The sequence below is a fragment of the Streptomyces sp. SGAir0957 genome (genome assembly GCF_043523415.1).
In genome coordinates this window covers 3662901-3720224 of sequence record NZ_CP027293.1, presented here as the reverse complement: position 1 = coordinate 3720224, position 57324 = coordinate 3662901, and the positions used below count along the sequence as shown (strand labels likewise).

Sequence of the window (57324 nt, the reverse complement as noted above, 5' to 3'; positions counted from 1 at the left end):
TGTAGGCACCGTCCCCGACCGTGACAGGAGCCACAAACATGTTGTCCGCGCCGGTGCGGCAGTGCGACCCGATCACGGAGGGGTGCTTGTCCTGGCCGTCGTAGTTCACGAAGACGCTGGCGGCGCCGATGTTGGTGAAATCACCGATCGTCGCGTCGCCCACGTAGGACAGGTGCGGGACCTTCGTGCCCTCGCCGAGGGAGGACTTCTTCAGCTCGACGAACGTGCCGACCTTCGACTTCAGGCCGAGGCGCGTGCCGGGCCGCAGGTAGGCGAACGGGCCGACGCTCGCCTGCGGGCCGATCTCGGCGCCGTCGGCCACCGTGTTGTCCACGCGGGCGCCCGCGTGGACCGTGGTGTCGGTCAGGCGGGTGTTCGGGCCGACGATCGCCCCCTCGCCCACGTGCGTGGTGCCGTGCAGCTGGGTGCCCGGCAGGATCGTCGCGTCCCGGTCGAAGGTGACCGTGCAGTCGATGAACGTGCCGGCCGGGTCGACGACGGAGACGCCGTCGAGCATCGCGCGCTCAAGGAGGCGGTCGTTGAGGATGCGGCGGGCCTCGGCGAGCTGGACGCGGTTGTTGATGCCCGCGATCTCGCGGTGGTCGCGGGCGACCGACGCGCCGACCCGGTGCCCGGCGGCGCGCAGGATGCCGAGGACGTCCGTCAGGTACTCCTCGCCCTGGCTGTTGTCCGTGCGCACCTTCTTCAGGGCGTCGGCGAGGAGGCGGCCGTCGAACGCGAAGACACCCGAGTTGATCTCGGTGAGCGCGCGCTGCTCCTCGGTGGCGTCCTTGTGCTCGACGATCGCGGTGACGGCGCCGGTCCCGGCGTCGCGGACGATGCGGCCGTAGCCGGTGGCGTCGGGGACGTCGGCGGTGAGGACGGTCACGGCGTTGGAGTCGGCGGAGTGGGTGGCGGCGAGCGCCGTCAGGGTCTCGCCGGTCAGGAGCGGGGTGTCGCCGCAGACGACCACGACGGTGCCGTCGAGGGCGCCCTCGGGGGCCAGGCCCTCCAGGCCCATGCGGACCGCGTGCCCGGTGCCGTTCTGCTCCGCCTGTACGGCGGTGCGGACGCCCGCGTCCACGGTGTTCAGATGGGCGGTGACCTTCTCGCGCGCGTGCCCGACGACCACGACGAGCTGCTCGGGGTCCAACTCACGAGCGGCGGCCAGCACATGGCCGACGAGGGAGCGGCCGCAGAGTTCGTGCAGGACTTTGGGGGTGGCCGACTTCATACGGGTGCCCTCACCCGCTGCGAGAACGACGACGGCGGCCGGGCGGATGGCGCTCACGGAGGTGCCCTTCGGCTTCGAATGGGGTGGACATCCGCAGGATACCGGGGTGTTCGAGAGCCGAAACGAGTGCGGGGCCCGACCAGTCGGCCGGACCCCGCGTCACGTCGTGCTCCCCCGCCAGGACTCGAACCCGGACAAATGGCACCAAAAGCCACGGTGCTGCCAATTACACCACGGGGGAAAACCTCGACAAGACGGACATTGCGCCAACCCGTCGAGTGAGCACCCAACACTATGCCGTACCAGGCACCTTCCACGCGACGGTACAACCTGGGGCCCGTGCGTACGCGTGCGGACCCGGCGGCTATGAGCAAAACTCACCGGAAAACGGGCGCCGACCGCCCGTAGGCTGGGGGCATGACCACGACGGGGGAAGTTCACCGAGCCACAGCCGGGGGGCCGTGGTGGTGGGAGCGGTGGCGCGGCGCCGTGCTGGACGTGGGGCTCGCGGCGGCGTCCGCCGTCGAGTGCGCGTTCGAGGGCGTGCCGTTCGCGCACAAGGCCGGTCTTCCGGTCTGGACCGGCGTTCTCTTCGGCGTCCTGACGGGCGCGACGCTCCTGCTGCGGCGGCGCTGGCCGATCGCCGTGGTGCTCGTGTCCGTGGCGGTGACCCCGGCGCAGATGGGCATCATGCTCACCGTCGTCGGCCTGTACTCGCTGGCCGCCTCCGAGATGCCGCGCCGCATCATCGGCTCGCTCGCCTGCATGTCGTTCGTCGGCACGCTGATCGTGTCGGTGGTCCGGGCGCAGCAGGACATGGTGCACAGCGACCGGTTCCAGGTCGGCGGCTGGTTCGTGCCGTTCGTCGCCATCACCACATCGCTCGGCGTGACGGCGCCGCCGTTGCTCCTCGGCCTGTACGTGGGGGCGCGGCGCCGCCTGATGGAGAGCCTGCGCGAGCGCAACGAGTCCCTGGAGCGCGAGCTGTCGCTGCTCGCCGAGCGGGCCGAGGAGCGGGCCGAGTGGGCGCGCGGCGAGGAGCGCACCCGGATCGCCCGGGAGATGCACGACGTCGTGGCGCACCGGGTGTCGCTGATGGTCGTGCACGCGGCGGCGTTGCAGGCGGTGGCCCGCAAGGACCCGGAGAAGGCGGTGCACAACGCGGCGCTCGTCGGCGACATGGGCCGCCAGGCGCTCACCGAGCTGCGCGAGATGCTCGGCGTGCTGCGGTCCGGGGACCCGGTGCCGGAGCGCGGCCTGAGCGTGCCGCTCGCGGCGGTCGGGGCGGCGGCGGCCGCGGCGGCGTCCCGGGCCGAGGCCGAGGACGGCGCGGCGGAGGGCGGCCCGTGCCTCGCCGACCTCGACGAGCTGGTGGGCCAGTCACGGGAGGCCGGAATGGTCGTCGAGATGACCGTCGAGGGCGATGTGCGCGCGTACGCCGGAGCGGTGGAACAGACGGCCTACCGCGTCGTGCAGGAGGCCCTGACCAATGTGCACAAGCACGCGGCGGGCGCCAAGACCTACGTCCGCCTCGCCCACCGCGCCGCCGAGGTCGCCATGCAGGTGGAGAACGAACCGCCGCCGGACCTCGCGGACGCCTCCTCCGCCGGCCTCCCCTCGGGCGGCAACGGCCTGGTCGGCATGAAGGAACGGGTGGCGGTCCTGGGCGGCGTCTTCGTCTCGGGCCCGACGGACGCGGGCGGCTACCGGGTGTCCGCGGTGCTCCCGGCGGCGTAGCCCCTTCCGCGGGCCTCAGGTGGCCTGGAGCCGCGCCGGCTGGACGCCCGTCGTGAGGGTTTCCAGGGCCCGGTCGATGTTCGGGCCGAGGTACCAGTCGCCGCTGTGGTCGAGGGCGTAGACGCGGCCCTCCGTGTCGATGGCGAGGAGCGCCTCCGTGCCGGACTCGGCGCCGAGCGGGGCGACCTCCGTGTCGAGGGCGCGGCCGAGGTCGCCGAGGGTGCGGGCCATGTGGAGGCCGTGCAGCGGGTCGAGGTGCGGCTGGACCGGGGCGATCTGGCGGCCGGGACCGGTCGGGGTGAGGTGCAGGCCGCCGAACTCGGCCCAGGCCTCGACCGCCGCGGGGAAGACCGCGTGCCGGTGTCCGGCGGGGGAGACGTGCGAGCGCAGCGCGTCCGCCCAGAACTCGGCCTGTTTGATGTCCCAGCGGCCGGGCTGCCACCCCGCGGCGCGCAGCGCGGCGTCGACCGGCACGGTGAAGCGTGTGCTCGACGAGCGGTCCGAGAGGGCGGTGGAGGAGGAACCTTGGGTGGGCATCAGGGGGCCGTCTCGCTCTCGGCTGTGTCTGCGGAGGGGTCCACCACGCGTACGCCGAAGTGCGCCGTCAGCGCGGCGCAGGCGCGGCAGGGGCGGGCGAAGCCGCCGTGCAGCGGGTCGCCGTCCTCGCGGATGCGCCGGGTGGTGAGCTTGGCGTGCTTGAGGGCCTTGCGGGCCTCTCCCATCGTCATGGGTCTGCGCCGGGCCCGCTTGGACTTCTCGGTGCGTTCGGCGTCCGTGGCGACCAGGTGGCGTGAGACGAGGATCGCCTCGGCGCAGCGGCCGGTGAACCGGTCCCGCTGCGCGCTCGTCAACGTGTCCAGGAAATCCTGCACCAAAGGATGCAGCGCGGGCGGCAGTTCGCCCCGTGCGGCGGTGGAGGTGAGCGTGCCGCCGCGCACCGAGAGCGCGGCGGCGACGGCGGGCAGGATGCCGTCCCTGCGCCCCCGGAGGACGGGTACGTCGATGGCGTCGGCCGCGCTCCAGCCCACGCGCGGGTCGTTGCCGGACGGTGCCTCCGCGTCGGCGGACGGCTCCGTCGCCGTCTGTGCGGTACCGGTGTTCATGTAGTGCTTCCCCTCCTGCAATCCCCCAGGTTGCCTGCACAGAGTGCCAAATGGGACGGCGGGTGCGGAAGCCGGTACCCGTCGACACGCCTGATCGTCACGGGGTGGTGACACCGAGGTGACTGCTGGTCATGGAACCAGAGGCCCGGTGACCGGTGCCGTACAACCGCATAGGCTGTCGGTGTCCGCGATCGACACGGGACGGGAACAGGCCACGAGTTCGGCACCCGTTCGGCCGCGGTGCAGCAGGTACCCGTCAACAGCGCCGCAGGGGGCAACCGCCATGACGACAGGTCGGCTCGGGCAGCAGGCCGCGCCGCCGAACGCGGCTTATGCCGGGCAGGTAGTGAACTTCCCTGACCCGGTCCGCGCCGCCCGCCATCCCCGAGGGGTGCGGGTGGACGGCGACGGCTATCCGGACTTCTCGGCGTACGCGCGCGCGGCGGCCGAGATCGCGGAGCCGCCCCAGGGTTTCGGCGTCGACGAACTTCGCCTCACCGACTACGTGTCGGCGAACGCCGCGCTCGCCGCGTCCGGCCACGCCCTGTGGGACACGATCCCGGCGGTGGCGACCCCGCACGGCTGGACCTGGCACCACGTACGCGGCTCGCGCCGCCTCGAACTCGTACCCGTCGAGGTCAAGGCGCTGCTGCGGCACCACGGCGGGCTCGCGACGGCCGCCGTCGACCAGCACAAGCGCGGCACCCGGCCCCTCCAGGACACCCGGCCCGCGCACTTCGGGCTGCCCAAGTCGGCGGTGGCCGTCACCGAGCAGCAGGTCCTCGGCGTGGAGGAGGACCTCGGCTACCGGCTGCCCGGCGCCTACCGCTCGTTCCTGAAGGCGGCCGGCGGCAGCGCGCCCGTCGGCACGGCGCTCGACGCCGACCTCGGTCTCCTCATCGACCAGCCGTTCTTCACGGTCCGCGACGAGGCCGCCGTCAATGACGTCGTCTACGTCAACAAGTGCCTGCGCGACCACCTCACCAAGGACTACCTGGCGGTCGGCTTCGTGCAGGGCGGCATCCTCGCCGTGAAGGTGCGCGGGGACCGGGTCGGGTCCGTCTGGTTCTGCGCGTACGACGACGCGCGGGACGGCGGGGAGCTGGCCGCCCTGTCGGTCGCGGAGCGGGTGGAGCGGCTGCTGCTGCCGTGCGGGGACGACTTCGACGTGTTCCTGTCCCGGCTCGCCGGAAATCCGCCGGAGCTGGAGACGGTGGCGAACCTGATGGTGGACGGCGGTTTCGCGAGCGCCGTCCCGGTCTCGACGTACGCGGACGAGGGGTGAAGGTCCGATGGTGACGTTCGCGCAGGCGCAGGAGCGCGCCGAGGAATGGATCAACGGTGACGTGCCCGGCTACCAGCAACGCGAGGTGCGGGTGCGGGAGTTCGAGCTGGGCTTCGTCGTGTGGGCGGAGGACCGGGAGAACGGTCCCGTCTCCGACGGCGGCCGCCAGCGGCTCGTCATCGCGCGGGACAGCGGCGAGGCCACGCTCTGGCCGTCGCTCCCCGTCGGCGAGGTGATCCGGCGGTACGAGGAGGAGTACGGGCTGCCGGAGGCCCCGGCGCAGCCCGTGGCGCCCAGGGCACCGGAGCGGGTGGACCTGAACCAGACGTCGTTCCTGCTCAGCCCGCCGGAGTGGTTGCAGGAGGCGGCGGACAAGCTGGGCATCCCGGACCGCCGCACCCCGGCCGCACAGACTCCGCCGACCCCGACCCCGACCCCGGCCCCGGTCGCTTCGGAGGCGCCGGCCGACGCCGTGCCCGAGGGCGCGACCCCGTGGGCCGGTACGGACACGAACGGGGCCGGTGACGAGGACGACCGCTCGGTGCCGCTGCCCGAGACCGTGTTCTCGCCGCCCCTGTCCGAGGAACCGCCCCGGCCCGGCGCCACCCCGGACGCGAAGACGGCCCTGATCTCGGGCGGCAGCCAGTTGCCGCGCACCGAGGTCGCCCCGGCGCTCGACCAGACCCCGGACGAGCCGCGGCCCGCGGCCCCGACGCCGCACACCCCGCCGCCCGCTCCGGGCGCGCCGTTGCCGCCCGAGGCGCCGGGCGCGCCCCCGTACGGGTACCCGCAGGGCCCGGTCGGCGGCCCGGACACGCCTCCGCCGCCGCCCGCCTCCAGCACGCCGCCGCCCGGGCCGGGCGCGCCGTTCCCGCCGCCTGTGCCGGGTTCGGCCGTGCCGCTGAAGCCGCCGCCGGGGTACACGCACCACGGCATCCCGCTGGGCGCGGGTGCGCCGGGCGCGACCGGTACGCCGCCTCCGTCGCCCGCGCCGGGCGCCCCGCTGCCGCCTCCGGTGCCGGGCACGGGTACGCCGGGTACGCCGCCTCCGGGCGCCCAGCCGTACGGGTATCCGCAGGGCGCGGGCGCGCCCGGTGCCCCGACGCCGCCCCCGGGTGCCCCCTTGCCGCCTCCCGCCGCTCCCGGGGCCGACGACATCGCCGGTGTCGCCACCAGCAAGGCGCAGGGTCCCGGGCGCGGGGACGGGCCGCAGCTGCCGCCGCCTCCGCAGGCGCCCGGGGCGCCGGGCGGTCCGGCCGGCGGGTACGTGCCGACGCAGCTCGTCTCCTCGCTGGGCCCGGACGGGCAGCCGCAGCCGCCGGGGCCGCCGTCGCCGCCCCAGCCGCAGCCGCCCGCCGACGGGGTGCATCACGCCGCCACGATGCTGGCGGGTCCTGCCGTCGGCGGCCCGGGTGCGCCGGGTGGGCAGACACCGCCTCCGCCGGGGCCGCCCGGCGCCCCTGGTGCGCCTGGTGCGCCTGGTGCGCCGAAGCCGCCGCCCGCGCCCACGCCGCCCGGCGCCACGCCTCCGCCCCCCGCGGGCGGCGGTGTGCACCACGCGGCGACGATGCTCGCGGGACCGGGTCCGCAGGGGCCCGGCGGACCCGTGCCGCCGCCCGCTCCGGCGCCCCCGGCCGCGTACGGCTACCCGCAGCAGGGCGGTCAGCCGACCGTCGGGCCCGGCTACCAGGCCGTGCTGCGCTACCGCGCGCCCGACGGCTCCGAGCAGCAGCTCATCCGGCGCAGCGCGCCGGGTACGCCGCACCCGGAGTGGCAGATCTTCCATGAGCTGCGCGGTATGAACATCCCGCCGGACCAGGTCCTCGAACTCCACACGGAGCTGGAGTCCTGCGCGCTGCCGGGCGCCTACTGCGCACGCATGATCAAGGAGCAGTGGCCGCAGGCGCGGATCACGTCGATCGCGCCGTACGGCACCGATCACGCGTCGCGTCAGCAGGGCATGCAGCAACTGATCGCGCATCAGGGCGAGTTGCACCAGGTGGCGGACGGCCCGGCGCGTCCGGCGCCGGTGCGCGCGCCGCTGCCGCCCGCGCAGCCCGCGCCGCCGGTCCCGCCGGAGGCGATCGCGCAGGAGCTGGCCGGGGCGTTCGGCCCCGGGGTGTTCCGGTTCGACCAGCGGGCGGTCTCGCGCCAGGGCGTGCCGGACCTCGTGGCGCACACGCTGGTCGTGGCGGGGCTGCCCGCGGACTTCGGGCCGTTCTTCTGGGCGCAGGCCGTGCCGGGCCGTCCGGTGCCGACGCTGGCGGAGCTGGCGCAGGAGCGCGGGGTGCAGCCGGCGTCGGACGCGGGCTCGTACCTGGTGATGGGCAGCGACTTCGGCAAGGCGATCTGTGTCCAGTACGGGACGGCGCACATCGTGGCCGTGCCGGTGGAGTCGGGTCCGGGCGGGGCGCCGGTGCCGCCGCAGTTCGTCAACACCGGCCTGCCGGAGTTCGCGCGCTCGCTCGGGCTGCTCGGGCGGATGTGGCGGCTGCGCTACGGCCTGAACCCGGAGCAGGCGGGCCGCTGGACCGTCGATTTCCAGGCGCAGCTGAACGCGATCGACCCGGCGGCGCTCGGCTCGCCCGAGACCTGGTGGTCGGTGCTGCTGGAACAGATGTGGGACGGCCTGCTGTAGGCCCGTACTCCACGTCGCTCCCGGGGCGCTCGACCTGCGGAACCGGTCGGGCGCCCCGATCATGCGCTCATGGCGGTGAGACGGAGGCGGACCGGGGCGTCGGGCAAGCGGCGCTGGCCCAGGCGCGTCCTGGTGGCCGTGCTGCTCGTGCTCGTCCTGCTCGCGGGATACGGCACGGGCCTGTATTTCTGGGCGGATCAGCGGCTGCGCACCACCGAGGCGTTCGGCGACGGCGGTGACCGTCCGGAGGGCGGCAAGGGCACGGACTGGCTGCTCGTCGGTTCGGACTCGCGGGCGGACCTGACGCCCGAACAGCGCAAACAGTTGCATGTGGGCAACGATGGCGGTCTGAACACCGACACGATCATGATCCTGCACTACGGCGACAGCGGTCCGTATCTGGTCTCGATCCCGCGCGACTCCTACGTCGCGATTCCCGGCCACGGCCGCGGCAAGATCAACGCGGCGTACTCGATGGGCGGCGCGAAGCTGCTCACCCGCACGGTCGAGCAGGCGACAGGGCTGCGCCTCGACCATTACGCGGAGATCAGCTTCCTGGGCCTGGTGGACGTCGTCGACTCGATCGGCGGCGTCCGCATCTGCGTACCGGACGGCGGTCTGCACGACGAGAAGTCCGGCGCCGACTTCGACGCGGGATGTCAGCACATGGACGGCGTGCAGGCGCTGCAGTTCGCGCGGGCCCGCTACTCCGATCCGCAGGGCGACCTGGGCCGCGTCAAGCGCCAGCGCGAGCTCGTCGACGCGATCGCCGACAAGGCGCTCGGTCCGTCGGTGGCGCTGCCACCGTGGAAGCTGATCCCGTTCGTACGCACCACGCTGGACGCGCTGACCGTCGACACCGGGACCGGCGTCGGCGCCCTGGCCTCGATGGGTCTGAAGGTCCGCGGTCTGGCCGGGACGGCGACCGTGCCGGTCGCGAGCGAACCGTACGTCCCCGGGGCGGGCGATGTCGTCCAATGGGACCGGGCCAAGGCGCTCCAGCTCTTCACCGCGCTGAAGAACGACACCGCGATTCCGACTTTCGACTCGAAATGACGCATCCTTGACCGAGTAGGTCGGGTAGATGTGTCACCTGTGACGTGTGCGCGTCGTGTGTCGTGGTATCGGCGCCAACGCCCGATCCATCAGGATGTGCGCCGATCGCGTGTTTCGCGGGGATCGCGCAGAAGGGATCGAGATGAGCGGTGCAGGAGCGTCGTCGTCGCCGTACGGATTCGTCGTCGTACGGGGCCGTGGGTACCGCCCCGAGCGGGTGGAGGCCGTCGCCGCCGAGCTGTCCGGGGCCCGGGACGACGCGTGGGAACGCGCCGCGCGGCTGACCGTCCTCGCCAAGGAGATGGAGGCGGAGGCCGAACGGCTGCGCGAGGTCGTCGCGCACCTCGCGCCGCAGACCTACGAGACTCTCGGCAAGCGCGCGCAGTACCTCCTGGAGCTGGCCGAGGAGGAGGCCGTCGCCGTCCGGCAGGAGGCGCATCACCAGGCGAACGCGGTAGCCGAGGCCGCCGCCGACGCGGGGCGCGAGACGCGCGACGCCGCCCGCGCCCACGCCGACGAGGTGCGCGGCAAGGCCGAGGAGTGGGCGGTGCGCCGCGAGCGGGAGACACGGGCGCACGCCGACGAGATCCGGATCGCCGCCCGCCGCGACGTGAAGGAGGCGCGCACCGAGTCCCTGGCCATGCTGCGGGAGACACGGCGCCGGGGTGAGGCGGCGCTCGCCGAGCAGGCCGAGGAGCACGCCGAGACGGCCGAGGCGTTCGAGCGCGAGGCGGCGGAGTGGGTGGCCGCGGCGGACGCCCGGGAGGCGCTCGCCGTCACCGAGGCCGAGGAGCGGCTCGCCGGGGCGAAGCGGGCGTACGCGGAGGCGGGCGAGGCCGCCCGGCACCGGCAGGAGGACGCGGAGGCCGCCGCCGGGGAGATCCTCGCGCAGGCGCGGGCCCGCGCGGAGGCCGTCGCCCGGGAGACCGAGCGGATGCTGCGCGAGCACGACGAGGCCAAGGAGGAGATGCGGGCCCACATGGACCATGTCCGCAGCTCGCTGGCGACGCTGACGGGGCGGGCGGTGGCGGAGTAGCCGCGCTTCCCGGCGCCCGGCGGGGGCGGTCCTCTTTGCGGACAGTGCTACTTTGCAAAGTCATCGGGCAAGTGGCGTACGGGTACGAGGAGTTGACGGGCGATGGCGGACAGGATGCTGCCGGAGGTCGAGCGGGGCGCCGTTCGGCGCATCACGGTGGTCGGCGAGGAGGTGCTGCACCGCCGCTGCGAACCGGTCACGGACGCCGCGTTCGGCACGCCGGAGCTGACGCGTCTGATCGACGACATGTTCGCCACGAACCACGTCGCGCACGGCGCGGGTCTGGCCGCGAACCAGGTCGACGTGGACCTGCAACTCTTCGTGTGGGACATCGAGGACGACTGGGGCGTGCGCCACGTCGGCCACATCGCCAACCCCGTCCTGGACGAGGAACCGCTCGCCACGCGCCGGCTCGTCGAGGAGATGGAGGGCTGCCTGTCGGTCCCCGGCCCCTACCGGCCGCTGGCGCGCGCCGACCACGCCGTCGTCCGGGGCCGGGACAAGGACGGCAGGGAGCTGGTCGTCGAGGGCCGCGGCTACTTCGCCCGCTGCCTCCAGCACGAGACGGACCATCTGCACGGCCGCCTCTACATCGACCGGCTCGGCAAGCGGGACCGCCGCGAGGCGCTGCGCGAGATGGCGGAGCTGCGGGACGGGGTCCTCGCGCGCCGGGCGGCCGTCGCCGAACGCCTCGGCAAGTGACGGCTACCGCCCCGCCCCGGAGTCCGGCTGCCGTACGGCTCCGGCAAGGATCCACTCCTCGACGGCCTCGTACTGCCGCCGCTGCTCGGCCGCGCTGCGCGCCGGGGTCAGCACCGTGCCCAGCCAGCCGAGCAGGAAGCCGAGGGGGACGGAGACGAGCCCCGTCGTCGTGAACGGGAACCAGTTGAAGTCCCGGTCGGGGAACGCCGAGCCGGGAGAGCCCGAGACCAGATTGGTGCCGCTCATCAGGGCGAGGCAGGCCACCGTCGAACCGAGCAGCGTCCACATCAGGCCCGCGCGCGTGAAGCGCCGCCAGAAGAGGCTGTAGACGAGGGCGGGGGCGAGCGCGGAGGCGCCCAGGCAGAAGGAGAGCGTGACCAGGGGCTGCAGATTGCGGTGCTGGACGAGGGTGGCCAGGAGGATCGCGGGCCCGCCGACCGCGAGCGCCGCGATCCGCACCATCCGCAGCTCGGCCCGCTCGCTCAACTGCCGTCTGCCGTACGCGAAGACGTCGTGGGCGAGGGAGTTCGCGCAGGCCAGGATCATGCCCGCCACCGACGCGAGCAGCGTCAGGAACAGGGCCGTGGTGACCGTCGTGAACAGCAGCGCCTCGGTCGTGGACATCGACGGGCCGAACGCGGCGCGCGCGCCGAGCAGGTACGCCGTGTTGCCCTGCGGATGCGCGGCCATGACGGTCGAGCGGCCGAGCAGCGCCGTCGCGCCGATCCCCACGACGGAGATGATCAGCGCGAAGACGCCCACGGACGACACCGCCCACGTCATGGAGCGCCGTACCTCGCGCGCGTGCCGGGCCGTGTACATGCGCATCGTGACGTGCGGCAGGCAGGCCGCGCCGAGCACCACCGTCAGCTGGGAGCTGATCATGTCCGTACGGGGGAGGGGGCCGTCCGCGAACTCCAGGCCCGGCATGAGGTAGGCGCGGCCCACGTCGCTCCGGTGCGCCGCCTCCGCGAGGAGCGTGCCGGGGTTCCAGTCGAACCGGTGCAGGATCAGGCCCGCGACGACCGTGCCCGAGCCGAGCAGCACCACCATCTTCACGATCTGGATGACGGCCGTGCCCTTCATGCCGCCGATCGCCGCGTAGCTGATCATCAGCGCGCCGAGGGCGACGACGCAGGCGGTCTTGAACCCCTGGCTGGTGAAGCCGAGGAGGAACGCCAACAGGTCGCCCGTGCCCGCCAGTTGGACCAGCATCAGCGGGAGGAGTGCGGTCAGGGTCGTGGCGCAGGCGGCGATCCGCACCGCGCGGCCCGGCATCCGGCGGGCCAGCGCGTCGCCCATGGTGAAGCGGCCCGCGTTGCGCAGCGGTTCGGCCAGCAGGAACATCAGGAGCATCAGGCTGAGCCCCGTACTGAGGGCGAGGACGACCCCGTCGTACCCCGTCAGGGCGATGATGCCGCCCGTGCCGAGGACGGTCGCCGCGGAGATGTAGTCGCCGGCCACGGCCAGCCCGTTGCTCATCGGGGTGAGGCGGCCGAAGCCCGTGTAGAACTCCTCCAGGTTGTCCCGGTCGGGCCCCGTCACGATGCAGAGCAGGAGGGTGACCGTGGCGACGGCCGTGAACGCCACGAGGGCCATGGACTCCGCCGAGGACCCGTTCATCGCGCCGCGCCTTCCGTGCCCTGCCCGCGCCTGCCCCGCCGTCGCAGCCGGTGGGCGAGCGGGTCCACGCGCCGCCTGGCCGTGTACTCGTACAGGAACAACGCCACGCAGACGACGGGCAGTTGGCACAGGCCGATCAGCAGGCCCGTGGAGAGGCCACCGGTGACGGCGCGGTTCATCAGGGCCGGGGCGAACGCGGAGAGCAGCAGGAACAGGGTGAAGTAGCCGAGCGCGGTGAGCGTGGCGACGCGGCGCTGCCACCGGTAGGCGATGCGCAGCAGCACCAGGTCGTGGCTGGGACCGCCCGGCGGGGGCAGGTCCGGGTGGCGCGGCAGACGGTGGGCCGGGGTGCGGTGGGCATGGGAGGGGTGCGGCATCCCGTTCTCCTTGCGTGGCCGGAGCCGTGCGGGGGAGGCGGAACGCTACTCGTGCGTAACGGGGTTGGGGAGGGGTCGCGCAAACCGTTCGGTCGGAACGGTTCGCGGAGGCCGGTGGAGGCGGTGGGTGGAGGCGACCCTGAGACCGGGTCCGCCGAAGGGCGCAGCTCCCCTAGGGGTCCCTCCGTACAACGGACCGGGGGTCGTTCGTCCCCCCGGAGGACGAGGGGGGCGGGGGGTTCTTCCTACCGTCGGGGGGTGGGGTTTTCCCCCGGGAAACACGGTGCCTTCCACCAGCGCGCCCGGGGCCCCGCGTCACCAGACTTGGGCGTACCGCAGAGCACTGCGGGTTCGCGACACCGACATAGGAGAACACCGTGGCATCGGCTGTGACCATTCCCAGGACCGGGGGCACTGGAGAGCGTACGGCCGTTGCCGCACGGGCGCGGCAGGTCGTGAAGGCGTACGGGGCGGGGGAGACCCGGGTCGTCGCGCTCGACCACGTCGACGTGGACATCGCCCGCGGGCAGTTCACCGCGATCATGGGCCCGTCGGGCTCCGGCAAGTCGACGCTCATGCACTGCCTGGCCGGGCTCGACACCGTGACCTCGGGCCAGATCTACCTCGACGACACCGAGATCACCGGCCTCAAGGACAAGCGGCTCACGCAGCTGCGCCGTGACCGGATCGGCTTCATCTTCCAGGCGTTCAACCTGCTGCCCACCCTGAACGCCCTGGAGAACATCACCCTCCCCATGGATATCGCGGGCCGCAAGCCGGACCGGCAGTGGCTCGACCGCGTCGTGGAGACCGTCGGCCTCGCCGGGCGGCTCAAGCACCGGCCGACCCAGCTCTCCGGCGGGCAGCAGCAGCGCGTCGCCGTGGCCCGCGCGCTCGCCGCCCAGCCCGAGATCATCTTCGGCGACGAGCCCACCGGCAACCTGGACTCCCGGGCCGGATCCGAGGTGCTCGGCTTCCTGCGCCGCTCCGTGGACGAGCTGGGCCAGACCATCGTCATGGTCACCCACGACCCCGTCGCCGCCTCCTACGCCGACCGCGTCCTCTACCTGGCCGACGGCCGCATCGTCGACGAGATGCACCGCCCGACGGCCGAGGCGGTCCTGGACCGGATGAAGGACTTCGACGCCCGGGGGCGCACGTCATGAGCGCCAACACCGTGCTGAAGACCTCGCTGCGCAACTTCGTCGCGCACAAGGGCCGCATGGCCCTGTCCGCCGTCGCCGTGCTCCTGTCGGTGGCGTTCGTCTGCGGGACGCTCGTGTTCACGGACACGATGGACAAGACGTTCGACAAGATATTCACCGCAACCGCGGCCGACGTCACGGTCAGCCCGAAGGACGCCGGGACCGAGGGGACCGCGACCGGCCGCCCCGAGTCGCTGCCCGCCTCCGCGATAGCCGCCGTCAGCAAGATCGACGGGGTGAAGTCGGCCGAGGGCGCGATCAGTTCGATGAGCGTGACGGTCGTCGACTCCCACAACAAGAACCTGGGCTCCGAGACCGGCGCGCCCACCATCGCGGGCAACTGGACCAGGAACGACCTCCGCTCCATGGAGATCACCTCCGGGCACGCCCCGCGCGGCCCGACCGAGACCATGATCGACTCAGACGCGGCGGACAAGCACCACCTGAAGCTCGGCGACGAGCTGCGCACCATCACCGCCACCGGCGACATCAAGGCGAAGATCGTCGGTATCGCCGCCTTCAAGGTCACCAACCCCGGCGCGACCATCGTCTACTTCGACACCGCCACCTCCCAGCGCGAACTCGTCGGCGCCACCGGCCGGTTCACCGCGATCAACCTCGTCGCCGAACCCGGCGTCAGCAACACCCGGCTCAAGGCGAACGTCGCCGCGGCGCTCGAAGGGCCGTACAAGATCCAGACGCAGAAGGAGGCCGCGGACGCCAACGCCGCCGACGTCTCCTCCTTCATGGACGTCATCAAGTACGCGCTGCTCGGCTTCGCCGGGATCGCCTTCCTCGTCGGCATCTTCCTGATCATCAACACGTTCTCGATGCTCGTCGCGCAGCGGACCCGGGAGATCGGCCTCATGCGGGCCATCGGTTCCTCCCGCAAGCAGGTCAACCGATCGGTCCTGGTCGAAGCCCTGCTGCTCGGCGTCGTCGGCTCCGTGGTCGGCGTCGGCGCGGGTGTGGGCCTGGCCATCGGCCTGATGAAGTTGATGTCGGCCGCGGGCATGGACCTGTCCACCGACGACCTCACCGTCAAATGGACGACCCCGGCGATCGGCCTCCTCCTCGGCATCGTCGTCACCGTCCTCGCCGCCTACCTGCCCGCACGCCGGGCCGGGAAGGTCTCCCCGATGGCCGCCCTGCGCGACGCGGGCACCCCGGCCGACGTCAAGGCCGGTGCCGTCCGCGCCGTTCTCGGCCTCGTCCTCACCGCGGGCGGCGGGTTCGCCCTCTACCTGGCGACGCAGGCCGACAAGGCGAGCCAGGGCTCCCTTTGGCTCGGCCTCGGCATCGTCGCCTCGCTCATCGGCTTCGTCGTCGTCGGACCGCTCCTGGCGGGTCTGGTCGTCCGCGTCATCAGCGCGGTTCTGCTCCGCTTCTTCGGGCCCGTCGGACGGATGGCCGAGCGCAACGCGCTGCGCAACCCGCGCCGCACCGGGGCCACCGGCGCCGCCCTGATGATCGGGCTCGCGCTCGTCGCCTGCCTCTCGGTCGTCGGCTCCTCGATGGTCGCCTCCGCCACCGACCAGCTCGACAAGTCGGTCGGCGCGGACTTCATCGTCGAACCCAGCAACGGCACCATCACGCCGCAGGCCGCCGCCGCCCTGAAGAAGGTCGCCGCGTCCGGGGACGTCTCCCACGTCACCGAGGTCAAGTACGTCAAGACGACGCTCACCACCCCGTCCGGCAAGAAGGAGAAGGAGGAGCTGGTCGCGGCCAGCCCGTCCTACGCGCAGGACCTGCGCCGCGAAGCGACCTCCGGGACGCTGAAGGCGGCCTACGACGCGAACTCCATGTCCGTCGGCTCCGACTTCGCCAAGAAGAACGGCGTCAAGGTGGGCGACGCCCTGACCGTCGCCTTCGAGCACGGCCGCACCACGAAGCTCAAGGTCGCCGCGATCACCTCCGACGACACCGTCTTCGACAAGGGCGCGATGTACATCAACATCGCCACCGCCACGACGTACCTGCCGGCGGACCGGGTGCCGCTCAACGGGATGATGTTCGCCAAGGCCGCCGACGGCAAGGCCGAGCAGGCGTACGCGGCGCTCAAGAAGTCCGTCGCCGCCGACCCGACCGTCAAGGTCAAGGACCAGACCGACTACAAGGAGTCCCTCAAGGACCAGATCGGCCAGCTCCTGAACATGATCTACGGTCTGCTCGCCCTGGCGATCATCGTCGCGGTCCTCGGCGTCGTGAACACGCTCGCCCTCTCGGTCGTCGAGCGGACCCGCGAGATCGGCCTCATGCGCGCCATCGGCCTCTCCCGCCGCCAGCTGCGCCGCATGATCCGCCTGGAGTCGGTCGTCATCGCCCTCTTCGGCGCGCTGCTCGGCCTCGGCCTGGGCATGGGCTGGGGCGCCACCGCCCAGAAGCTCCTCGCCCTGGAGGGCCTCGGCGTCCTGGAGATCCCCTGGCCGACGATCATCGCGGTCTTCATCGGCTCGGCCTTCGTGGGCCTGTTCGCGGCGCTGGTGCCGGCGTTCAGGGCGGGGCGGATGAATGTCTTGAACGCCATCGCGACGGATTAGCTCCGCCGGTCGAGCGGAAGACCCCGGGGCTGGGTGGCCCCGGGGTCTTCTTTGCCTGCGCTGCCGACCGCGGGTGGTGGGTCGCCGGTCGCGCCGTTCCCCGCGCCCCTGGAGTGCCCACTGCGTGCGCCCTCTCAGGGGTCCGCGGGGGTGCGCATCGTCGCTGGAGCTGCGGCGGAGCCGCATGCTTCAGGGGCGCGGGGAACTGCGCGACCAGCCACGACGGCGTCGCACGTGACCACCGACAGGACAGGACAGGACCGGCCCGGCCGCCTCCCGACAAGCACCGCCACCGGCGCCCCGTCACCCATTACGGTGACGCCCCCACCGGCCCGGCCAGGGCCAGGCGGGGCCCAGCCCCCGCCCCCGCTCAAGGGCAGCCCGGGCGACCGGCACCCCGGAGACGTACCCTGGAACCCCCGGCCCGTTCGACGTGTCGGGCCTCTTGCGTTGCCCACCCCCGGACGGGAAAGGCCAAGTCCCACCCATGAGCCTGTACGGACTGCTCGACGCCGTCGTCAAGGACGCGGCCCTCACCGAAGCGGTGAAGGCCGCCGGCGACGGCAACCGGATGCACATCGACCTCGTGGGCCCGCCCGCGTCCCGGCCCTTCACCGTGGCCGCCCTCGCCCGGGAGGCGAAGCGCACCGTCCTGGCCGTCACCGCCACCGGCCGCGAGGCCGAGGACCTGGCGGCCGCGCTGCGCTCGCTCCTGCCCGAGGACGAGGTCGTGGAGTTCCCGTCCTGGGAGACGCTGCCGCACGAGCGCCTCTCCCCGCGCTCGGACACGGTGGGCCGCCGCCTCGCCGTGCTGCGCCGCCTCGCGCACCCGAGGGACGACGACCCGGAGACGGGGCCGGTCTCCGTCGTCGTGGCCCCCGTACGTTCCGTGCTGCAGCCGCAGGTCAAGGGGCTCGGCGACCTGGAACCCGTCGCCCTGCGCAGCGGGCAGAGCGCCGATCTGGGCGAGATCGTCGAGGCCCTCGCGGCGGCGGCGTACGCGCGCGTGGAACTCGTCGAGAAGCGCGGCGAGTTCGCGGTGCGCGGCGGCATCCTCGACGTCTTCCCGCCGACCGAGGAACACCCGCTGCGCGTGGAGTTCTGGGGCGACGACGTCGAGGAGATCCGGTACTTCAAGGTCGCCGACCAGCGCTCCCTGGAGATCGCCGAGCACGGGCTGTGGGCGCCGCCGTGCCGCGAGCTGCTGCTCACCGACGACGTACGGGCGCGCGCCGCCGACCTCGCCGAACGCCACCCCGAGCTGGGCGAACTGCTCGGGAAGATCGCCGAGGGCATCGCCGTCGAGGGCATGGAGTCACTCGCGCCCGTCCTCGTCGACGACATGGAGCTGCTCCTCGACGTCCTCCCCAAGGGCGCGATGGCCCTGGTCTGCGACCCCGAGCGGGTGCGCACCCGCGCCGCCGACCTCGTCGCCACCTCGCAGGAGTTCCTCCAGGCGTCCTGGGCGGCGTCGGCGACCGGCGGCGAGGCCCCGATCGACGTGGGCGCCGCCTCGCTGTGGGGCATCGCGGACGTCCGGGACCGCGCCCGTGAGCTGGGCATGATGTGGTGGTCGGTCTCCCCCTTCGCGGCCGACGACCCCGACGCCTCCCTCGACGGGGACGGGGACACCCTCCGCCTCGGCATGCACGCCCCCGACACCTACCGCGGCGACACCGCGAAGGCGCTGGCCGACACCAAGGGCTGGCTGGCCGACGGCTGGCGCACCGTCTACGTCACCGAGGGGCACGGCCCCGCCGCCCGTACGGTCGAGGTGCTCGGCGGCGAGGGCATCGCGGCCCGCCTCGACAAGGAGCTGGACACCCTCGCCCCGTCCGTCGTGCAGGTCTCCTGCGGCTGCATCGACGTCGGCTTCGTCCACCCCGAACTGAAGCTCGCCGTCCTCACCGAGACCGACCTGACCGGCCAGAAGGCGGCCGGCAAGGACGGCCAGCGGATGCCCGCCCGGCGCCGCAAGACCATCGACCCGCTCACCCTCGAATCCGGCGACTACATCGTGCACGAGCAGCACGGCGTCGGCCGCTACATCGAGATGGTGCAGCGCACGGTGCAGGGCGCGACCCGGGAGTACCTCGTGGTCGAGTACGCGCCCGCCAAGCGCGGCCAGCCCGGCGACCGCCTCTACATCCCCACCGACCAGCTGGAGCAGATCACCAAGTACGTGGGCGGCGAGGCCCCGACGCTGCACCGGCTCGGCGGCGCCGACTGGACCAAGACCAAGGCGCGCGCCAAGAAGGCCGTCAAGGAGATCGCCGCCGACCTGATCAAGCTCTACAGCGCCCGCATGGCCGCCCCGGGGCACGCCTTCGGCGCGGACACGCCCTGGCAGCGCGAGCTGGAGGACGCGTTCCCGTACATCGAGACGCCCGACCAGCTGACCACGATCGCCGAGGTCAAGGAGGACATGGAGAAGACGGTCCCGATGGACCGCCTGATCTGCGGCGATGTGGGTTACGGCAAGACGGAGATCGCGGTGCGCGCCGCGTTCAAGGCGGTCCAGGACGGCAAGCAGGTCGCGGTCCTCGTGCCGACGACGCTCCTCGTGCAGCAGCACTTCGGCACGTTCTCCGAGCGCTACGCCCAGTTCCCGGTCAGTGTGAAGGCGCTCAGCCGCTTCCAGACCGAGACCGAGTCGAAGGCGACGCTCGAAGGGCTGCGGGACGGCTCGGTCGACATCGTCATCGGCACGCACCGCCTGTTCTCCTCCGAGACCAAGTTCAAGGACCTGGGCCTGGTCATCGTCGACGAGGAGCAGCGGTTCGGCGTCGAGCACAAGGAGCAGCTGAAGAAGCTCCGCGCCAACGTCGACGTGCTGACGATGTCGGCGACCCCCATCCCCCGTACGCTCGAAATGGCGGTCACCGGCATCCGCGAGATGTCGACGATCACCACGCCGCCCGAGGAGCGCCACCCGGTCCTCACCTTCGTCGGCCCGTACGAGGAGAAGCAGATCGGCGCGGCCGTCCGCCGCGAGCTGCTGCGCGAAGGCCAGGTCTTCTACATCCACAACCGCGTCGAGTCCATCGACCGCGCGGCGGCCCGGCTGCGCGCCATCGTCCCCGAGGCCCGCATCGCCACGGCCCACGGCCAGATGTCCGAGCAGGCCCTCGAACAGGTCGTGGTGGACTTCTGGGAGAAGCGGTACGACGTGCTCGTCTCCACGACGATCGTCGAGTCCGGCATCGACATCTCCAACGCCAACACCCTCATCGTCGAGCGCGGCGACAACTTCGGCCTCTCCCAACTCCACCAGCTGCGCGGGCGCGTCGGCCGTGGCCGCGAGCGCGGCTACGCCTACTTCCTGTACCCGCCGGAGAAGCCGCTGACCGAGACCGCGCACGAGCGGCTCGCGACCATCGCCCAGCACACCGAGATGGGCGCGGGCATGTACGTGGCCATGAAGGACCTGGAGATCCGGGGAGCGGGAAACCTCCTCGGCGGCGAGCAGTCCGGGCACATCGCGGGTGTCGGCTTCGACCTGTACGTGCGGATGGTCGGCGAGGCCGTGGCCGACTACCGCGCCTCGATCGAGGGCGGCGTCGAGGAGGAGCCGCCCCTTGAGGTCAAGATCGAGCTGCCGGTCGACGCGCACGTCCCGCACGACTACGCGCCCGGCGAGCGGCTGCGCCTCCAGGCCTACCGCTCCATCGCCTCCGCCACCACGGAGGAGGACGTCAAGGCGGTCCGCGAGGAGCTGACCGACCGCTACGGCAAGCTGCCCGAGCCGGTCGAGAACCTGCTCCTCGTCGCGGGCCTGCGGATGCTCGCGCGCGCGTGCGGCGTCGGCGAGATCGTCCTCCAGGGCAACAACGTCCGCTTCGCGCCGGTGGAGCTCCGGGAGTCGCAGGAGCTGCGCCTCAAGCGGCTCTACCCCGGCACGGTCATCAAGGCGGCCACGCACCAGGTCCTCGTACCGCGTCCGAAGACGGCGAAGGTGGGCGGCAAGCCGCTGATGGGCCGTGAACTCCTCGCCTGGGCGGGCGAGTTCCTCACGTCGATCCTCGGGTCGTAGCTCCCCGGCATCCGGCGTCGCCCGGTCCATCGGGGGTAAGCGACCCGTGGACCGGGCCCGGCGCTGTGTGTGATCTTGCTCGGGTACGGTGAGCGGGCCGTACACGAACAAAAGGGGAGGTAGTGCCGTGCTGCGAGGCGCTGGGCGGGGGGCGGCCGCCGTGCTGATGGCCGCCGTGGCCGTCACCGGATGCAAGGCCGAGGTGGAGGGGGCCGGCGGGGCCGGGCCCGAGCCGCAGGGCAAGGGCAAGGCGGGCAGCGCGCTCGCCGCCGTCGACCAGCTCACGGTCAAGGGACGCGCGCCCAAGACCGGTTATGCGCGGGAACGGTTCGGCACCGCGTGGGCCGACACCGACTCCAACGGCTGCGGCACCCGCGACGACATCCTCAAGCGCGACCTGGACGACGTCCACTACGCCAAGGATGGGGACGGGAAGTGCAAGGTCGTCGCCGGGCGGCTCGACCCCGACCCGTACGGCGGCAAGGACATCACCTTCACGCGCGGGCGCAGCAAGGTCGACATCGACCACCTCGTGGCCCTCTCCGACGCCTGGCAGAAGGGCGCCTTCCAGTGGGAGCCGAGCAAGCGCATCGCGTTCGCCAACGACCCGCTGAACCTCCTCGCCGTCGACGCGACCCCCAACCGCAGCAAGGGCGACGGTGACACGGCGACCTGGCTGCCGCCGAACAAGGGCTTCCGGTGCACCTACGTCGCCGGGCAGGTCGCGGTGAAGAAGAAGTACGGGGTCTGGGTGACCGCCGCCGAACGCGCCGCCATGAAGAAGGTGCTCGGCACGTGCCCCGAGCAGAAGCTGCCGACGGGCGGAAATCCGACTGCGGCGCCGTCCCGCTTCCATGCACGATGAGGGCATGAACCCGCGCGCCCCTGATCCCGCTCCGAGCGTCACCACGCTCGCCGAGCGGCCCGAACTGGCCGCCGCGCTGTGGCAGATGCCGGACACCTGGCCCCTCTTCGCCGTCCAGGGCCCGGTCGCCGTGCTGCTCATGCCCCGCATCCGCGACGAGCTCCCGGAGTACGTGCTCGTCGCGACCGACGCCGACGGGGAGGTCGTCGCCCGGGGCTTCAGCGTGCCCTTCGCGCTGCACGCCGAAGGGCGCGGTGAGTTGCCGGACCGGGGCTGGGACCAGGTGTTGCAATGGGCGTTCGCCGACCTGGCGAGCGGCCGGGAGCCGGACACGGTCAGCGCCATCGAGATCACGGTCGCGCCCGCGAGGCAGGGCGAGGGGCTGTCCGGGCTGATGCTCGCCGCCATGCGGGACAACGCGCGCGGGCGGGGTTTCCGCGAGGTCGTCGCCCCCGTGCGGCCCAGCGCCAAGCACCTGGAGCCGGCCGTGCCGATGAGCGCGTACGCGTACCGGGTGCGCGCGTCGGACGGGCTGCCGACCGATCCGTGGCTGCGGGTGCACGTCCGCGCGGGCGCCGTCATCGACAAGGTCGCGCCCGCCTCGATGGCCGTCTCCGGATCGCTCGCGCAGTGGCGCGCGTGGACCGGGCTGCCCTTCGACGCGGCGGGTGACGTGGAGGTGCCGGGCGCCCTGGTGCCGGTGCGGTGCGAGCCGGCCCACGACCACGCCTCGTACGTGGAGCCGAACGTGTGGCTGCGGCACGCGCTGTAGAGCGGACGTGTGTGAACGCAGGGGTGCGGCACGCGCTGTGAACAGCGCGTGCCGCATTTCGTAGGGCCGGTCATCTCCCCCCTCGGGCGACCGGCCCCTCCCGGGGGACGGGGTCCTACAGCTTCAGGTCCCACTGCGTGGCGTTGTACTCGAAGCTCGGCGTGACCTCGACCGTCAGGTTCTTCGCGGCGGCCGGGGCGTCGAAGGCGTAGACGACCGTGGCCTTCTTGCCGGGCAGGATCGTGCCCTCGAAGCCGGTGCCGACCTTCTCGTCGAAGACCTGCTCGGCGTCGACGCCGTCCTTGCCGGCCCGCGCGCTGGTGCTGAGCAGGGCCGAGTCGAACTTCGCCTTGCTGTCGTTCTGGACCGTCACGGTCACCTTGTAGGCGTGGTTGCCCGCGGTGTGGCCCGCCGCGAACTCGCTCGGGTTGTAGGCCACCGGGTTCGACACCGTCACCGTCAGATCGTCGTCGTAGATGACCGAGTCGCCCGCTTCGAGGGCCTTTTCGGGGTCCGGCTTCTTCTCGTCCGACGCGGCGCCGGAGTCCGCCTTGTCCTTGGCGTCGCCGGACGCCTTCGTGTCCTTGGCCTTCGTGTCCTGGACCGACTTGTTGATCTCGTCGACCGCGTCGTCGACCGCCTTGAACGTCGTGACCGCGCCGAAGACCGCGAGGCCGAGCGAGACCAGCGCGAGGATCACGCCGGTCAGCGCCACGCCCTTGTTCGTCGCCTCGCCGCGCTTGGCCCGGCCCCGGCCCGTCAGACCCAGGATCAGGGCGATCACGCCGAGGATGCCGGCCAGCCAGAACAGGATCGGGACGATCCCCGACAGCGCGCCGATGACGCCGAGGATCAGCGCCGCCGTGCCCAGCCCGTTCCGCGCGACCCGCGGCTGCTGCTGCGGCGGCTGGAACGGCGGGTACTGCGGGTGCTGCTGGGTCTGGGACATGGGTTCCTCCGTGATGAGAGACGCCAACCTCCCCCCGGCTTTCCGTGTGTCCGGCGGTTGGCTGGGTCAAGAACACTACAGCCTGTGAACCGAGTCAACCGCGTACACGGTATTCACGTCCCTACACGTGTGAACGGGGCTCTTACACGGGAGTCGGTATGGTCGGCTGTGCACACCCGCCGTCCGGCACACACGTGCCGGGCGTGCGCACCGACCGCCACGAGGGGAGCCGACGCGGTGCAGGACAACGCGACAGAGGTGACGGCCGCGGGAATCGCCCGGCTCGCGGGCGTGGGCCGGGCCGCCGTCAGCAACTGGCGGCGGCGCCACGCCGACTTCCCCAAACCCGTCGGCGGCACCGAGACCAGCCCCTCCTTCGCGCTCACCGAGGTCGAGGACTGGCTGCGCGCCCAGGGCAAGCTCGCCGAGGTCCCCCTGCGCGAACGCGTCTGGCAGCAGCTCGCCGGACACCCGGCAGGCCCCGTCACCGCCCTCCTGCACGCCGGAAGCGTCCTGCTGCTCGTGCACGACCGGCCCACCGAATGGCTCGCGCTCGCCGAGGCGGACGACGACCACGCCCTCGCCGAGCGGCTGTCCCCGGCCCTCGAAGGCGTCCTCACCCCGCGCTTCGGCCACGCCACCCGGCGCGCCCTGCCCACCCCGGGCCCCGCCGCCCTGCTGCCGTCCGTGCCCCTGCTGCGCGGCGCCGCCGAACTCGCCGCCGACCTCGGCGCCCGCCGCACCTTCGCCTTCCTGCTCGGCCGCCACCTCGACGCCAACCCGCGCCAGTACACGCTGACCCCGCCGGGCCCCGCCGAGCTGATGGCCGCCCTCGCGGGACCCGCGGACACCGCGCTCGACCCCGCCTGCGGCACCGGCGCCCTGCTGCACGCCGTCTGCGCCCTCGACCCCCGCCCCGGACAGCACCTGCACGGCCAGGACGCGAGCGCCGAACTCGCGGCCCTGACCGCGCTGCGCCTCGCCCTGGACGGACAGGACGGGGGAGAGGCCGCGCCCGTCATCCGCACCGCCGCCGCCGACACGCTGCGCCGCGACGCCCTCGGCGACGTACGGGCCGACGTGGTCCTCGCCCACCCCCCGTTCAACGAGCGCGGCTGGGGCCACGACGAACTCGCCTACGACCCGCGCTGGGAGTACGGCTTCCCGGCCCGCACCGAATCCGAACTGGCATGGGTGCAGCACGCGTTGGCCCGCCTCAGGGACGGCGGGACCGCCGTGCTCCTGATGCCGCCCGCCGTCGCCTCCCGCCGCTCGGGCCGCCGCATCCGCGCCGACCTGCTGCGGCGCGGCGCCCTGCGCGCGGTCATCGCGCTGCCCGCCGGAGCCGTCCCGCCGAACAACATCCCGCTGCACCTGTGGGTCCTGCGCAGGCCCGCCGCGCAGCCGCTCGCCGCACCCGAACTGCTCCTCGTCGACACGACTTCCCTCGCCGCCGCGGCCGACGTGCGCGAGAAGCAGGGCTGGGCCGCCGTGCGCGACGCCGTGCTCGACGCCTGGCGCGCCTTCGACCGCGCCGGCTCCCTCGCCGAACGCCCCGGACTCGCCCGCTCCGTGCCCGTCATCGAACTCCTCGACGACGAGGTCGACCTCGCGCCCGCCCGGCGCCTCCCGCCACAGGCCGCGGGGGGCGGCGCCGCCGAGCTGTCCGCCGTGCGCGAGCAGCTCGCCGACACCCTGCGCCTGACCACCGCACTCACCCCGAAGGACGCCGCCCCGGCCGCGTCCCCGGCGCGCTGGCCGCAGACCACGATCGGCGAACTCGCGCGCGCGGGCGCGCTGACGCTCCGCTCCGCCTCCACCGCCACCCTGAGCGGCGGCGACGGCCACGCGCGCGTGCCCGTCCTCACCGACCACGACGTGCTCACCGGCTCGGCCCCCTCCGGCAGCCACACCGGCGCCGCCGCCGACGGCGAACCCGTCCTCCTGGCGGCGGGGGACGTCGTCGTGCCGGTCGTCGGCGGCGGCGCCACCGCGCGCGTCGTCGACGAGGCCACCGCGGGCGCCGCCCTCGGCCGCGGCCTCGCGCTGCTGCGCCCCGACCCGGCCGCGCTCGACCCCTGGTTCCTCGCCGGGTTCCTGCGCGGGACCGCCAACAACCGGCAGGCCAGCAGTTACGCCTCCACCGCGACCCGGCTCGACGTGCGCCGCCTCCAGCTGCCCCGCCTGCCCCTGAGCGAACAGGCCCGCTACGGCGCCCGGTTCGCCTCCCTCGCCGCCTTCGAGGACGCGCTGCGCTCCGCGGGCCGCCTCGGCGAGCGGCTCGTGCAGGGCCTGCACGACGGCCTGACGGACGGCGTGATCGAACCGGAATGAACCGGAGAGAACCGGAGTGAGCACTACCCGGGCCCGTTGTCCTTGACGACCGATACGCTCGTGGGAGTACGCGGTTCCCACCAGGCACGCACCCAGCAGGAGCAGTCATGCACGGCCACGGCTATGCGCCCCCGCCTCCGCCCAGGCTCCCTTCTTCCGGAGCGCAGGCCGGCATGCGCGTGCTCTTCGTGGCCATCGCCGTCCTCACCGTCGGCTTCCTCGGTTTCGTGCCGATGCTGCGCCTTGCCCTGACCACCCGCAGCAAGGTCGACTGGCGGGTGTTCATAGGCGTGGCCGCCGTCCAACTCATCTGCTGGGTGGCCGTCTTCAGCGATCCGGGCGGCGAGGAGTTCATCACCTGGTACGGCAATGCGGGGATGGGCCTGATGCTCGTCAACCTGGCCGTCTCCGTCACGTACTACCTGGTCGCCGATATCCGCCACGCCAACAAGAACCGCCGCCCCGTCGGAATACCCCTCTACGGCGTTCCCGGCCCCCAGCAGCAGTACGGCTACCCGCAGCACCAGCACCAGCACCAGCACCAACCGCAGCCCCAGCACCAGCCGCAGCACCAGACCCGGCCGCAGCCCTACGCGCAGCCCCAGCCGCCCACCCCGCCGCTGCACGCCATGCCCACCCAGGTCTCCGGGCCGGGCCCGGCGTCCACCCCGGTCCCGCCGGCGCCGACGACCCCGGCGCCGCAGCACCGGACCCCGCCCCCGCACCGCATCGACCAGGTCCGCGCCGAGCTGGACGAGCTGAGCGACTACCTGCGCAAGCGGGAGGACGGCGGCCGGTGACCTTCCCGCCCCCCGCCGCCGCGGCGAGCGGCGGCCGTGTCATCGCCGGGCGCTACGAGCTGTCCACGCTCATCGGCCAGGGCGGCATGGGCCAGGTCTGGACGGCGTACGACAAGCGCCTGGACCGCCGCGTCGCCGTCAAACTGCTCCGCCCCGACCGGGTCGCGGGCGCCGAGGCCGACGAGCTGCGGCGCCGCTTCCTGCGCGAGTGCCGCGTCACCGCCCAGGTCGACCACCCCGGCTTGGTCACCGTGCACGACGCGGGCACCGAGGGCGAGGACGCCTCCTCGTTCCTGTACCTCGTCATGCAGTACATCGACGGTTCCGACCTCGGCGACCACCTCGCCGAGCACGACCCGTACCCGTGGCCCTGGGCCGTGTCGGTCGCCGCCCAGCTGTGCGCCGTGCTCTCCGCCGTGCACGCGGTGCCGATCGTCCACCGCGACCTCAAGCCGCGCAACGTGATGGTGAAGAAGGACGGCACCCTCACCGTCCTCGACCTCGGTGTCGCCTCCGTCATGGACACCGACACCACCCGCCTCACCCACACCGGGTCACCCATCGGCACCCCCGCCTACATGGCGCCCGAGCAGGCGATGGGCGGCGCCGTCGGCCCGTACACCGACCTCTACGCGCTCGGCGTGCTCCTCCACGAACTCCTCAGCGGCGACGTCCCCTTCGCGGGCACCACCGCCCTCGGCATCCTCCACCGCCACCTGTACGAGGCGCCGGTCCCGGTCCGCAGGCTCCGCCCCGAGGTCCCGGAAGCCCTGGAGAACCTCGTCCTGCGCCTCCTCGCCAAGGACCCCCAGCACCGGCCCGCCTCCGCGCAGCAGACGTACGAGGAACTGCTCCCGCTGCTGCCCCCGCGCGGAGTGCCGACCGGACACCCGCTCGACCCGACCCGCCCGTTCCTGCGCCCGCACGCGCCCTGGCCCGACCGGGCCCGCACGCCCGCGCCGCAGCCCGCGGGCTCCGACGTCCAGGGCGAGCGCCCCGACGTGGCCCGCGCCGTCGACGAGGTCAAGCGCCTGCTCGGCGAAGGCCGCATCACCCAGGCCGTCGACATCCTCGGCGCGATCCTGCCCGCCGCCGCGGCCCAGCACGGCGAGCACTCGCCCGTCGTCCGCACCCTGCGCAAGCAGTACGCGGCCACGCTCATGGACGACGGCCAGTACCGCCGCGCCCTGCCCGAGCTGCGCCGCCTCGCCGACGAACGCGCCGCAGAGGCCGGACACGCCGACCCGCAGTCCCTCCAGTTCCGCTACGAGGCGGCCCAGTGCCTGGAGGCGCTCGGCGAACCGGCGGCCGCGCTCACCGAGTACCGCTCGCTCCTGCCGTACTACGAGAACCAGTACGCCACCACGGACCTGCGCCTCGCCCTCGACGTACGCCGCCGCATCGGCCAGCTCCTGCTCGCCGTCGGCGACCGGGGCGCCGCGCACGAGACGCTCGTACGCCTGCTGCACGACGCCGAGCGGCTGCACGGGCCAGGGCATCCGTTCCCGGCGGAGGTGCGGCGCACGCTCCAGTGGCTGGGGCAGGTCAGGGGCTGACCGGTGCACCGGTTATCTTTCCTTGCCGCCGATCGCCGTGATCAGCGGCGACAGCACACAGGGGTGGGGATCTCATGACCAGCACCAAGCGCGCGAGAGCGGGCAGCCACCGGCTCTCCAAGCGCAACCGCTACGTGGCCTGGGGCGCCGCCGGAGCGGTCGTCGCCGCCGGGGCCGCGTTCGCCGCGACCAGCGCCTCGGCCGCCACGCCGTGGCCCGCGCAGAAGACGTACACCGGCCGCGCCTTCGACACCTGCACCGCGCCGTCCGCCGCCGCCATGAAGGCCTGGCGCACCGGCTTCTACGGCGCCGCCGCCGTCTACATCGGCGGCAAGAACCGCGGCTGCGCCCAGCCCAACCTGACCAAGTCCTGGGTGAAGACGGTCAACGCGCAGGGCTGGAAGCTGATCCCGCTCTACGTCGGCGCCCAGCCGCCCTGCCAGACCGGCACCAGGAACGAGAAGATGACCGCCTCCAACGCGGCCTCGCTCGGCACGGCCGACGGCAAGGACGCCGTCGCCAAGGCGTCCGCGCTCGGCATGAAGGCGGGCAGCGCGCTCTACCTCGACATGGAGCCGTACGACATCACGAACGCGTCCTGCAACAAGGCCGTGCTCACCTATGTGCGCTCCTTCAACAAGGTGCTGCGCGCCAAGACGTACCGCGCGGGCTACTACGGGTTCAGCAGCTCCAGCGCCGCCGCGATCGCGACCGCCAAGGACCGCACCGACCTGCCGGGCAACCTCTGGTACGCGAAGTGGGACAAGGTGAACACCACCACGTCCGACTGGCCCTGGGACAAGTCGCTCTACACGAACCACAGCCGCGGCCACCAGTACATGGTCAACAGCAAGGAGAAGCGCGGCGGTTACACGATCACCGTGGACCGCAACGCGTGGGACGCCCCGGTGGCCATCGTCGGCTGACCGCGCGTCGTCCGACCACGCGTCGGCTGACCACGCGTCGTCCGACCACTCTTTCGGACCCGAGTACCTCAACTAGCGGCGAATCGTTGTCGAATAGGTGGCCGAGCCAGCGGCCACCTCCTACCATCGATCACGGACTTTGTGCACCGACGCACAAACTCGCCGCAGGGAGGCTCACCTTGCACCGCCGCACCAGCAGCCGTCGCCGTACCGCGCTCGTCCTGTCCGCCGCCGCCATCGCCGCGGCACCCGTCCTGACCGCCTGCGGGAGCGAGGCGCATCCCGGCGCCGCTGCTGTCGTCGGCGGCCAGCGCATCACGGTCGCCCAGCTCGAGACCCGGGTCAACGAGGTACGGGACGCCCAGCAGGCCGCCACGAAGGACAGCGCCGAGTACGAGCAGGCCATCGCCAAATCCGGTGGCCTGACCCGCAACACCCTGCACACCATGGTCCTGGACCGGGTGCTGCACCGCGCCGCCACCGACGCGGGCGTCGCCGTCACCCGCAAGGAGATGCAGGACATGCGGGCCGGCCTGGAACAACGGGCGGGCGGCGCAAAGCAGTTGGAGACGGGCTGGCTCGCGCAGTACAACGTGCCGCCGAAACGGCTGACCGAGAGCCTGCGCACCGAGATCGAGGCGCAGAAGCTCGCGACCGCGCTCGGCGCCGACATGCAGACGCAGGAGGGCCAGACCACGTTCTGGAAGGCGCTCGGCAAGGCGTCCAAGGAGCTGAACGTCGACCTGAACCCGCGCTACGGCGCCTGGGAGATCTCCCCGCGCAGCCGCCTCGTCGAGTCGAAGACGCCGTGGCTGAAGCAGGTCACACGCCAGGCGCCCCCGTCGACCCAGCAGACGGCGTAGGGACCCCGGCCGCCTGGGTTACGTTCGGGTGGTGAACGATCGAGAGATGCACGCCTCCACCAGCGGGACCGGCGGCGACGCTGCGGGCCGCGTCGTCCTGCTCACCAGCAGCCACCGCGTCGCCCCAGGGCTGCTTTCCTGGCCGGCGTGGGAGGTGCTGCGCGGTGCCGACGCGGTGCTGTGCGCCGACGCCGCGCACCCGCAGCTGCCGTACCTGAAGGAGGCGGGCGTCGAGGTCACGCTCGCGACGGCGCCCCTGTCGGCCCGTGACCTCGTCGACCGCTGCGCCGACGGCGACCGCACGGTGGTCGTCCTCACCACCGCCGAGGGCGACCGCCGCCTCACGGACGGCCTCGCGGCCCTGGCGGGCTCCGGCCGCGAGCGGATGCCGTCCCTGGAACTCCTCCCCGGCTCCTACGACCTCCCCGGCGCCCGCCTCCTCGACCTCGTCCAGGTCATGGACCGCATCCGCCGCGAGTGCCCCTGGTCGTCCCTGCGCACCCACGAGGAGCTGGCGAAGTACGCGATCGAGGAGGCGTACGAGCTGGTCGAGGCGATCGAGACGAACGACCGCACCGAGCTGCGGGAGGAACTGGGCGACGTACTCCTCCAGGTCGTCTTCCACGCCCGGATCGCGGAGGAGGACCCCGAGGAGCCGTTCTCCGTGGACGACGTCGCCGGCGGCATCGTCACCAAGCTCATCCACCGCCACCCCCACGTCTTCGGCGACGAGACCGCGTCCACGCCGGAGGAGGTCAGGGAGATCTGGCTCCGCAAGAAGGGCGAGGCCAAGCGCCGCGCCTCGGTCACCGACGGCGTCCCGGTCGGCCAGCCGGGCCTCGCCCTGGCCGCGAAACTGGGCTCCCGCGTCCGCACGGCGGGCCTGGACGTCCCGGTCCCCACCGGCGCGGGCATCGGCTACGAACTCCTCGCCCTGGCCCTGCGCGCGGAGGCGGAGGGGGCGGACCCGGAGACGGCGCTACGGGCGGCGGCCAGGGCGTACCGGGCGGCGGTCCGGGTGGCGGAGGGCCTCGACGAGGACGTCGACCAGGACGTCGACCAGGACGTCGACCAGGACGTCGAGCAGAGCGCCGACCGGGACCTCGACGAGGGATAGCCCTCTATAGCCCTCTTAGGGGGCCCCTCAATGGCCCCCGACGGCCCCCGACGGCCCTCGACGGCCCCTTCGGTACGGCTCCGCCGCCCGCTCCGGATACCGTCGAAGCGTGACCGAAAGCCCCGCCCCCGCCGACATGCCCGAACTCTTCACCTGGGAGTTCGCCAGCGACCCGTACCCCGCCTACGCCTGGCTGCGCGAGCACGCGCCCGTGCACCGGACGACGCTGCCGAGCGGGGTCGAGGCATGGCTGGTCACGCGGTACGCGGATGCCCGGCAGGCCCTTGCCGACCAGCGGCTCAGCAAGAATCCGGCCCACCACGACGAGCCCACGCACGCCAAGGGCAAGACGGGCATCCCGGGCGAGCGCAAAGCCGACCTGATGACGCATCTGCTCAACATCGACCCGCCGGACCACACCCGGCTGCGCCGCCTCGTCTCCAAGGCGTTCACCCCGCGTACGGTGGCCGAATTCGCCCCCCGGGTGCAGCAGCTGACGGACGGCCTCATCGACCGCTTCGCGGCGAAGGGCGAGGCGGACCTGATCCACGACTTCGCCTTCCCGCTCCCCATCTACGCCATCTGCGACCTGCTCGGCGTCCCGCGCGAGGACCAGGACGACTTCCGGGACTGGGCGGGCATGATGATCCGGCACGGGGGAGGGCCGCGCGGCGGCGTCGCCCGGTCGGTGAAGAAGATGCGCGGCTACCTCGCCGAGCTGATCCACCGCAAGCGCCAGGACCCCGGTGACGACCTCATCTCCGGCCTGATCCGCGCCTCCGACCATGGCGAGCACCTCACCGAGAACGAAGCCGCGGCCATGGCCTTCATTTTGCTGTTCGCAGGTTTCGAGACCACGGTCAACTTGATCGGCAACGGCTTGTACGCCCTGCTCACCCACCCTGAGCAGCGCGAGCGGCTGCAGCGCGGCCTGGCCGAGAACGACACCGCCCTGCTCGCCACCGCCGTGGAGGAGCTGCTCCGCTTCGACGGACCTGTGGAGCTGGCGACCTGGCGGTTCGCGACCGAGCCGCTGACCATCGGAGGGCAGGCCGTCGCCACCGGCGACCCGGTCCTCGTCGTCCTCGCGGCGGCGGATCGCGACCCGGCGCGCTTCGCGGAGCCCGACACGCTCGACCTCTCCCGCCGCGACAACCAGCATCTCGGCTACGGCCACGGCATCCATTACTGCCTCGGCGCGCCCCTGGCCCGCCTGGAGGGACAGGCCGCCCTCGGCACCCTTCTGACGCGCCTTCCGGACCTGCGACTGGCCCAGGAGCCGGCCGAACTGCGCTGGCGCGGCGGGCTCATCATGCGCGGACTGCGCACGCTGCCAGTGGAGTTCACGCCTGAGCGCGACGGAACACTCACGGAGAAAAGCTGACAGGTTCTCAACTTCGTGACTTTCACGTGATCTGCGCTGCATCGACTTGTGACAAGCGTTCGAGTCCCGCTACGTTCACCAGTCATCGCGACACAGGCACAACCGGCACCACTCCCGCCACTCCTGTCGCGTGCTGCATCAGTCTCGCGAAAGGCAACCGCATGCTCACCGGGAACGGTCGTCACCGTCGCCCTCGTCAGGCCCCTGCTCTGGTCGTCGCCGCCGGTGTCACCGGCAGCGCCCTCGCGATCCCGCTGCTCGCCGCGACCAGCGCGAGCGCCGCCTCCACCACCACCTGGGACAAGCTCGCCGAGTGCGAGTCCGGCGGGCAGTGGAGCCTCGACGCGGGCAACGGCTACTACGGCGGGCTGCAGTTGTCGCAGGAGACGTGGGAGCAGTACGGGGGCCTCGACTACGCCCCGACCGCCGACGAGGCCAGCCGTTCGCAGCAGATAGCCGTGGCCGAGAAGGCGCTTCAGGCGAAGGGGCCCGGTGTGTGGCCCAGCTGCTCGATCGTGGCCGGTCTGACGCAGGGCGACGACGCGGCCGAGGTCGACCCGGGGGCGACCGTCTCGCCGCGGCCGTCCGGTCTCGCCCAGTCGCCGGACAAGACCGGCTCCGCGGGTTCCTCCGGTTCCTCCGACTCCTCCGGCTCGCCCAGCGCCTCAAGCTCCGCGGACGCCTCGAACTCCTCGGACGCCTCGGACTCCGGGAGAGAGAAGAGTCACCAAAACTCGGACGAGAGCGACGGCTCCGGCGCCTCCAAGAGCTCCGGTTCCGCCAAGGACGCCGACACGCCCGGCACCCCCGCCGCGTCTGACACCCCGTCGGCCGGGACCACCACCGATACCCCCGGTAACACGGCGGGCGGCGAGGCGAGCGGCGCCGCCGAAGGGGGCGATTCGGGTAAGTCGGGCCAGTCGCACGCCACTTCCGCCGACGACGCGGACGACGCGGACGACGCGGACGCGTCCTCCGCCGGTCGCCACCGGGGTGCCCCCGCCGCCGACGACGCCACGGTGTCCCGTGGGGGTGAGGGTCGTCACGCTTCTCGCGAGGAGGTCCGCTCCGAGAGCGCGTACACGGTCCGTTCCGGCGACAGTCTGTGGGACATCGCGGACGCGCAGAACGTCGACGGAGGGTGGAATGCCCTCTATGACCTCAACAAGAAGACGGTCGGTTCCGACCCCGACCTCATCCTTCCTGGTCAGAGTCTGAATCTTGGCCTCGAATCGGATGAAAAGTAGCGGGACTTCAGGGATGGTTGAGGCGCCTATGTCCGCTTTTGCGAGAGTGAGACATGAGTCTCAAACACCCTGATCGTCTTTGAAATCGGGCGGATCGACTGCTTAACGTCGTCACCGCTCGCCACAGCGGGCCCCGACGGACGTCACGCCGAATCCTGCCAACGTCCGTACGGGAACAGTCGACGCGTAAGCGCCGTAGGCAGGAGCGGGGGACCCAAGGTAAGTGCCGGTCCGCCGGCTTGGGGTTAAGCCCGCGCACTAGGTTGCGCGGCCGGACACTCACTGGTCCGCACCCGACAGCTCACCTCGTAGGCGTCGGTGAGGGGATTCCTCCATGCTGCTTTCCAGCAAGGGCAAGCACCGCCGCCCGTCCAAGGCCGTCCGTGTCGCCACGCTCGCCGGTGTCGCCGGTGCCGCCGTCGCCGTTCCGCTGATGGGTGCCACGGGCGCCTCCGCCGCCTCCACCTCCGAGTGGGACCAGGTCGCCTCCTGCGAGTCCGGCGGCAACTGGTCGATCAACACCGGCAACGGCTACTACGGCGGCCTCCAGTTCTCGTCCTCGACGTGGGCCGCGTACGGCGGCACCGCCTACGCGTCCTCCGCCGACCAGGCGTCCAAGGCGCAGCAGATATCGGTCGCCGAGAAGGTTCTCGCCTCGCAGGGCAAGGGTGCCTGGCCGAGCTGCGGTGTGGGCCTGTCCGGCGCCGACACCAGCAACTCCGCTCCGGCCGAGTCCTCGTCGGACTCCTCCTCGCAGCAGCAGGCCCAGCCGCAGCAGCAGGAGCGCTCCGACTCCTCGACGACGACCCGCTCGCAGCAGCGTCAGCAGCCGCAGCAGCAGGCTCAGCCGCAGCAGGAGACCAAGAAGGACACCGTCACCACCCCGACCGGCAAGAAGGTCGAGAAGGGCGACGGCGAGTACAAGGTCGTGACCGGCGACACGCTCAGCAAGATCGCCGAGGCGCACGGCACCAACTGGCAGAAGGTGTTCAAGCTCAACAAGGACATCGTCGCCGACGCCGACCTGATCTACCCGGGTCAGCAGCTGCACCTCAAGTAGGACCCCCGGGGCGCCGCAGAGCCCCCAGGAGCCCTCAGAGCACGACGACCCGGCATCGGCGGACGCCGGGTCCAGGGCCGCTCGCTCCGGCGACCCCCGTTCCGCTGCACGTGTGCGGAACGGGGGTCGCCGTCTTTGTTCCGTTAAGAAACATTTCGCTGTCGGCGTTGTCCACAACCCGGGCGGTCGGCTGGCCGATGCCCCGGAGCCCGTTACGCTCAGGGGTGCGGGCCAGCCGCCCGCGCTGTTGTGTCACATCCCAGAAGGAGATGCTCGTGCCGTCCATCGACGTCGTCGTAGCCCGGGAAATCCTGGACTCCCGAGGCAACCCCACGGTCGAGGTCGAGGTCGGCCTCGACGACGGCAGCACGGGTCGTGCTGCTGTCCCGTCGGGCGCCTCCACCGGTGCCTTCGAGGCCATCGAACTCCGCGACGGTGACCCCAACCGTTACCAGGGCAAGGGCGTCGAGAAGGCCGTCCTCGCCGTCATCGAGCAGATCGGCCCGGAGCTCGTCGGCTACGACGCGACCGAGCAGCGCCTGATCGACCAGGCGATGTTCGACCTGGACGCCACCGACAACAAGGGCTCGCTCGGCGCCAACGCCATCCTGGGCGTCTCCCTCGCCGTCGCGCACGCCGCGTCCGAGGCCAGCGACCTGCCGCTCTTCCGCTACCTGGGCGGCCCGAACGCGCACCTGCTGCCCGTCCCGATGATGAACATCCTGAACGGCGGGTCGCACGCCGACTCCAACGTCGACATCCAGGAGTTCATGATCGCCCCGATCGGCGCGGAGTCCTTCTCCGAGGCGCTGCGCTGGGGCACCGAGGTCTACCACACCCTGAAGAAGGTGCTGAAGACCAAGGGCCTCTCCACCGGCCTGGGCGACGAGGGCGGCTTCGCCCCGAACCTGGAGTCGAACCGCGCCGCGCTCGACCTCATCCTCGAAGCGATCAAGGAGGCCGGTTACGTCCCCGGCCAGCAGGTCGCGCTCGCGCTCGACGTCGCCGCCTCCGAGTTCTACAAGGACGGCGTCTACGAGTTCGAGGGCAAGCAGCGCTCGGCCGCCGAGATGACCGAGTACTACGCGGAGCTCGTCGACGCGTACCCGCTGGTCTCCATCGAGGACCCGCTGTTCGAGGACGACTGGGCCGGCTGGAACACCATCACCGAGAAGCTCGGCGACAAGGTGCAGCTCGTCGGCGACGACCTGTTCGTCACCAACCCGGAGCGCCTGGCCCGCGGCATCGAGGAGAACTCGGCCAACGCCCTGCTCGTCAAGGTCAACCAGATCGGCTCGCTGACCGAGACCCTGGACGCCGTCGAGCTGGCCCAGCGCAACGGCTTCAAGTGCATGATGTCGCACCGCTCCGGCGAGACCGAGGACGTCACCATCGCCGACCTCGCCGTCGCCACCAACTGCGGCCAGATCAAGACCGGCGCCCCGGCCCGCTCCGAGCGCGTCGCCAAGTACAACCAGCTCCTGCGCATCGAGGAGATCCTGGACGACGCGGCGGTCTACGCCGGTCGCTCGGCCTTCCCGCGCTTCAAGGGCTGACAGCCCGCGTTCCGAGGGCCGACCGCCCCGGCGCCGTAGTTCCGTACGTCCCCGCACTCGGTCCCGTACCGTGTGCGGGGACGTACGCACGTAGGCGGCCGGACGGCGCGCGGATCGGGGAGGCGACAGGCGAATGCCGGGAAAGGTACGGAGCAGGGGCCAGGGTGACGCGGCCCGCTTCTCCACGGCCACCCGCCTGCGCGTGCTCGGCGAGCAGACGGCCGAGCGCGTCTACCGCTCGCAGAACAAGCGCCAGGCCCGCCGCTCCCGGCTCACCGGGCGCGCGGCGCTGCTCGCCCTCGTCGTCTGCACCCTCGTGGTCGCGCTCGCGTACCCGATAAGGCAGTACGTGTCCCAGCGCGGCGAGATCGCCGACCTGCAGCGCCAGCAGCAGGAGGCGAAGGACCGCGTCGAGCGGCTGCGCGAGGAGAAGGCGCGCTGGCAGGACGACGCGTACGCCGAGCAGCGGATCCGGGAGCGCCTGCACATGGTGGCGCCGGGGGAGACCGGGTACGTGGTGCCCGACCCGCGCGCCACCGAGGACGGCCGCGACGAGCAGGGCGCGGCCGACCGCCCCTGGTACTCGAACGTCTGGGACGGCGTCGACAAGGCCGACCGCGCGAACTGATCCCCCTCCGTCCCGGCCTCCCGGTCACGTCCGCGTGACCCGGTTACTTCTAGGTGAAAGACAGGCATGGAAACGCCCCCGCCCCAGACCGAGCCCACCGCGCCCACGGACGCCGACATCCACGCGTTCCAGGAGCAGCTCGGCCGCCCGCCGCGCGGCCTGCGGGCCATCGCGCACCGCTGCCCCTGCGGCAACCCGGACGTCGTCGAGACGGCGCCGCGTCTGGAGGACGGCACGCCGTTCCCGACGACGTACTACCTGACGTGCCCGCGCGCGGCCTCCGCCATCGGCACCCTTGAGGCCAACGGCGTCATGAAGGAGATGACGGAGCGGCTCGCGAGCGACCCCGAGCTGGCGCGTCAGTACCGGGCGGCGCACGAGGACTACATCGCCCGCCGCGACGCCATCGAGGTCCTGGAGAACTTCCCGAGCGCGGGCGGTATGCCGGACCGCGTGAAGTGCCTGCACGTGCTCGTGGCGCACTCCCTCGCGGCCGGCCCCGGGGTGAACCCGCTGGGCGACGAGGCGATCGAGATGCTGCCCGAGTGGTGGAAGAAGGGCCCGTGCGTCTCCCCGGAGGTGGCCGAGTGACCCGGGTCGCGGCCGTCGACTGCGGTACGAACTCGATCCGGCTGCTCGTCGCGGACGCGAACCCGGAGACGGGCGAACTCGTGGATCTGGACCGGCGGATGACGATCGTCCGGCTCGGCCAGGGCGTCGACAAGACGGGCCGCCTCGCCCCCGAGGCGCTTGAGCGGACCTTCGCGGCGTGCCGCGAGTACGCGGAAGTGATCAAGGAGCACGGGGCCGAGCGCCTCCGTTTCGTGGCCACGTCGGCGTCGCGCGACGCCTCCAACCGCGACGACTTCGTCCGCGGGGTCCTGGACATCCTGGGCGTCGAGCCCGAGGTCATCACCGGTGACCAGGAGGCGGCGTTCTCCTTCACGGGTGCGACGAAGGAGCTGACGGGCCGGGCCGACCTGGAGACGCCGTACCTGGTGGTGGACATCGGCGGCGGCTCGACGGAGTTCGTGGTCGGCGACGGGGCGGTGCGCGCCGCCCACTCCGTCGACATCGGCTGCGTACGGATGACGGAGCGGCACCTCGTCGCGGAGGACGGTACGGTCGGCGACCCGCCGACCGCCGCGCAGATCGGGGCGATCCGCGCGGACATCGTCGCGGGTCTCGACCGTGCGGCGGACCTCGTCCCGCTGTCCGAGGCCCGCACCCTGGTCGGCCTGGCCGGTTCGGTGACGACGGTGGCGGCGCTCGCGCTCGGCCTCCCGGAGTACGACTCGGCGGCGATCCACCACGCGCGGATCTCCTACGAGAAGGTCGCCGAGATCACCGACTGGCTGCTGACGTCCACGCACGACCAGCGCGCCCTGAAGCCGGTGATCCATCCCGGCCGCGTCGACGTGATCGCCTCAGGGGCGCTCGTGCTGCGGCTGATCATGGAGCGGACCGGTGCCCGCGAGGTGGTCGTGAGCGAACACGACATTCTGGACGGCATCGCCTGGTCGCTGGCCTGACCGCAGGGCCCAGTTCTTGATCTCGCCTGAGCGTGTCGCGCCCCGTCTGAGCACGGCTTGAGGGGGTCGCGACACGCTCTTCGCGCACCCCGCCGACAAAGTTCGTGAAGTTCTTCACAAGGAATTCGGCCCCGTTGGGCGCGCTTTGTGGCCCACGGGCCCGTTCGGTGGCGTCCAGGTGGGGTGCCGGGGCCCGTCCGCGGTGTGTCCGCCGTGTTGCGGGACGATGACATCCGGGAGTGGTTCAGAGGGGTCGGAGGCTCACTGTGGCTGCTCAAGAGGGGTGAGCAACGAGTGGCGGTTGACCGTGGTTCCCTCGGCCGGCCATGACATGGGTCACGTGGGCGGCGAAGTGTAGCAGAGGCACCGTCGGTCCTTGTGAAGGGGCGCACGAGCACCCCCCTCCAACCGGGTGGATACTCGATGGCATGAGCACCACGGAGCGTCCCAGGATCCTCATTGTCGGGGGTGGGTACGTAGGCCTGTACGCGGCGCGACGCATCCTGAAGAAGATGCGTTACGCGGAAGCGACCGTCACGGTCGTCGACCCGCGCTCGTACATGACGTACCAGCCCTTCCTCCCCGAGACCGCCGCAGGCAGCATCTCGCCGCGCAACGTCGTCGTCCCGCTGCGACGCGCTGTGCCGGGCGCCGAGATTCTCACCGGCCGCGTCACCACCATCGACCAGGACCGCAAGGTCGCCACGGTCTCCCCGCTCGTCGGTGAGGCGTACGAGGTGCCCTTCGACTACCTGGTGATCGCGCTCGGCGCGGTCTCCCGCACCTTCCCGACCCCCGGCCTCGCCGAGGTGGGCATCGGTATGAAGGGCGTCGAGGAGGCCATCGGCCTGCGCAACCACGTGCTCGAGCAGCTCGACAAGGCCGAGTCCACGACGGACGAGGAGATCCGCCGCAAGGCGCTCACCTTCGTCTTCGTCGGCGGTGGCTTCGCGGGCGCCGAGACGATCGGCGAGGTCGAGGACCTGGCGCGCGACGCCGCCAAGTTCTACAAGAACGTGAAGCGCGAGGACATGCGCTTCATCCTGGTCGACGCCGCCGACAAGGTGCTGCCCGAGGTCGGTCCGGAGCTGGGCGTCTACGGCCGCAAGCACCTGGAGTCCCGCGGCATCGAGGTCTACCTCTCCACGACGATGCCCTCCTGCGTGGACGGTCACGTCGTGCTGAGCAACGGCCTGGAGGCCGACTCCAACACGGTCGTCTGGACCGCCGGCGTGAAGCCGAACCCGGCGCTCGCCCGCTTCGGTCTCCCGCTCGGCCCGCGCGGCCACGTGGACACCAGCGAGAAGCTCCAGGTCCAGGGCACCGACTACATCTGGGCCGCGGGCGACAACGCCCAGGTCCCGGACGTCGTCGGCCGCAAGAACGGCAACCCGAACGCCTGGTGCCCGCCGAACGCGCAGCACGCCATGCGCCAGGCCAAGGTCCTCGGTGACAACGTGGTCTCGGGTATGCGCGGCTTCCCGCAGCGCACGTACGAGCACGCCAACAAGGGTGCGGTCGCCGGTCTCGGCCTGCACAAGGGCGTCGCGATGATCGTCATGGGCAAGATGAAGATCAAGCTCAAGGGCCGCCTTGCCTGGTACATGCACCGCGGCTACCACGGCATGGCGATGCCGACGTACAACCGCAAGATCCGGGTGATCGCCGAGTGGACGATCAACATGTTCCAGAAGCGCGACATCACCGCGCTCGGCGCCCTGGAGACTCCGCGCGAGGAGTTCTACGAGGCCGCCAAGCCGGCTCCGGCGCCCAAGTCGGCCGCCGAGAAGTCCGAGGGCAAGGTCGAGGAGAAGGCCAAGGCCTCCTGACCCCGGCGTAGTCCGAGTACCGCGCAACGCCCGAAGGGGCCGCTCGCCATCCGTGGTGCGAGTGGCCCCTTCGGCGTGTGCGCGACCACATACATGGTATCTACAGGTATTTTGCCGATCCGTGACGCGAACACGGGACTGCGGAATGCTCCGCTCGGTGTTTACGTGGTGTTGGACCGTTCCGGGATTTCCCCTGTCACGGAGGTGTGCGCCATGCAGGACGCCGCACAGCGGCTGAAGAACATCGCCGAGCGACTGCTCGGCAGCGAACTCCCGGTGCGCCTTCGCGCCTGGGACGGTTCGGAGGCCGGCCCCCCGGACGCCCCCGTCCTCGTCGTGCGCAGCCGCCGCGCCCTGCGCAGGCTGCTGTGGAAACCGGGCGAGCTGGGCCTCGCCCGCGCGTGGGTCGCCGGTGAACTCGACGTCGACGGCGACCTGTACGCGGCGCTCGACGTCATGGCCGGACTCCTCTGGGAGCGGGAGCCGGACGCGGACGGCGAGCGCAGAGGGCTCCTCCAGGCGCTCAGAGACCCGGAGGTGCGCGCCGCCGCCGGGGACCTGGCCAAGCTGGCGGGACCGTTCCCGCCACCCGCACCGCCCGCCGAGGAGACGCGCCGCAGGAGCCGCCTCCACCTGCACACCAAGGGCAGCGACAAGCAGGCCATCAGCCACCACTACGACGTCGGCAACGACTTCTACGCGCTGGTCCTCGGCCCGTCCATGGTCTACTCGTGCGCGTACTGGGAGTCGCCCGGCGCCACGCTCGAATCCGCTCAGCGCGACAAGCTCTCCCTGGTCGCCCGCAAGCTCGACCTGAAGCCCGGCATGCGCCTGCTGGACGTGGGCTGCGGCTGGGGCTCCATGGCCATCCACGCCGCCCGCGAGCACGGGGTGTCCGTCGTCGGCGTCACGCTCTCCCAGGAGCAGGCCGCGTACGCCAGGAAGCGCGTCGCCGACGAGGGGCTCACCGACCGCGTCGAGATCCGCGTCCAGGACTACCGCGACGTGCGCGACGGCCCCTACGACGCCATCTCCTCCATCGGCATGGCCGAGCACGTCGGCTCGGCCCGCTACCTGGAGTACGCGACCGACCTGTACGCCCTGCTCAAGCCCGGCGGGCGGCTGCTCAACCACCAGATCGCACGGCGCCCCCAGGAGGACGAGTCGGCCTACGAGGTCGACGAGTTCATCGACGCCTACGTCTTCCCCGACGGCGAGCTGGCCCCGGTCGGCACGACCACCGGGCTCCTGGAGCGGGCCGGGTTCGAGGTCCGCGACCTGGAGGCGATCCGCGAGCACTACGCGCTCACCCTGCGCCAGTGGGTGCGCAACCTGGAGGCCCGCTGGCCCGAGGCCCTCAAGATGGTCAGCCCCGGCCGGGCCCGCGTCTGGCGCCTCTACATGGCCGCCTCCGCCCTGAGCTTCGAGCGCAACCGCATCGGCGTCAACCAGATCCTGGCGGTGAAGACCCCGGTCAGCGGCGCCTCCGGGATGCCGTTGCGGGCCCGCACCTGGAACTAGCGCCTTTCTGAGCCGTACGTGACGGGGGGCGCCCGGTGATGACCACCGGGCGCCCCCACCTACGTCGCTGCATTGCCGCTACTCGGCCTTGATGGCCGCAAGCATGTTCAGGCGGGCGGCGCGGCGGGCCGGCCACAGGGCGGCCAGGATGCCGACGACCGCGGCGAGCGCGAGGAAGACGCCCATCCGGCCCCAGGGCAGGACCAGTTCGTACGTCGCCATCGTCTTGCCGATCAGCTCGCCCGCGGCCCAGCCGAAGAACACACCGAGGCCGATGCCGAGCACGCCGCCGAAGAGCGAGATGACCAGGGACTCCAGGCGGACCATGCGCTTGATGCCCTTGCGGTCGATGCCGATCGCGCGGAGCATCCCGATCTCCTGCTGCCGCTCGAAGACCGACATGGCCAGCGTGTTGATGACACCGAGGACCGCGACGATGACCGCCATGGCGAGCAGCCCGTAGAGCATGTTCAGCATCAGCGTGAACATCTGGGCCACTTCGTTGGAGATGTCCTGACGGTCCTGGATCTTGATCGCCGGGTTCTCGCCGAGCGCCTTGGTGAGCTTGTCCTTCGCGGCGTCGGAGGCGCCGCCGGACGTCTTCACCATGACCTGCATGTCCGAGACGCCGTCGGTGAGGTGCGGGGTGAGGGTCGGGGAGTCGATCATGATGCCGCGGATCATCTCGTTGGCCTCGTAGACGCCCGCGACGGTCAGCCGCTGCTTCTTGGCGTCCTCATAGGTGACGGTGAAGTCCGAACCGGCGCTCCAGTGGTGGTCCTTGGCCGTCTTGTCGTCGACGACGACGCGGGAGCCGCCGACGGTGAACTTCCCGTCCTTCACCGGCAGGTCGACGAGCTGATCGATCGTCTTGCCGTTGACGCCGGTGAGGTACTCGCTTGAGCCGCCGATCCGCGACGGCGAGTTGGCCAGGCCGCTGCTCGCGGTCACGCCCGAGGTCTTGTCGAGGCTCTCGCGGACGTCGGGGGAGAGCGAGTTGCCGTTCGCCATGGAGACGACGTAGTCGGCCTTGATGGAGTCGGCGGCCATCTTGTTGATCGCCGACTGGACGCTGCCCGCGATGACCGTGAGGCCCGTGATCAGCGTCAGGCCGATCATCAGCGCCGACGCGGTGGCCGCGGTGCGGCGCGGGTTGCGGACCGAGTTCAGCCGGGCCAGCTTGCCGGAGATGCCGAAGGCGCGAAGCAGCGGGGCCGCGGCGGCGATCAGCGGGCGGGACAGCAGCGGGGTCAGGATGAAGACGCCGATGACGAGCAGCGCGGCGCCGAGCGCCATCGGGGCCTGGCCCTCGTCGCCCTTCATGGTGGTCGCGGCGAGCACGGCGGCGACGCCGGCGGCCGAGACGAGCGAGCCGAGCGTGTTGCGCAGGACCAGGGACTTGGTGGTCGGGGCGGCGTGCACCGCGTTCATCGCGGCGACCGGCGGGATCTTCGCGGCGCGGCGGCCCGGCAGCCAGGCGGCCAGCATCGTGATCAGGACGCCGACGACGAGGGCGGAGACGACCGTGCCGGCGGTGACGACGAGCGGCCCGTCCGGGATGATCGCGCCCGTCCCGTTCATCAGGGAGCGCAGGCCCGCGCCGATCCCGATGCCGACGGCCAGACCGGTGACGGCGGCGACAGCACCCACCACGAACGCCTCGATCAGCACCGAACGCGTCACCTGGCGGCGCGAGGCGCCGACCGCGCGCATCAGGGCCAGCTCCTTCGTGCGCTGGGCGACCAGCATCGTGAAGGTGTTGGCGATGATGAAGATGCCGACGAAGAGCGAGACGCCGGCGAAACCGAGAAGCAGCTGCTTCATGGAGCTCATCGACGAGGAGATCATCTCGGCCTGCTCGTCGGCGAGGTGCCGACCCGTCTCCGTCTCGACGTTCTTCGTGCCGAGCGCCTTGTCGAGCTGGGCGCGCAGCTGGTCCTCCGTGGTGCCCGCGGCGGCCCGCACGTCGATCTCGTCGTACGCGCCCTGCTTGTGGAAGAGCTGCTGCGCGGTCGCCGTGTCGAACAGGGCGAGGGAGCCGCCCGCGGTGACATTGCCGTCGTCGGTGGTGAAGACGCCCGTCAGGGTCGGCGTCAGGACCGGCCCGTCGACGGACATCCGGACCTGGTCGCCGACCTTGTACCCGGCCCGCTTCGCCGTCTCCGCGTCGAGCGCGACCTGGTTCTTGCCGTGCGGGGCCGTGCCCTCCTTGAGCGGGTAGCGGCTGTCCTTGTCGCCCCAGTAGTTGCCGCCCTTGGTGGAGAAACCGTTGCCGACGAGCTTGCCGTCCTGGTCGGCGACGGCGGCGTAGCCGCTGAGCACACCGGTCGCCGACGCGGCGCCGGGCACGTCCTGTGCCTTCTTCAGCGTGGCGTCGGTCAGCTTGATCTCCTCACCGACCTTGTCGTCGGTGCCGTCCTTCCAGCCGGGTGTGACGGCCACGTCGACCTGGTCGAAGCCCTTGGACGAGGACTTCTCCAGGGCGGAGGAGATGGTGTTGGTGAAGACGAGGGTGCCGGAGACGAAGGCGACGCCGAGCATGACGGCGAGGACCGTCATGAGGAGGCGTGCTTTATGGGCGAACACATTGCGCAAGGCGGTACGGAACATGGGTCGGGCTCAGTCCTGGGGGTCGTGGCGGAGGGTGGATCAAGCCCCTCCGGCGATTGAGGAGCGGGGTCCGGGGCAGAGCCCCGCGGCCTCAGCGCCAGTGCGGGGCGCGAGAACAGGGACGGCAGTCAAGCGCGGGTCAGCTGGTGCGCCCCTTGGCGTCGAACCGCTTCATACGGTCCAGGACGCGGTCCGCCGTCGGCTCGTACATGTCGTCGACGATGCGCCCGTCCGCCAGGAACACGACGCGGTCCGCGTACGCCGCCGCCACCGGGTCGTGCGTGACCATGACGACGGTCTGGCCCAGTTCGCGCACGGAGTTGCGCAGGAAGCCGAGGACCTCCGCGCCGGAGCGGGAGTCCAGGTTGCCCGTCGGCTCGTCGCCGAAGACGATCTCGGGCCGGGAGGCGAGGGCGCGGGCCACCGCCACGCGCTGCTGCTGGCCGCCGGAGAGCTGCGCCGGGCGGTGGCCGAGGCGGCCCGAGAGGCCGACCATGTGGATCACGTTCTCCAGCCACTGCTTGTCGGGCTTGCGGCCCGCGATGTCCATGGGGAGCGTGATGTTCTCCAGGGCGGTCAGCGTCGGCAGCAGGTTGAACGCCTGGAAGATGAACCCGATCTTGTCCCTGCGCAACTTGGTCAGCTGCTTGTCCTTGAGGGAGCCCAGCTCGGTGTCGCCGATGCGGACCGAGCCCGAGGAGAAGGTGTCCAGGCCCGCGACGCAGTGCATCAGCGTCGACTTGCCGGAGCCCGACGGACCCATGATCGCGGTGAACTCGGCCTGCCGGAACTCGATGGAGACCCGGTCCAGGGCGACCACCTGGGTCTCACCCTGTCCGTAGACCTTGGAGAGCTCCGTGGCGCGGGCGGCCGCCGTGGTGGTCCGGCCGGCGAGGGGGGTGGTGGTCACGGGAGGGTGCTCCTGTCGGGACGACTGCTGGGGACCTTTCCATCGTCTCGGCCGCCGGAGCGCGTGGAGTCAGCCGCTGTTCCCGTTCCAGGGGGCGACTTCGGTCGGACCGGGCGGCGTCGCGTCATACCTGGGGATGACACGGACCCCCGAGAGAGGCGCACTTGCGCGGCTCACCGGCGGGCGGTGAAATTCCGTCAATCCCCGGCGACGGGCCGTCAACCGTGGAAGGGCCCCCGGCAAGTGCGTATGGCGACTGTCGTGTGCTGATGCACCCTCAGACGCCAATAAAATAAGACAACATCGGGCCATCGGCCCGGTGACCGGGGGAGGCCGCCGGATAGGCTCGGACGGTCTACGCGGAGCCCCACAGCCTGCCCGGATGGTGGAATGCAGACACGGCGAGCTTAAACCTCGCTGCCCTTCGCGGGCGTACCGGTTCAAGTCCGGTTCCGGGCACCTCCGACTTCCTTCACCTCTGCTGTCATGTCGCGGTCGCGCGCGTGGCGGGCGCCCCATTGACGGCGGCATCGCCGCTGCGGAGAATCCCGCCGCCCGAGCCCCGGCGGCGGAACAACGGGAGTACCCCGCACGTTGGCGGTAACAGGATGGGAAAGATCCTCCCTGAGCACTAGGGCCGGATCTTTGCCAGACCATTACTCTTGTGGCAAGGCCATACACGGTGGCCATGGAGGAGTGAAATGAGGAGCAGCAACCCGGTCTTCTCGCGACGGGGATTCAGCCGCGACAACGGCTACGCGCAGTTCAACGCGCAGCCGCAGGCCGGGGGCCCCGCGGTCGGTACGCAGGCCAACCCCTACGGCCAGGCGCCCGCCGGCAACCCGTACGCGCAGAACCCCTACGCGCAGCAGGACGTGCAGTACGGCGCTCCGCAGGCGCCCGCCACCACCGGCCGCATGACGATGGACGACGTCATCATGCGCACCGCCACCACCCTCGGTGTCCTCGTCGTCACCGCCGCGCTCGCCTGGGCGCTGCTGCCGGTGGACGACGCGAACATCGGCAGGTCGTACGGCATCGCGATCGGTGCCGGACTCGTGGCGATGGTGCTCGGCTTCGTCCAGGCGTTCAAGCGCTCGGCGTCCCCGGCGCTGATCATCGGCTACGCGGCGCTGGAGGGTGTCTTCCTCGGCGTCGTGTCGAGCGTCGTCGACAACCGCATCGCGGACGGCGCGGCCATGCAGGCCGTGCTCGGCACCATGGCCACCTTCGCGGCCGTCCTGATCGCCTACAAGGCGGGCTGGATCCGCGTCAACCGGCGCTTCTACGGCTTCGTGATGGCCGCCGCGATGGCGTTCATCCTGCTGATGGCGGTCAACCTGCTGTTCGCGGTCTTCGGCGGCGGTGACGGCCTCGGCTTCCGCAGCGGCGGCCTCGGCATCCTGTTCGGCGTCATCGGCATCCTGCTCGGCGCGTGCTTCCTGGCCCTGGACTTCAAGCAGGTCGAGGACGGCATCGCGTACGGCGCCCCGAAGGAAGAGGCGTGGCTCGCCGCCTTCGGTCTGACCATGACCCTGGTCTGGATCTACATGGAGTTCCTGCGGATCATCGCGATCCTGCAAGGCAACGACTGACCGGGCGACGCCTGACCCGAGTGGTGAAGTGAGGGGCCCGCGCACTCCGGTGCGCGGGCCCCTCGCCGTTTGTGTGGGTGGGGGAGCCGGGGTTCAGCCGAACCGCCGAGCGGCACGCCTGAGGTCGTACTCGTGGATGATCGCCTTGGCGTGGCCGTACGCGAGGTCGTGCTCCCCGCGGAGCCAGCTGACCTTCTCCTCGAAGCGGAGGAAGCAGGGGCCTTCTTCGACGGTGCGCAGCCAGTCGGAGACCTCACGACCGGTGCAGTGGGGGATGCGAGCCAGCAGATTGCGGTGGGTCTCCGCGTAGAACACTTGGGACATCGGCGCCTCCGGAACGCTTCGATGTGGCCTGTCCTTCACGCCACCGTGCCTGAGCGCCGCACGCTTGTAAACAGCTACAGTCGCCGAGTGCTTGATACGACGCCATTGACGGCCGCGGTGGACCAGTTCGCGGATCGGCTGCGGGCCGCGCCGCAGAGCCGGCTGCAACGAGGGGCCGCCGCGGAGGCATTGGCCCTGGCCAGAGAGTTGTCCGGGCGAGCGCAGCGGTTGGAGGATCCGGACGCGCCGGTGCGGGAGATGCCCGACGCGGGGATGTTCGCGGCGGCGGACCAAGTGACGGTCGCCGCGCGGGACCTGGCGGTCGCCCTGCGGGACGAGGGCGGTCTCGCGGACGCCGTGGACCAGGTCGAGATCGCCATGAAGCGGGCCGGAATCTGACCCGGCGGGGATGCCGGGAGCGGGCCGGGATTTGATCCGGCGGGGCTGCCGGGAGCGGGCCGGGGTCTGGCCCGCGAGGGAGGCCGGAAGCGGGCCGGTCAGGCCGACGCTATGACGCGGTCGGCCAGGATGTAGACGTTGTCGCCCGCGCACTCGAAGGTCAGCGCGTACGCGCCGGAGACACCGGAGCCGCCGAGCAGGACGGGGCTGTCGCCGTCACGCAGGGCCGCGGCGAGCTGTTCCGCCGTCTCGCGGTGGCCCGGGGTCATGCACAGCGTCGTCCCGTCGGCGAAGACGTAGACGTCGAGCGTGCCGAGCGGGCCGGGGCGGACGTCGGACAGGGCGGTGCGGGTGTGCGCCAGCTCCTCCAGGCACGCCACCGTGCGCTCATGGTCACTGACGACGGGTGACTGCACCGGCACGAAGTCGGGGTGCGAGGGGTGCCGGCGCCGGGCGGCGGCCAGCTCGGGGGACTCGCTGGGGGCACCTCCCTGGACGGAGTCCTTGGGGAAGAACTCGTCCTCCGGCTCGAGAGCCGACTCGACCACGGGCTCGACGACCGGCTCCAGGCCTGCGAAGTCGGCCTGGCGCGGCATGAAGAACTCGTTGCCGAGCACCTCGTCGAGGGACGCGCCGCCGAGACCGCCGCCGCCCGCGAGGAACGGGGGCAGGTCCGAGGTGTCGCGCGCCTCCTGCGCCGCCCAGAACGCCCGCGCCTCCGCCAGCTCGCGCTCCCGCTCCTCGGCGAGGGCGTCGGCGACGGCGACCCGTATGGCGTCCATGTCGGCGCTCAGATCGGCGGTCGTGCGTGCCGCGGGCACGCCCGGGTGCGCGCCGGTGGCACGGGACCGTGACACCTCTTCGCGCAGATCCGCGATCTGTCGTCGCAGACCCCGGACGTTGTGCAGGGTGGCGGCGCCGACGGCCGTGGCAGCGGCCGTGGCGAGCAGCAGTGCAAGAGGGATGGCGCTCACTGACGTACTCCCGGTTTCAAGTCGACCCCCGACTTCCTACATCAGCTTGAAGCCTGGACGAACCAGCTGTCAGTGCATTACGTCACGAAATGGACAGGTCTTTTGGCCAGGCGTTTAGCCCACAAATGGGTCGGGTACCGGGCTGACCTGCGAAATCCTTCTCCCCCGAGATGTACGTCACATCCTGGGGGAGATTGGATCACGATTGCATAGCCGGATTCAGGACAGCCCGGTCCTGACCGGCCGGTCGGCTCCTGATCAGCTGAGGCGCTCGATGACCATGGCCATGCCCTGGCCGCCGCCGACGCACATCGTCTCCAGACCGAACTGCTTGTCGTGGAACTGGAGGCTGTTGATCAGCGTGCCGGTGATGCGGGCGCCGGTCATGCCGAAGGGGTGGCCGACGGCGATGGCGCCACCGTTCACATTCAGCTTGTCCTCGTCGATGCCCAGGTCGCGGGCGGACGGGATGACCTGCGCGGCGAACGCCTCGTTGATCTCGAACAGGTCGATGTCGCCGACGCCGAGACCGGCCCGCTTCAGCGCCTGCTTGCTCGCCTCGACCGGACCCAGGCCCATGATCTCGGGGGAGAGGCCGGAGACGCCGGTGGAGACGACGCGGGCCAGCGGGGTCAGACCCAGCTCCCGCGCCTTCGTGTCCGACATGATCACGAGGGCGGCGGCGCCGTCGTTCAGCGGGCAGCAGTTGCCCGCCGTGACCATGCCGTCGGGGCGGAAGACCGGCTTCAGGCCCGCCACGCCCTCCATCGTCACGCCGGCGCGCGGCCCGTCGTCCTTGCTCACGACCGTGCCGTCCGGGGTGGTGACCGGGGTGATCTCCCGCTCCCAGAAGCCGTTCTTGAGCGCTTCCTCGGCACGGTTCTGCGAGCGCACGCCGAACGCGTCCATGTCCTCGCGCGTCACGCCCTTCAGACGCGCCAGGTTCTCGGCGGTCTGGCCCATCGCGATGTACGCGTCCGGGACCAGGCCGTCCTCGCGCGGGTCGTGCCAGCTCGTGCCCGTCTGCCCGGCTACCTCGGCGGTACGGGCCTCGGCCTCGGCGAAGAACGGGTTACGGGTGTCCGGCAGCGAGTCCGAGTTGCCCTTCGCGAAGCGCGACACCATCTCGACGCCCGCCGAGATGAAGACGTCGCCCTCGCCCGCCTTGATCGCGTGCAGCGCCATGCGGGTCGTCTGGAGGGACGACGAGCAGTAGCGGGTGACCGTGCAGCCCGGGAGGTGGTCCATGCCCATCTGCACGGCCACGATGCGGCCCAGGTTGTTGCCCTGCTCGCCGCCGGGGAGACCGCAGCCGAGCATCAGGTCGTCGATGTCGCGCGGGTCCAGCTCCGGGACCTTCGCGAGCGCGGTCTGGATGATCGTCGCGGTCAGGTCGTCCGCGCGCAGGTCCTTCAGGGAGCCCTTGAACGCGCGGCCGATGGGGGAGCGGGCGGCTGAGACGATTACGGCTTCGGGCATCACGGCTCCAGGGGGAGTTCTTGGCGAACGGCAGGACCGCTTCGGAAGTTACCCGTACGTATGGCGGGGGTCACGGGTGTGGGGGTGTGACCCCTGCCGCATTTTTCTAAGCGCTTGCTCAGGGCTCCGCCGGTTCGGCCGGTCCCTAGTGCGGGGCCCCTTGGCGCGGTACCCCGCGCCCTGTTTCGGGGCTCTGCCCCGGACCCCGCTCCTCAATCGCCGGAGGGGCTTGAAGGGGCCGCTGCTCAATCGCCGCAGGGGCCCGTGTTTGCCGTTACCGGGTCCTGGGTGGGGACTCGGCGGCGTTTGCGGCGTTTCAGGAGGGCCCAGGGGCCTCGGGGGCCCGTCGGCATGGCGGCGGTGACCTCGGTGCCGCCCTCCTCCACCGCCTTCGCCGCGGCGCGGGCCACCGGCAGGAAGCCCTCCGCGCGGGAGACGTCGGGGCGTTCCTCGTCCGGCCAGGCGCCCATGGCCGCGCACAGGGTGGGCAGGACGGCCATGGCCGCCGTCTGGTAGCCCTCGGCGGAGGGGTGGTAGTTGTCGGGGCCGAAGAGCTCGCGCGGGTTAGCGGAGAACTCCGGGCCGAGGAGGTCGCCGAGGGAGACCGTGCGGCCACCCTGTTCGACCACGCCGATCGTCTGGGCGGCGGCGAGCTGGCGGGAGGCGCGGCGGGCCAGCCAGCGCAGCGGCTGCTGCACCGGCTCGACCGAGCCCAGGTCGGGGCAGGTGCCGACCACGACCTCGGCGCCGGCCGTGCGCAGGCGCCGGACCGCCGCCGCCAGGTGACGGACGGACTTGGTGGCGGGGATGCGGTGCGTGACGTCGTTGGCGCCGATCATGATGACGCAGACGTCGGGGCGCCACTCCGGGTCCGCGAGGACGAGCGCCACCTGCCGGTCCAGGTCGTCGGACATGGCGCCCGGCAGCGCCACGTTGCGCAGCTGCACCGCGCGCTCCGAGACCGCCGAGAGCCCCGACGCGAGCAGCGCGCCCGGGGTCTGCCGGGCCCGGTGCACGCCCTGGCCCGCCGCCGTGGAATCGCCCAGCATGGCGAAGCGCAGCGGCTCGGCGCCCGCGTCCCCGTACGTCGTGCCGTAGAGGCCGTCGGCGGAGGGGAGGTGGACCGGCGCGGTGCCGTGGTTGCCCACCTGGCGCCGCGCGAACTGCACCTCCGCGAGCACCACCCCGACCGCGGCCGCGCCCAGCAATCCGATCCCGCCGCCGCCGTACGCCGCCCCCGCGGCGATCCGCCGTGCCACCCTTGCCCTGCTCGACATGTTCCGCGGCCACCTCTTTCGCTTTTACGGCTTCCTCAGTCCTTGCCCCGTAAGCACTGTCGGTCAATCGCAACCGGGGATGAAGCGTCGATGTCCGGCATACGCTGACCACAACCGTCTGTAGGAGACCCGGAGACAACGTGCAGATCCACGATTCGATGATCAGCCTCGTCGGCAACACCCCGCTGGTGAGGCTCAACAAGGTGACCGAAGGACTCCAGGCGACCGTCCTGGCCAAGGTCGAGTACTTCAACCCCGGCGGTTCCGTGAAGGACCGCATCGCGCTGCGCATGATCGAGGCGGCCGAGCAGAGCGGTGAGCTCGAGCCCGGCGGCACGATCGTGGAGCCCACCAGCGGCAACACCGGTGTGGGCCTCGCCATCGTGGCGCAGCAGAAGGGGTACAAGTGCATCTTCGTGTGCCCCGACAAGGTGTCCACGGACAAGATCAACGTGCTGCGCGCGTACGGCGCCGAGGTGGTCGTCTGCCCGACCGCCGTCGACCCGGAGCACCCGGATTCGTACTACAACGTCTCCGACCGGCTGGTGCGTGAGACGCCGGGCGCCTGGAAGCCTGACCAGTACAGCAACCCCAACAACCCGCTCTCCCACTACCACTCCACGGGCCCCGAGCTGTGGGAGCAGACGGAGGGCCGCATCACGCACTTCGTCACCGGCGTCGGCACGGGCGGCACCATCTCGGGCACCGGCCGCTACCTGAAGGACGCGAGCGAGGGCCGCGTCCAGGTCATCGGCGCCGACCCGGAGGGCTCCGTCTACTCGGGCGGCTCCGGACGCCCGTACCTCGTCGAGGGCGTCGGCGAGGACTTCTGGCCGACCGCCTACGACCGCGAGGTCGCCGACGAGATCGTCCCGGTCTCCGACAAGGACTCCTTCCAGATGACCCGCCGCCTCGCCAAGGAGGAGGGCCTCCTGGTGGGCGGCTCCTGCGGCATGGCGGTCGTGGCGGCCCTGCGGGTGGCGGAGCGGCTCGGCCCGGACGACGTCGTCGTGGTGCTGCTGCCGGACAGCGGGCGCGGGTACCTCTCGAAGATCTTCAACGATGAGTGGATGGCCGACTACGGGTTCCTGGAGGACTCCGGGCCGAGCGCCCGCGTCGGCGACGTGCTCAAGGACAAGGACGGCGGCTCGCTGCCCGAACTCGTCCACATGCACCCCGAGGAGACGGTCGGTCAGGCCATCGAGGTCCTTCGCGAGTACGGCGTCTCGCAGATGCCGATCGTGAAGCCGGGGGCGGGACACCCGGACGTGATGGCCGCCGAGGTCATCGGCTCGGTCGTGGAGCGGGAGCTGCTCGACGCGCTCTTCGCGCAGCGGGCCTCCCTGAGCGACCCGCTGGAGAAGCACATGTCGGCGCCGCTGCCGCACGTCGGCTCCGGTGAGCCGGTGGAGGACCTGATGGCCGTGCTCGGTACGGCGGACGCCGCGATCGTGCTGGTCGAGGGCAAGCCGACCGGTGTCGTCAGCCGTCAGGACCTGCTGTCCTTCCTCGCCAAGGGCGTCGGCAAGTAGGTTCCGGGCCGGTCCCGCGCGCCGGGTTCGGGAAACCGGTACGCGCACGTCACGTGCGCGCAGCACCCGCTTAACACGGGTCCGGCACATTGGTGGATGTCGGAAGGGGCGGGAGCGGCTCCCCGCCTCGGACGGCACCAAGCGGCGTCAAGGATGGTTTCGGAGCGGCTCCCGGATCTCCATGGACGCCCTGGGCGTACCACCCGGTTCTGACCCGGTCGTACGCCTTTCGCGGGGACCGCCGTCGTCCCGCCCCCCGTCACAGGGGGTGCGGCGGTCCCCGCGCAATCTCATTCGACGAAGAGGCCGCGTTCCGCCGCCCGTACGTCGAACTCCTCCAGGCGTGCCTGGGCCTCGGGCAGGCCGTCGCACATCGCCTCCAGGAGTACGCGGCCGAGCAGCATGGGTGCGCAGGCCGTGTCGAAGGCGAGGCCCGTGCCGACGGCGGCGGGCAGGAGCAGGTCGCAGTGGGCGGCGACCGGGGCGAACGCGGAGTCGGCCACCGTGACCACCGTCAGGCCGACCGACTTGGCGTAGGCGAGGGTGTCGACGACCTCGCGGGGGTGGCGGGGCAGCGCGAAGCAGAGCAGGGTCGTGGCGCCCGCGCGGACGGCCGCGTCGATGCGGTCGGCGAGCATCGTGCCGCCCTCGTCGAGGAGGCGGACGTCGGGGTGGACCTTCGCCGCGAAGTAGGAGAACCCGTACGCCTGGGAGGCCGCCGCGCGCAGGCCGAGGACGAGGAGGGGCTGGGAGGCGGCGAGGAGCGCGCCGGCCCGTTCGACGGGGGCGGGGTCGGCGAGGAGGTCGGCCAGGTGGCGCAGGTTGGCGATCTCGGCCTCGACGGCCTGCTGGTACTCGTTGGCGCGGGTCGCGGCGGTGGGTTCGGCCGGGGCCACTTCGCGCAGGTGCTTGCGCAGGGCCGGGTAGCCGTCGAAGCCGAGCGCCACCGCGAAGCGGGTCACCGACGGCTGGCTGACCCCGGCCAGTTCGGCCAGTTCGACCGAGGACAGGAACGGTACGTCGGCGGCGCGCCGGACCATGCAGTGCGCGATGCGGCGCTGGGTGGGGGTGAGGCGGTGGCCCTCGAAGAGATGCTGGAGGCGGGTGGCCGGGCTGTGTCCGGCCTGGCCCCCGGTGCCGTTGGTGGTGTGCTCGGTCATGTGTCCCCGTCCGTCCCGCGCCGTCCAGTCCATTCAGTCTGCTCTCGCCGTGCATGATGTTATTCAGGCGCTGGGTCCGGCGCCAGGTTTGCAGGTGGGGATGGGGATGGGGATGGTGGTGGTGGTGGTGGAAGGCTCGGCCCGGGTGCGCCTTGTTACGTTGCCGCCATGGGTCTTTTCGACAAGCTGACCGGCACCCGGCGTCCCGACGACGGCGTCGCCGCCCGCCCCGCCGCCGAGGTGCGGGACGCGCTGCTCGCTCTGGCAGGGCCCGACGTGCCCTGGACCGTGCGCGCCGCCACCCCCGGGGAGGAGGCGGACCTCGTCGCGGAGTGGCGGGTGCGGGAGCCCGCGTGGCAGGAGTTCTTCCGGCGCCGGCACGTCGACCGCACCGTACGGATCACGATGCGGCTCGCGGCGGACACACGCGAGGTGCGGGCGCTCGACGAGCAGTGGGAGGTCACCTGGCACGACGGCACCCCGCGCTTCGCCCGTTCGCGGGAGTACGGCCGGGGGCCGTCGCGCCAGATCAGCAAGCGGCACACCGTCGAGCGCGGCGCGGACGGTGAGCGGCGCCTGGTGGAGACGTTCTCCTTCGACTCGGCGGAGATGAAGGACCCGCTGCGGGACGCGGTACTGAAGTCCGGGTGGACGTGGCGCGCGGTGGTGTTCGGCAAGCTGTGAGCGCCGCCGGGGGCGCGGTGCACCCGGTGAAGCGGTGAGCCCCGCCGAGGGCGCCGTTCACCCGGTGAAACGGTCGAGGAGGGCCGCCGCCCGTTCCACGTCCGCCGTCAGCGGGCGGTCCGTGAGGTCCGGTTCGAGGGTGGTGTCGGCGAGGGCGAAGGCGCGGCCCACCGGCAGCTCCTCGTCGGGGCGGTGGTCGCGCAGGCGCAGGGCGCGGACCGCCGCGACCAGTTCGCAGCCGACGACCTGGCGGTAGGCGGCGCAGGCGCGCAGGGTCTGCCGGGCGGCGAGGGAGGCGAAGCTGGCCTGTTCCTCGACGCCGCGCGAGAGGACCGCGTGGCCGAGCGAGGCGGGGGCGGAGAAGGCGCGCAGGTCGCCGAGTGCGGCTCCGGCGGCGTACTCCAGGATCATGACGCCGGACGCGCCGGGTGCGCCGTCGGCGAGGAAGGGGCGCAGGCGGGTGTACGCCGGTTCGTTGAGGGTGGACAGGCGGGAGGTGGAGAGGCGGGCCACCTGGGTGACCGCCAGCCTGAAGTGGTCCAGGGCGAGCGCGAGTTGGGCCATGTAGAAGCCGCCGTGGTGGTACGCGGTCATGTCCTCGGACGAGATGAGAGGGTTCTCGGCCGCCGCGTTGATCTCGACCGTGAGGACCGCTTCGAGGGCGTCCGCCGCGTCCTGCGCCGGGCCGTGGATCTGGGGCACGCAGCGGAATCCGTACGGGTCCTGGATGCGGCCGAGCGGTGGGGTCGGCCGGTCGGGGGCGCCGAGGAGGTCGCGCATCCGGGCCGCGACCTCGTAGGAGCCCTTGTGGTGGCGGGCCTCGTGGACGGGGAGCGCGTAGGCCTCGTACGAGCCGTCGACGGCCAGGAGGCTGAGCGCGGCGACGAGCTGGGTCGCGGCGAGCAGGGAGCGCAGTTCGTGCAGGGCGAGGGCGGACTGGCCGAGGGTGAGGGCGTTGCTGGAGATCAGCGCGAGCGCGTCGTTGTTGTCGAGGGGCTGGGCGGCCGGGGCGGTGCCCTTGCCGCGCCAGGGGTGTTCGCCGGCGAGGGCGAGGCCCATCTGGGCGAGGGCGGCGATGTCGCCGGTGCCGACGGAGCCGTGCTCGTTGACGGCCGGGTAGGCGCCGTTCTCCAGCGCCTCGCACAGGGCGGTGACGACGGTGGGGCGCAGGCCCGCGCCGCCCGCGAGGAGCTGGTTGGCGCGGACCGCGAGCATCGCGCGGACCTCGCGTTCGGGCAGTTCGTCGCCGATGGCGCCCGCGTGGCTGCGCAGCAGGCGCAGGCCGTGGTCGGCGGCGGCCTCGGTGGGCACGTCCTCGCTGCGGTTGGCGCCGACGCCGGTGGATCGGCCGTAGACGCGGCCCCAGGCGGCGATCTCGCGGGCCGCGTTCCAGGACACCTCGACGCGCTTCATGGCCTCGGTGCCGGGTACGGGTCGGGCGTTCGCGTCGGCGAGGCGGACCACGTCGGGGACCGGGAGGCCGTGGCCGTCGAGGACGACGACCGGGGTCGGTGTCGTGTCCGTAAGGGGCATCAACGCGCTGTTCCTCCTCGAATTGGCCTGTAAGGGTCTTTAGTGGCTTCCATCGCCCTCGCGACGGCCGTCGCGTCTCACATCCCGGGCCGGCCGGGTTGATTTACCAGCGATTTACGCGGGGGCATTGACAAGTTATTCACGCACCGAGAACTCTGCATGACGGTATGCAGGCCGGGCAAGAGGACTACAGAGGCGCTCCATGATTCAGTTCGAAGCGGTCCACAAGCGGTTCCCGAACGGCACGACAGCGGTCCACGACCTCTCGCTGACCATGCCCGAAGGGGGCGTGACCGTCTTCGTCGGCTCCTCCGGCTGCGGCAAGACGACCAGCCTCCGCATGATCAACCGCATGGTCGAGCCGACCTCCGGCACCATCCGGGTCGGCGGCCGTGACGTCCTCGACCAGGACGCCGCCGAACTGCGCCGCTCCATCGGCTACGTCATCCAGCAGGCCGGCCTCTTCCCGCACCGCACCGTCCTCGACAACGTCGCCACCGTGCCGCTGCTCCTCGGCTGGGGGCGCAAGAAGGCCCGCGCCGCCGCCGGTGAACTCCTCGAACGGGTCGGGCTCGCCCCCGAGATGGGCAAGCGGTATCCGCACCAGCTCTCCGGCGGGCAGCAACAGCGGGTCGGGGTGGCGCGGGCGCTCGCGGCGGATCCGCCGGTGCTGCTCATGGACGAACCGTTCGGGGCGGTGGACCCGGTGGTACGGGCCCAGCTCCAGGACGAACTGCTGCGCCTGCAGAAAGAGCTGAGCAAGACCATCGTCTTCGTCACGCACGACATCGACGAGGCCGTGCGGCTCGGGGACCGGATCGCCGTGTTCCGGGAAGGCGGGCATCTCGTGCAGTGCGCGGCTCCCGCGGAGCTTCTGGCCCGGCCCGTCGACGGGTTCGTGGCGGACTTCCTCGGGGCCGAGCGGGGGCTCAAGCTGTTGTCCCTGACGGGTCTGGCGGATGTGGCGCAGGGGCCGGCGCCGGAGGGCGGGGACTGGGAGCTGGTGCTCGACGCGGCCCGCAAGCCGCTGCACTGGCGTGCGCGGGACAACGGGGCCGAGGCCCCCGTCCGGCCCCTGCGCGATACGGACTCGCTGCTCAGCGCGTTGAACGAGTCCGTCGCGTCGCCCTCCGGGCTGGTGGCCCGGGTCGACGCCGACGGAGTCTTCACCGGGGTCTCGTCCCGGGACGACATCCACGCGCGTGCGGGTGCTGCTCACGCGGCGGCCCTGTCCGGCGCACCGTCACGGGCCTCCGCCCCGGACCCCGCTGCCCCTCGTACGAAAACGGGGCTCGATGGGCCGGACCGGCTCGAGAAGTCGGACGGGCGGGATGTCGCG

The 57324-nt window shown here is 71.9% G+C and carries 46 protein-coding genes, 2 tRNA genes and 1 riboswitch (3 of these 49 only partly in view); of the genes, 33 read left to right on the top strand and 15 right to left on the bottom strand.

Annotated elements, in window-relative coordinates; all coding sequences use genetic code 11:
- Window positions 1–1291 carry the 5' portion of a bifunctional UDP-N-acetylglucosamine diphosphorylase/glucosamine-1-phosphate N-acetyltransferase GlmU gene (glmU, locus tag C1N81_RS21545; protein ID WP_394431512.1) on the bottom strand. 164 nt of this gene lie to the left of the window's left edge, so 1291 of the gene's 1455 nt are visible here — the first part of the coding sequence; it begins with the start codon at window positions 1289–1291; its stop codon lies off the left edge, out of view.
- Window positions 1292–1403: 112 nt separating this feature from the next.
- Window positions 1404–1475, bottom strand: a tRNA-Gln gene (locus C1N81_RS21540).
- Between the two features lie 176 nt (window positions 1476–1651).
- On the opposite strand from C1N81_RS21540, the gene C1N81_RS21535 reads away from it, so the two are divergent.
- Entirely contained in the window at window positions 1652–2971 is a 1320-nt protein-coding gene (locus C1N81_RS21535) for a sensor histidine kinase (RefSeq protein ID WP_394431510.1), read from the top strand.
- A gap of 15 nt (window positions 2972–2986) precedes the next feature.
- Here C1N81_RS21535 and C1N81_RS21530 read toward each other — a convergent pair whose 3' ends face one another.
- Window positions 2987–3508 carry an SUKH-3 domain-containing protein gene (locus C1N81_RS21530; protein ID WP_394431508.1) on the bottom strand — a complete coding sequence of 174 codons (522 nt, stop codon included), beginning with the start codon at window positions 3506–3508 and terminating at the stop codon, window positions 2987–2989.
- The gene (locus C1N81_RS21525; RefSeq protein WP_394431506.1) at window positions 3508–4074 is read right to left on the bottom strand and encodes a YwqJ-related putative deaminase; all 567 of its coding nucleotides are present in this window, start codon (window positions 4072–4074) and stop codon (window positions 3508–3510) included. Before C1N81_RS21525 ends, C1N81_RS21530 begins: the two co-directional genes overlap by 1 nt.
- A gap of 283 nt (window positions 4075–4357) precedes the next feature.
- Here C1N81_RS21525 and C1N81_RS21520 point away from each other — a divergent pair, with 283 nt between their 5' ends.
- The 5 genes from C1N81_RS21520 (at window position 4358) to def (ending at window position 10791) form a co-directional block, all read left to right on the top strand.
- Window positions 4358–5359 (top strand): SMI1/KNR4 family protein, encoded by a 1002-nt coding sequence (locus C1N81_RS21520; RefSeq protein ID WP_394431504.1) that lies wholly within the window; start codon window positions 4358–4360, stop codon window positions 5357–5359.
- A gap of 7 nt (window positions 5360–5366) precedes the next feature.
- Entirely contained in the window at window positions 5367–7997 is a 2631-nt protein-coding gene (locus tag C1N81_RS21515; protein ID WP_394431502.1) for an SUKH-4 family immunity protein, read from the top strand.
- A gap of 69 nt (window positions 7998–8066) precedes the next feature.
- Entirely contained in the window at window positions 8067–9053 is a 987-nt protein-coding gene (locus C1N81_RS21510; protein ID WP_394431501.1) for an LCP family protein, read from the top strand.
- Between the two features lie 142 nt (window positions 9054–9195).
- Window positions 9196–10089, top strand: coding sequence for a coiled-coil domain-containing protein (locus tag C1N81_RS21505; protein ID WP_394431499.1), 894 nt, complete (start codon window positions 9196–9198; stop codon window positions 10087–10089).
- 102 nt (window positions 10090–10191) lie between these two features.
- On the top strand, window positions 10192–10791 hold the full coding sequence (def, locus tag C1N81_RS21500; RefSeq protein ID WP_394431497.1) for a peptide deformylase: 600 nt from the start codon (window positions 10192–10194) through the stop codon (window positions 10789–10791).
- Between the two features lie 3 nt (window positions 10792–10794).
- Here the strand turns inward: def and C1N81_RS21495 are convergent, their stop codons facing one another.
- A complete protein-coding gene (locus C1N81_RS21495) occupies window positions 10795–12414 on the bottom strand; it encodes a sodium/solute symporter (protein ID WP_394431495.1) in 1620 nt (539 codons plus the stop codon).
- On the bottom strand, window positions 12411–12791 hold the full coding sequence (locus tag C1N81_RS21490; RefSeq protein WP_394431493.1) for a DUF485 domain-containing protein: 381 nt from the start codon (window positions 12789–12791) through the stop codon (window positions 12411–12413). Before C1N81_RS21490 ends, C1N81_RS21495 begins: the two co-directional genes overlap by 4 nt.
- A gap of 377 nt (window positions 12792–13168) precedes the next feature.
- Between C1N81_RS21490 and C1N81_RS21485 the strand changes: the two genes are divergently transcribed.
- From C1N81_RS21485 to C1N81_RS21465, 5 genes are all read left to right on the top strand, one after another.
- Entirely contained in the window at window positions 13169–13957 is a 789-nt protein-coding gene (locus C1N81_RS21485) for an ABC transporter ATP-binding protein (protein WP_394431491.1), read from the top strand.
- Window positions 13954–16536 carry an ABC transporter permease gene (locus C1N81_RS21480; protein WP_394431489.1) on the top strand — a complete coding sequence of 861 codons (2583 nt, stop codon included), beginning with the start codon at window positions 13954–13956 and terminating at the stop codon, window positions 16534–16536. The genes C1N81_RS21485 and C1N81_RS21480 overlap by 4 nt, the downstream gene beginning before the upstream one ends.
- A gap of 487 nt (window positions 16537–17023) precedes the next feature.
- Window positions 17024–20569 carry a transcription-repair coupling factor gene (gene mfd, locus C1N81_RS21475; RefSeq protein WP_394431487.1) on the top strand — a complete coding sequence of 1182 codons (3546 nt, stop codon included), beginning with the start codon at window positions 17024–17026 and terminating at the stop codon, window positions 20567–20569.
- 166 nt (window positions 20570–20735) lie between these two features.
- Window positions 20736–21434 (top strand): HNH endonuclease family protein, encoded by a 699-nt coding sequence (locus C1N81_RS21470; protein ID WP_394438130.1) that lies wholly within the window; start codon window positions 20736–20738, stop codon window positions 21432–21434.
- 4 nt (window positions 21435–21438) lie between these two features.
- The gene (locus C1N81_RS21465; protein ID WP_394431485.1) at window positions 21439–22206 is read left to right on the top strand and encodes a GNAT family N-acetyltransferase; all 768 of its coding nucleotides are present in this window, start codon (window positions 21439–21441) and stop codon (window positions 22204–22206) included.
- A gap of 115 nt (window positions 22207–22321) precedes the next feature.
- Here the strand turns inward: C1N81_RS21465 and C1N81_RS21460 are convergent, their stop codons facing one another.
- Window positions 22322–23155 carry a DUF4190 domain-containing protein gene (locus tag C1N81_RS21460; protein ID WP_394431483.1) on the bottom strand — a complete coding sequence of 278 codons (834 nt, stop codon included), beginning with the start codon at window positions 23153–23155 and terminating at the stop codon, window positions 22322–22324.
- Between the two features lie 237 nt (window positions 23156–23392).
- Here C1N81_RS21460 and C1N81_RS21455 point away from each other — a divergent pair, with 237 nt between their 5' ends.
- The 15 genes from C1N81_RS21455 (at window position 23393) to C1N81_RS21385 (ending at window position 41508) form a co-directional block, all read left to right on the top strand.
- Complete coding sequence (locus tag C1N81_RS21455; RefSeq protein WP_394431481.1) at window positions 23393–25489, top strand: N-6 DNA methylase; 2097 nt, start codon at window positions 23393–23395, stop codon at window positions 25487–25489.
- 173 nt (window positions 25490–25662) lie between these two features.
- Window positions 25663–26289, top strand: a complete 627-nt coding sequence (locus C1N81_RS21450) for a hypothetical protein (RefSeq protein WP_394431479.1) — start codon at window positions 25663–25665, stop codon at window positions 26287–26289.
- A gap of 59 nt (window positions 26290–26348) precedes the next feature.
- Window positions 26349–27845, top strand: coding sequence for a serine/threonine-protein kinase (locus C1N81_RS21445; protein ID WP_394438129.1), 1497 nt, complete (start codon window positions 26349–26351; stop codon window positions 27843–27845).
- A gap of 74 nt (window positions 27846–27919) precedes the next feature.
- Window positions 27920–28771 (top strand): glycoside hydrolase domain-containing protein, encoded by an 852-nt coding sequence (locus C1N81_RS21440; RefSeq protein ID WP_394431477.1) that lies wholly within the window; start codon window positions 27920–27922, stop codon window positions 28769–28771.
- Window positions 28772–28950: 179 nt separating this feature from the next.
- A complete protein-coding gene (locus C1N81_RS21435) occupies window positions 28951–29634 on the top strand; it encodes a SurA N-terminal domain-containing protein (RefSeq protein WP_394431475.1) in 684 nt (227 codons plus the stop codon).
- A 46-nt stretch (window positions 29635–29680) separates the two neighbouring features.
- Window positions 29681–30751: a nucleoside triphosphate pyrophosphohydrolase gene (locus tag C1N81_RS21430; RefSeq protein ID WP_394438127.1), complete on the top strand. Its 1071-nt coding sequence runs from the start codon at window positions 29681–29683 to the stop codon at window positions 30749–30751.
- 136 nt (window positions 30752–30887) lie between these two features.
- Window positions 30888–32135, top strand: coding sequence for a cytochrome P450 family protein (locus tag C1N81_RS21425; RefSeq protein WP_394438125.1), 1248 nt, complete (start codon window positions 30888–30890; stop codon window positions 32133–32135).
- A gap of 161 nt (window positions 32136–32296) precedes the next feature.
- Complete coding sequence (locus C1N81_RS21420; RefSeq protein WP_394431473.1) at window positions 32297–33382, top strand: transglycosylase family protein; 1086 nt, start codon at window positions 32297–32299, stop codon at window positions 33380–33382.
- A gap of 181 nt (window positions 33383–33563) precedes the next feature.
- Window positions 33564–33712, top strand: a riboswitch (cyclic di-AMP (ydaO/yuaA leader).
- Window positions 33713–33716: 4 nt separating this feature from the next.
- A complete protein-coding gene (locus C1N81_RS21415; RefSeq protein ID WP_394431471.1) occupies window positions 33717–34442 on the top strand; it encodes a transglycosylase family protein in 726 nt (241 codons plus the stop codon).
- Window positions 34443–34717: 275 nt separating this feature from the next.
- Window positions 34718–35998, top strand: a complete 1281-nt coding sequence (gene eno / locus C1N81_RS21410) for a phosphopyruvate hydratase (protein ID WP_394431469.1) — start codon at window positions 34718–34720, stop codon at window positions 35996–35998.
- A gap of 133 nt (window positions 35999–36131) precedes the next feature.
- A complete protein-coding gene (locus tag C1N81_RS21405) occupies window positions 36132–36626 on the top strand; it encodes an FtsB family cell division protein (RefSeq protein ID WP_394431467.1) in 495 nt (164 codons plus the stop codon).
- Window positions 36627–36692: 66 nt separating this feature from the next.
- Window positions 36693–37217 carry a DUF501 domain-containing protein gene (locus C1N81_RS21400; protein WP_394431465.1) on the top strand — a complete coding sequence of 175 codons (525 nt, stop codon included), beginning with the start codon at window positions 36693–36695 and terminating at the stop codon, window positions 37215–37217.
- A complete protein-coding gene (locus C1N81_RS21395) occupies window positions 37214–38158 on the top strand; it encodes a Ppx/GppA phosphatase family protein (protein ID WP_394431463.1) in 945 nt (314 codons plus the stop codon). Before C1N81_RS21400 ends, C1N81_RS21395 begins: the two co-directional genes overlap by 4 nt.
- 428 nt (window positions 38159–38586) lie before the next feature.
- Window positions 38587–39987, top strand: coding sequence for an NAD(P)/FAD-dependent oxidoreductase (locus tag C1N81_RS21390; protein WP_394431461.1), 1401 nt, complete (start codon window positions 38587–38589; stop codon window positions 39985–39987).
- Between the two features lie 213 nt (window positions 39988–40200).
- Window positions 40201–41508: a class I SAM-dependent methyltransferase gene (locus C1N81_RS21385; protein WP_394431460.1), complete on the top strand. Its 1308-nt coding sequence runs from the start codon at window positions 40201–40203 to the stop codon at window positions 41506–41508.
- Window positions 41509–41586: 78 nt separating this feature from the next.
- Here C1N81_RS21385 and C1N81_RS21380 read toward each other — a convergent pair whose 3' ends face one another.
- Together C1N81_RS21380 and C1N81_RS21375 are read right to left on the bottom strand one after the other, a co-directional pair.
- Window positions 41587–44118, bottom strand: coding sequence for an ABC transporter permease (locus C1N81_RS21380; RefSeq protein ID WP_394431458.1), 2532 nt, complete (start codon window positions 44116–44118; stop codon window positions 41587–41589).
- Window positions 44119–44257: 139 nt separating this feature from the next.
- Complete coding sequence (locus tag C1N81_RS21375; protein ID WP_394431456.1) at window positions 44258–45028, bottom strand: ABC transporter ATP-binding protein; 771 nt, start codon at window positions 45026–45028, stop codon at window positions 44258–44260.
- Window positions 45029–45404: 376 nt separating this feature from the next.
- On the opposite strand from C1N81_RS21375, the gene C1N81_RS21370 reads away from it, so the two are divergent.
- Window positions 45405–45487: transfer RNA gene (locus tag C1N81_RS21370), tRNA-Leu, on the top strand.
- A gap of 242 nt (window positions 45488–45729) precedes the next feature.
- Entirely contained in the window at window positions 45730–46623 is an 894-nt protein-coding gene (locus C1N81_RS21365) for a Bax inhibitor-1/YccA family protein (protein ID WP_394431454.1), read from the top strand.
- 93 nt (window positions 46624–46716) lie between these two features.
- On the opposite strand, the gene C1N81_RS21360 is transcribed toward C1N81_RS21365, so the two are convergent.
- The gene (locus tag C1N81_RS21360; RefSeq protein ID WP_394431452.1) at window positions 46717–46947 is read right to left on the bottom strand and encodes a DUF4287 domain-containing protein; all 231 of its coding nucleotides are present in this window, start codon (window positions 46945–46947) and stop codon (window positions 46717–46719) included.
- A gap of 87 nt (window positions 46948–47034) precedes the next feature.
- Here C1N81_RS21360 and C1N81_RS21355 point away from each other — a divergent pair, with 87 nt between their 5' ends.
- Window positions 47035–47346 (top strand): hypothetical protein, encoded by a 312-nt coding sequence (locus C1N81_RS21355; RefSeq protein ID WP_394431450.1) that lies wholly within the window; start codon window positions 47035–47037, stop codon window positions 47344–47346.
- A 98-nt stretch (window positions 47347–47444) separates the two neighbouring features.
- On the opposite strand, the gene C1N81_RS21350 is transcribed toward C1N81_RS21355, so the two are convergent.
- The 3 genes from C1N81_RS21350 to C1N81_RS21340 all read right to left on the bottom strand — a co-directional run bounded on the left by C1N81_RS21350 (window position 47445) and on the right by C1N81_RS21340 (window position 51076).
- The gene (locus C1N81_RS21350; RefSeq protein ID WP_394431448.1) at window positions 47445–48320 is read right to left on the bottom strand and encodes a hypothetical protein; all 876 of its coding nucleotides are present in this window, start codon (window positions 48318–48320) and stop codon (window positions 47445–47447) included.
- Between the two features lie 258 nt (window positions 48321–48578).
- A complete protein-coding gene (locus C1N81_RS21345) occupies window positions 48579–49799 on the bottom strand; it encodes an acetyl-CoA C-acetyltransferase (protein WP_394431446.1) in 1221 nt (406 codons plus the stop codon).
- Between the two features lie 245 nt (window positions 49800–50044).
- Window positions 50045–51076: an SGNH/GDSL hydrolase family protein gene (locus C1N81_RS21340; RefSeq protein WP_394431444.1), complete on the bottom strand. Its 1032-nt coding sequence runs from the start codon at window positions 51074–51076 to the stop codon at window positions 50045–50047.
- Window positions 51077–51216: 140 nt separating this feature from the next.
- Between C1N81_RS21340 and C1N81_RS21335 the strand changes: the two genes are divergently transcribed.
- Complete coding sequence (locus C1N81_RS21335) at window positions 51217–52608, top strand: cystathionine beta-synthase (RefSeq protein WP_394431442.1); 1392 nt, start codon at window positions 51217–51219, stop codon at window positions 52606–52608.
- A 290-nt stretch (window positions 52609–52898) separates the two neighbouring features.
- Here C1N81_RS21335 and C1N81_RS21330 read toward each other — a convergent pair whose 3' ends face one another.
- A complete protein-coding gene (locus C1N81_RS21330) occupies window positions 52899–53768 on the bottom strand; it encodes a MurR/RpiR family transcriptional regulator (protein WP_394431440.1) in 870 nt (289 codons plus the stop codon).
- 168 nt (window positions 53769–53936) lie between these two features.
- Between C1N81_RS21330 and C1N81_RS21325 the strand changes: the two genes are divergently transcribed.
- A complete protein-coding gene (locus tag C1N81_RS21325) occupies window positions 53937–54452 on the top strand; it encodes a hypothetical protein (RefSeq protein ID WP_394431438.1) in 516 nt (171 codons plus the stop codon).
- A 57-nt stretch (window positions 54453–54509) separates the two neighbouring features.
- Here the strand turns inward: C1N81_RS21325 and C1N81_RS21320 are convergent, their stop codons facing one another.
- Window positions 54510–55985 carry an aromatic amino acid ammonia-lyase gene (locus C1N81_RS21320; protein ID WP_394431436.1) on the bottom strand — a complete coding sequence of 492 codons (1476 nt, stop codon included), beginning with the start codon at window positions 55983–55985 and terminating at the stop codon, window positions 54510–54512.
- Window positions 55986–56187: 202 nt separating this feature from the next.
- Between C1N81_RS21320 and C1N81_RS21315 the strand changes: the two genes are divergently transcribed.
- Window positions 56188–57324, top strand: the 5' portion of a protein-coding gene (locus C1N81_RS21315; protein WP_394431434.1) for an ABC transporter ATP-binding protein. The gene runs 3 nt beyond the window's last position; the window shows 1137 of its 1140 coding nt (coding positions 1–1137); it begins with the start codon at window positions 56188–56190; its stop codon lies beyond the right edge, outside the window.
- Window position 57324, top strand: a 1-nt sliver of a protein-coding gene (locus C1N81_RS21310) for an ABC transporter permease (protein ID WP_394431432.1). The gene runs 686 nt beyond the window's last position; only 1 of the gene's 687 nt is visible here; only part of the start codon is in view: it crosses the right edge, with 1 base visible at window position 57324; its stop codon lies beyond the right edge, outside the window. The genes C1N81_RS21315 and C1N81_RS21310 overlap by 4 nt, the downstream gene beginning before the upstream one ends.

Excerpts from the sequence above, each read along its gene's own strand:
- C1N81_RS21535 (WP_394431510.1), top strand. The coding sequence starts at position 1,652 with ATGACCACGACGGGGGAAGTTCACCGAGCCACAGCCGGGGGGCCGTGG.
- C1N81_RS21530 (WP_394431508.1), bottom strand. The coding sequence starts at position 3,508 with ATGCCCACCCAAGGTTCCTCCTCCACCGCCCTCTCGGACCGCTCGTCG.
- C1N81_RS21525 (WP_394431506.1), bottom strand. The coding sequence starts at position 4,074 with ATGAACACCGGTACCGCACAGACGGCGACGGAGCCGTCCGCCGACGCG.
- C1N81_RS21520 (WP_394431504.1), top strand. The coding sequence starts at position 4,358 with ATGACGACAGGTCGGCTCGGGCAGCAGGCCGCGCCGCCGAACGCGGCT.
- C1N81_RS21515 (WP_394431502.1), top strand. The coding sequence starts at position 5,367 with ATGGTGACGTTCGCGCAGGCGCAGGAGCGCGCCGAGGAATGGATCAAC.
- C1N81_RS21510 (WP_394431501.1), top strand. The coding sequence starts at position 8,067 with ATGGCGGTGAGACGGAGGCGGACCGGGGCGTCGGGCAAGCGGCGCTGG.
- C1N81_RS21505 (WP_394431499.1), top strand. The coding sequence starts at position 9,196 with ATGAGCGGTGCAGGAGCGTCGTCGTCGCCGTACGGATTCGTCGTCGTA.
- def (WP_394431497.1), top strand. The coding sequence starts at position 10,192 with ATGGCGGACAGGATGCTGCCGGAGGTCGAGCGGGGCGCCGTTCGGCGC.
- C1N81_RS21495 (WP_394431495.1), bottom strand. The coding sequence starts at position 12,414 with ATGAACGGGTCCTCGGCGGAGTCCATGGCCCTCGTGGCGTTCACGGCC.
- C1N81_RS21490 (WP_394431493.1), bottom strand. The coding sequence starts at position 12,791 with ATGCCGCACCCCTCCCATGCCCACCGCACCCCGGCCCACCGTCTGCCG.
- C1N81_RS21480 (WP_394431489.1), top strand. The coding sequence starts at position 13,954 with ATGAGCGCCAACACCGTGCTGAAGACCTCGCTGCGCAACTTCGTCGCG.
- mfd (WP_394431487.1), top strand. The coding sequence starts at position 17,024 with ATGAGCCTGTACGGACTGCTCGACGCCGTCGTCAAGGACGCGGCCCTC.
- C1N81_RS21470 (WP_394438130.1), top strand. The coding sequence starts at position 20,736 with ATGGCCGCCGTGGCCGTCACCGGATGCAAGGCCGAGGTGGAGGGGGCC.
- C1N81_RS21465 (WP_394431485.1), top strand. The coding sequence starts at position 21,439 with ATGAACCCGCGCGCCCCTGATCCCGCTCCGAGCGTCACCACGCTCGCC.
- C1N81_RS21460 (WP_394431483.1), bottom strand. The coding sequence starts at position 23,155 with ATGTCCCAGACCCAGCAGCACCCGCAGTACCCGCCGTTCCAGCCGCCG.
- C1N81_RS21450 (WP_394431479.1), top strand. The coding sequence starts at position 25,663 with ATGCGCGTGCTCTTCGTGGCCATCGCCGTCCTCACCGTCGGCTTCCTC.
- C1N81_RS21440 (WP_394431477.1), top strand. The coding sequence starts at position 27,920 with ATGACCAGCACCAAGCGCGCGAGAGCGGGCAGCCACCGGCTCTCCAAG.
- C1N81_RS21430 (WP_394438127.1), top strand. The coding sequence starts at position 29,681 with ATGCACGCCTCCACCAGCGGGACCGGCGGCGACGCTGCGGGCCGCGTC.
- C1N81_RS21425 (WP_394438125.1), top strand. The coding sequence starts at position 30,888 with ATGCCCGAACTCTTCACCTGGGAGTTCGCCAGCGACCCGTACCCCGCC.
- C1N81_RS21420 (WP_394431473.1), top strand. The coding sequence starts at position 32,297 with ATGCTCACCGGGAACGGTCGTCACCGTCGCCCTCGTCAGGCCCCTGCT.
- C1N81_RS21415 (WP_394431471.1), top strand. The coding sequence starts at position 33,717 with ATGCTGCTTTCCAGCAAGGGCAAGCACCGCCGCCCGTCCAAGGCCGTC.
- C1N81_RS21405 (WP_394431467.1), top strand. The coding sequence starts at position 36,132 with ATGCCGGGAAAGGTACGGAGCAGGGGCCAGGGTGACGCGGCCCGCTTC.
- C1N81_RS21400 (WP_394431465.1), top strand. The coding sequence starts at position 36,693 with ATGGAAACGCCCCCGCCCCAGACCGAGCCCACCGCGCCCACGGACGCC.
- C1N81_RS21390 (WP_394431461.1), top strand. The coding sequence starts at position 38,587 with ATGAGCACCACGGAGCGTCCCAGGATCCTCATTGTCGGGGGTGGGTAC.
- C1N81_RS21385 (WP_394431460.1), top strand. The coding sequence starts at position 40,201 with ATGCAGGACGCCGCACAGCGGCTGAAGAACATCGCCGAGCGACTGCTC.
- C1N81_RS21380 (WP_394431458.1), bottom strand. The coding sequence starts at position 44,118 with ATGTTCCGTACCGCCTTGCGCAATGTGTTCGCCCATAAAGCACGCCTC.
- C1N81_RS21365 (WP_394431454.1), top strand. The coding sequence starts at position 45,730 with ATGAGGAGCAGCAACCCGGTCTTCTCGCGACGGGGATTCAGCCGCGAC.
- C1N81_RS21360 (WP_394431452.1), bottom strand. The coding sequence starts at position 46,947 with ATGTCCCAAGTGTTCTACGCGGAGACCCACCGCAATCTGCTGGCTCGC.
- C1N81_RS21345 (WP_394431446.1), bottom strand. The coding sequence starts at position 49,799 with ATGCCCGAAGCCGTAATCGTCTCAGCCGCCCGCTCCCCCATCGGCCGC.
- C1N81_RS21340 (WP_394431444.1), bottom strand. The coding sequence starts at position 51,076 with ATGTCGAGCAGGGCAAGGGTGGCACGGCGGATCGCCGCGGGGGCGGCG.
- C1N81_RS21330 (WP_394431440.1), bottom strand. The coding sequence starts at position 53,768 with ATGACCGAGCACACCACCAACGGCACCGGGGGCCAGGCCGGACACAGC.
- C1N81_RS21325 (WP_394431438.1), top strand. The coding sequence starts at position 53,937 with ATGGGTCTTTTCGACAAGCTGACCGGCACCCGGCGTCCCGACGACGGC.
- C1N81_RS21320 (WP_394431436.1), bottom strand. The coding sequence starts at position 55,985 with ATGCCCCTTACGGACACGACACCGACCCCGGTCGTCGTCCTCGACGGC.